Below are 57671 nucleotides of genomic sequence, written 5' to 3' on the forward strand. Positions count from 1 at the left end.
TGAGATCGAGCGCCGCCCGCGCGGCGCATCGCGAGCAACGCTCGCTCCTACGTTTGTTTCGGGCCAATTATTCCTGGGGCAAACGCGCGCGACCGCCTTGGCGCATGACGCGATATCGCGTCGAACAAACAAGGAGGTCGCGCGCGCCTGTCACAGGCGTTATTGGCCAAAAACAAACGTAGGAGCGAGCGTTGCTCGCGATGCGCCGCGCGGGCGGCGCTCGATCTCACAGGCGACAACGCTCTGGTGGCGTACACACTACACACTACACCCCCCTCCCCAATCACGCACCATTAGGATGCTGGCTCTTTGCCGCCCACTAAGTCATCATCCGACCCGCCCGTCATAAATTAGCAATAATGCCGCTATCTTCATCGAAATCAGCCGCTCCCTAGCTCAAATCAGAAGATGGCTCATTGCCACAAATCAAGCACATTAAATATCCATTCAATAAAACCAGTGGCTTGCCGATACCTCACCAAAGCCTTGCGGATTCTTGCGGATTACCGACCCATGCGTAACAACCAGCCGATTACCCAGAGAGAACGGACTTTCCCTGCCCAGCAGCGGTTGATCTCCACCACCAACGCCAAGGGCGTGATCAGCTACTGCAATGACGCGTTTATCGACATCAGTGGGTTCACGCGCGAGGAGCTGACCGGCGCGCCGCACAACCTGGTGCGTCACCCTGACGTGCCGGCCGCGGTGTTTGCCCACATGTGGCAGACCCTCAAGCAAGGCCAGCCGTGGATGGGCATCGTCAAGAACCGCTGCAAGAACGGTGACCACTACTGGGTCAACGCTTATGTCACGCCGGTTTTCGACAACAACCAGGTGGTCGGTTTCGAGTCGGTGCGGGTCAAGCCCACCGCCGAACAAATCCGCCGTGCCGAAGCGCTCTACCAGCGCCTCAACCAGGGCAAGTCGGCGGTGCCACGTCGCGATCAGTGGCTGCCGATTCTGCAAGACTGGCTGCCGTTCATCCTGGTCAGCCAGGTGGGCTTCCTGATCGGCAACTGGCTGGGCCACTCCTGGGGCTTCGGCCTGGCCGCCGCCCTGTCGGTACCACTCGGCCTGCTCGGGCTGACCTGGCAACAGCGTGGCCTCAAGCGCCTGCTACGGCTGGCCGAGCAAACCACCTCCGACCCGCTGATCGCGCAGATGTACACCGACAGCCGTGGGGTTCAGGCCCGCCTGGAAATGGCCATGCTCAGCCAGGATGCACGCATGAAAACCTGCCTGACGCGGCTGCAGGACAGTGCCGAACACCTCAGCGAACAGGCACGGCAATCCGACGCCCTGGCCCACCAGAGCTCATCCGGGCTGGAGCGCCAGCGCGTGGAAACCGAACAAGTGGCAGCCGCCGTCAACCAAATGGCCGCCACCACCCAGGAAGTGGCCAACCACGTACAACGCACCGCCGACGCCACCCAGGAAGCCAATCGCCTGACCAGCCAGGGCCGGCAGATTGCCGGTGAGACGCGCGAGGCCATCGAGCGTTTGTCGGCAGCCGTGGGTGAAACTGGCCAGACGGTGACGCAATTGGCCAAGGACAGTGACGAAATCGGCGGTGTGGTCGATGTGATCAAAGGCATCGCCGACCAAACCAACCTGTTGGCGCTGAACGCTGCCATCGAAGCGGCCCGCGCCGGTGAGATGGGCCGTGGCTTTGCCGTCGTGGCCGATGAAGTACGCCAGCTGGCCCAGCGCACTGCCGAGTCCACCGGGCAGATCCACAACCTGATCGCCAAGCTGCAGCAGACCGCCAGTAACGCGGTGCTGACCATGGAAACCGGCCATCGCCAGGCGCAGGAAGGGGTCGACCGGGTGATGCAGGCCGATGAGGCTTTGGTCGGAATCAGCGAAGCGGTGGCCAACATCACCGACATGGCGACCCAGATCGCGGCCGCTACCGAAGAGCAGACCGCTGTGGCCGACGAGATCAGCCGCAACATCAGCACCATCGCCACACTGGCCGACCAGACCGCCGAACAGGCCCAGCATTCGGCACAGCTCAGCGAAGAGCTGACCAGCACGGCGGGGAGCCAGTACTCGCTGGTGGAGCGCTTCAACCGCTGAAACGCTGCGCTTTTGTAGGAGCAGCCTTGTGCTGCGAAGAGGCCGGGGTGGGCTGCAGATATCTGCTTTGCCTGCACCGGCCTCTTCGCAGCGCAAGGCTGCTCCTACAGAGACCGCGAATGGCAGACGGGTGCGCTACCCGTCTGTACGCTTCAACCCTGAGACGCTGCGCTTTTGTAGGAGCAGCCTTGTGCTGCGAAGAGGCCGGGGTGGGCTGCAGATATCTGCTTTGCTTGCACCGGCCCTTTCGCAGCGCAAGGCTGCTCCTACAGAGACCGCGAATGGCAGACGGGTGCGCTACCCGTCTGTACGCTTCAACCCTGAGACGCGGGGCTTTTGTAGGAGCAGCCTTGTGCTGCGAAGAGGCCGGTGTGGGCTGGGGCGTTACCAGTCCAGGTGCAGCCGGCTCTCGAAGTAGCGCTCTTCCCCCGTCAACGGGTCATCAAAACGCAAGCTCTGCGCCAACAACTTCAACGGCTTTTGGTAATCGTCTTCGACCTGGAGCAGATCGGGGTAGAACGGGTCGTTGCAGATCGCCGCTCCCAACGCCGCCATGTGCACACGCAACTGATGGGTCTTGCCGGTCACAGGCGACAAACCGTAACGCCACAAATTGCCCTGCGTTTCCAGCACCTGGGCAAAGGTTTCGCTGTTGTCCGCGCCCTCGACCTCATGCATGCGAAAAAACGGCTCGCCATGCACCAGACGGCTTTTATGCACCAGCGGGAACTCATGCTGCGGCATGGCAGCGGCGATGGCCTGGTAGCGCTTGTCGATTCGTCGCTCGGGGAACAAGCGCTGATACGCACTGCGGGTCTGCGGGTTGGCCGAGAACAGGACCAGCCCTGCGGTATGCCGGTCGATACGGTGCAATGGCACCAGGTGCGGATTGTCCAGGCGCCGGATCAGCCGGCGCAACAGGGTCTGCTCGACATATTCACCGGTGGGTGTAACCGGCAGAAAATGCGGTTTATCGGCGACCACCAAGTGCTCATCCACGTGCAGCACGGCTTCCTGCACAGGGATAGGCCGCTCGTTCGGCACCTCGCGAAAATAATGCAAGCGCATGCCACGTCGGTAAGCCAGTTCGGCAGGGATGGCCTGCCCCTGGGCATCCAGCACCCGGCCACGGGCAAAGCGGTCAAGCCACTGCGCACGATCAATGGCCTTGAAATGGTCACACAGGCAATCGAGCACCGTCGCCCAGTTGCCGGGTGGCAGGCACACCGTGCTGGCTTGCTGGCGGGCGGGGTCGAAAGGCGGGTTCATGGCAGTGCTCGAAAGGTACAAGGCCGCGCATTATCCCCCAAGCCCGCCACCTCAACCAGCCTGATCCCGCGCCTCGCTGCGCTCCTTCAACCAACGCAGTACCTGCACCGCCTCCCAGCGGCCGGGGTCATACAAGGCATACAACAACCCCTGATAACCCACCACATCCAGCCCACGGTGGTAGCCGGCACGCTGGAACAAGGCCTCGATTTCGGCAAAACAGGTGTTGAAGTGGACCTTGCCGAACGGTGTGCGGTCATCGGTCACCAGGCCCTCGAGGCGCAGTTCCAGAACGGCGTCGCACACCCGCTCTACAGGCATGCGGTTGACGCTGTACTTGAGTTGCTCGACGTTGAGCATGGCTTTACCTCGTATACTGTATTTATATACAGCATACGGACTTGCCCTCGCCGTCGTCAATTCTCCCTCGGCTCATTGCAGCCCCGGCAGGTACCCCGTGACCACCGGTGCGCCGAACAGCGCGCGTATTCTTTCAAGTGCGCCACACAGCACCTGCAAATTGCCAGAGCCTCGGGCTCACGGCGCGAGAAACGTCACCACTTGTTCGGCATCGAACGGCCAGTGCAGCTCAGCGCCGGTGTCACACCGCCGCAGCACGGGAATGATCAGGCCGTAGCGCTCGAACATGGCCTCGTTATCGGCAATGTCGACCAGTTCCACCAACAGGCCATGATCGACGAAAGGCATCAGCACGGCCTCGGCCACTTCGCACAGGTGGCAGCCGAGGGTACCGAACAGTTGGCATTCAGGCAGCATGGGGCGGGTCTCGGTTTGGCTTTGGAAAAGCCTATTCTAGGTCCGTACCGCCCTGCGCGCACCTGACCTCGCTCAATCCTGACTGGTTGCACCGATGCGGTGCAGCGACAGGTCCGCGCCCTGGAACTCCTGCTCGTGGCTCAAGCGCAAGCCGTGCACTGCGCGGATTGCACCGTAGATGGTAAAGCCCCCCAGCAATGCCACCAGTACCCCCATCAAGCTGCCCAGCAATTGGCTGACCAGGCTGACGCCACCCATGCCGCCCAGCGCCGCCTGGCCGAACACGCCGCAGGCAATGCCACCCCACACGCCACACAGGCCGTGCAGCGGCCACACGCCCAGCACGTCGTCGATTTTCCAGCGGTTCTGCGCCGCGGTAAAACTCCAGACGAACAGCACCCCGGCCACCAGGCCGGTGGCCAGCGCGCCAATCGGGTGCATCAGGTCGGAGCCAGCACAAATCGCCACCAGCCCGGCCAGCGGCCCGTTATGCAAGAACCCTGGGTCGTTACGCCCGGCCAGCAGCGCCGCCAAGGTGCCCCCGACCATGGCCAGTAACGAGTTGATCGCCACCAGGCCGCTGACCCCCTGTAAGGTCTGGGCGCTCATGACATTGAAGCCGAACCAGCCAATGATCAGGATCCACGACCCCAGCGCCAGGAACGGAATGCTCGACGGTGCGAAGGCCACCAGGCGCCCATCGCGGTACCGCCCGCGCCGGGCGCCCAGTAGCACGACAGCGGCCAGTGCCAGCCAGCCGCCCATGGCATGCACCACGACGGAGCCGGCAAAGTCATGGAACGGCGCGCCAAAGCGTGCCTGCAGCCAAGCCTGCACACCCAGGTTGCCGTTCCACACCACGCCTTCGAAGAACGGGTAGACAAACGCCACGATCAACGCCGTGGCACACAGCTGCGGGACAAAACGCGCCCGCTCGGCAATCCCTCCAGAGATGATCGCCGGGATGGCCGCCGCGAACGTCAACAGAAAGAAGCATTTGACCAGCGCATAGCCATGGTCGGCTGCCAGTGCCGTCGCCGGCTGGAAGAAGTTCACGCCATAGGCGATCCAGTAGCCGATGAAGAAGTACACCAACGCCGAGATGGCAAAGTCGCTGAGAATCTTCGACAAAGCATTGACCTGGTTCTTGTGCCGCACGGTGCCCACTTCGAGAAAAGCGAAGCCAGCATGCATGGCCAGCACCAGAATGGCGCCCATGAGGATGAACAGGGTATTCGAACCGTGGACCAGAGAGTCCATCGCGCTGTGCATGTGTTCCATGAAATAGGCAGACCTGCTGAAAAAGCACCAGGACAGTTCAAGAACCTGCATCCCTGCACCGAATCGGTGCCAGCCCCCTGCCCTATCGGATGACATGGGCGAGGCCTGCGTGGTTTTTTCTTGGGTTTGTCGTGGATTGGGTTAAGGTTTAACGGTACACGTCACGCACGGCGCCCTGAATCGGCGCAATTCCCGCCGGTGGCGCCCCGCAACGTGGCAAACACTTAGCAAAGCCCATACCAGCACAGGCACTTGAACCTTCCGCGCGTGCTATCACTCGAACTACCATCACACATCGACAGGGAGAGACCCCATGGCCAGCAAATCGGCAAAGACTGCGCAAGAGATATTGATGGCTGACTTCCAGGCCCTGGTCCGCGATACCGAGAAGCTGCTTGCCGACACGGCGAACCTCGCCGGCGACCAAGCGGATGAATTGCGCGAGCAGATCCACGACCGCCTGACCCAGGCCCGCGAAACCCTGCAGCTGACCCAGGAATCGGTGCGCGACCGTGGCCAGGCGGCCCTCGGCAGCGCCGAGCAGTACGTACAGGAGAACCCCTGGCAGGCCATCGGTATTGCCGCAGGCGTCGGTCTGTTGATCGGCCTGCTGGCCAGGCGCTGAGAGGTCACCCATGGAGAATGACACCATCGGCACCAGCGCTTCCGGCAAGCGCCTGGGCGCGGCCATGCTCGGGCTGCTGCACAGCCACATCGAACTGTTCGGGATCGAGCTGCAGGAACAAAAAGGCCGCACCTTGAGCTTGTTGCTGTTCGCAGGCTTGGCACTGGTGTTCGCCCTGCTCTTGCTGACAGCGCTGTCAGGGTTGCTGTTGGTGCTGCTGTGGGACAGTTATCGCCTGGCGGGCATCATCGGCCTGTGCGTGTTCTATGGATTAGCCGCGCTGTACTGCGGGTTGCGTTTGAAAGCGGCAGTGTTCGACGAGTCATCGCCTTTCGGCGCAACCCTCGAAGAACTCGCCAAGGACCGGGAGCGCCTGTTGCCATGAGCCTGCCTGAACTCCCCAACACGCGTAACCCACGCGAGCTGCGCAAAGCGCTGCTGCGCCTGCGCATGGAGATGCACCGCCAGGAAATCCGCCACGAGTCGGGGCAACTGCTCGAACCCCTGCAGCGCATACGCGGCATGGGCAGTTCGCTGCACGGGGGGCTTGGCATCAAGCACGCCCCGCTGTGGGGCATTGGCGCCGTGGTCGCCTTGGGCTTTTTGACCGGCAAGGGCGTGCGCAGCGGCAACCTTACCCGGCTGGTGCGCCTAAGCAGCAGCTTGCTGCCGCTGATCCGCCTGTACCTGCAAAATGGCCGGCGACCCTGACATTTAGCCCCCAACACGCCCCTTGTAGGAGCAGCCTTGTGCTGCGAAGAGGCCGGTGCAGGCAAAGCAGATACCTGCAGCCCACACCGGCCTCTTCGCAGCACAAGGCTGCCCCTACAAAAAACCGCGTCAACCTTCAGCTTGCATGGTGCCTCTCGACACAGGAAGCTATGCCCATCGACCGACAGGAGATCGAGCCTTGGACTGGCATACCCTGCTGACCCGCGAACGCCTGGGCAAAGCCCTGTACAGCCCCGAAGAACTCGGGCGCAGCCCCTTCCACAAGGACCACGACCGGATCATCTTCTCCGGTGCCTTCCGCCGTCTTGGGCGCAAGACCCAGGTACACCCCGTCTCCAGCAACGACCATATCCACACGCGCCTGACTCATTCACTGGAAGTCAGCTGCGTCGGCCGCTCGCTCGGCATGCGGGTGGGCGAAACCTTGCGTGACAGCCTGCCGGACTGGTGCGAGCCCAGTGACCTGGGGATGATCGTGCAATCGGCCTGCCTGGCCCACGACATTGGCAACCCACCGTTCGGCCATTCCGGCGAAGACGCCATCCGCCACTGGTTCCAGCAGGCAGCAGGGCGTGGCTGGCTGGACGACATGAGCGACGACGAGCGTGCCGATTTCCTCAACTTCGAAGGCAACGCCCAAGGCTTTCGCGTCCTCACCCAACTGGAGTATCACCAGTTCGACGGCGGCACCCGGCTGACCTACGCCACCCTCGGTACTTACTTGAAGTACCCCTGGAGCGCCCGTCATGCCGATGCCCTGGGCTACAAGAAACACAAGTTCGGCAGCTACCAGAGCGAACTGCCACTGCTCGAACAGATCGCCCGCAAACTGGGCCTGCCACAATTGGAGGACCAGCGCTGGGCACGCCACCCTCTGGTCTACCTGATGGAGGCCGCAGATGACATCTGCTACGCGCTGATCGACCTGGAAGACGGCGTGGAAATGGAATTGCTGCAGTATGCGGAAGTCGAGGCGCTGCTGCTCGACCTGGTGGGTGACGACCTGCCGGAGACCTATCGCCAACTCGGCCCCCGCGACTCGCGCCGGCGCAAGCTGGCGATCTTGCGCGGCAAGGCCATCGAACACCTGACCAACGCCGCCGCCCGCGCCTTCGTCGAGCAGCAAACGGCGCTGCTTGGCGGGCACCTGAGCGGCGACCTGGTCGAGCACATGCACGGCCCGGCCAAGCACTGCGTACTGCAAGCCAAAGACATGGCGCGCAACAAGATCTTCCAGGATAAACGCAAGACCCTGCACGAGATCGGCGCCTACACCACGCTCGAGATCCTCCTCAACACCTTCTGCGGCGCGGCCCTCGAACAGCACGGCGGCCGCACACCGTCGTTCAAGAGCCGCCGTGTACTCGACCTGATTGGCAACAATGCACCGGACCCGCACGCCTCACTGCACAGCGCGTTCCTGCGCATGATCGACTTCATCGCCGGGATGACCGACAGCTATGCCAGCGAAATGGCCCGCGAAATGACCGGGCGCTCCAGCCCGACCTGAGCCAGACAGGTGCAGCCTGTGCTCAGGCGCTCGCTGCACCTGTCTACCTAGGAAACTTCCTACCTATGCCCGTCACTGATAAACAACACGACTAACAATCAATGAAAAGTTACCAAACAAGGTTTGACATCGAGTTCCATACGCTCATTGCGTAGCCCGATTTGTTTTATCCTGTAAGCCATTTCCCATATAGGGCTAATAGCCCTTCCTCGCATGCCCGATGACTTCCAACTGGGATAAGGTGCCAGCCGTCACCCTCACTCGCCCGCAGGGAAGTTGAACATGCATTCCGTATTTATAGTCGACGACCACCCCGTTATCCGTCTGGCCGTCCGTATGTTGCTGGAGAATCAGAACTACAAGATCGTCGGCGAATCGGACAATGGCGTAGATGCCATGCAGATGATTCGAGAGACCACGCCCGACCTGGTCATCCTCGACATCAGCATCCCCAAGCTAGACGGGCTGGAGGTACTTTCCCGGTTCCAGGCCATGTCCCTGCCACTGAAGGTGCTGGTATTGACCGCCCAGTCCCCGGCGTTGTTCGCCGTGCGCTGCATGCACTCGGGCGCTGCAGGCTATGTGTGCAAACAAGAAGACCTGAGCGAACTGCTCAGTGCAATCAAAGCCGTGCTGGCCGGGTATAACTATTTCCCCAGCCAGGCCATCAAACACAATCAGACGGTCAATGCAGACCTGCAACTTTTCCGACAGGTCAATGACCGCGAATTGATGGTGTTGCAACTTTTCGCTCAAGGCCGAAGCAACAAGGAAATCGCCAAGGGCATGTTCCTTAGCAACAAGACGGTCAGCACCTACAAGAAGCGCCTGATGCACAAACTCCAGGTCGACACCTTGGTGGACCTGATCGAAATGGCCAAACGCAACGCGCTGGTCTGAGGGTTTCATGGCGCGCCTTCTCGCCCGGCTGTTACTCGCCCTGGCGCTGTTCAGCGCTGGGGCCCAGGCCCACCAACACAGCGCTTCTGCCTACGCACTGCTGGCACGTTCACCGGCAAAGCCAGCTCCGCTTTCGCTCACGCCCCAACAACACCAATGGCTCGAAAGCCGTCACGAGCTGGTGCTGGGCACTTCAGCACCCGACTACCCGCCTTTCGACATCACCAGTGGCGGGCGTGACTATCAAGGCCTCACCGCCGAATATGCCAACCTGATCGGCCTCGCCTTGCAGCTGCCGGTACGGGTGCTGCGCTTTTCAAACCGGCAGGCTGCCGTCGATGCACTGAAACGCGGCGACATCGACCTGCTCGGCAGCGCCAATGGCTATGAGGCAACCACGGACGGCCTGGCACTTTCGCACCCTTACGCGGTTGACCAACCGGTGCTGGTCACCCGTGAAAACGAAGGCCGCGCACTGGACATGGGCCTGGAAGACATGCGCCTGGGCATGCTCTACCACTACCTGCCAAGGCAGGAGGTTGGCAGCGCCTACCCGAAAGCCCATCTGCTGGCGTTCGGCTCGTCTTCCCAAGCCTTGAATGCCGTGGCATTCGGCCAGGCCGACGTGTTCATCGGCGACACCATCTCCACCCACTATCAACTCAACCGCGGCCACCTGCCTGGCCTGCGCATTGCCAATTTCAGCAAGCACGAAGCCATCGGCTTCAGTTTTGCCGTGCGTCAGCAGGACACGCTGCTGATGGAGCTGGTGAACGCCACGCTCGACAGCCAGTCCGCCACCTTGCGCACCAGCATCTTCAAGCGCTGGAGTGCAGGCAGCGACCTGCTGTTGACCGACCGCAAGCTGCAACTGACGAAGACTGAGGAATTCTGGCTGCAACGCCACCCCGTCATGCGCGTGGCGATCGACGACACGGCAGCCCCGGTGTCCTTCTTCGACAGTTCGGGCTATTTCAGGGGCATCACTGCCGACCTGCTGGAGCTCATCCGCCTACGCACCGGCCTGCGCTTCGAGGTGCAGCGTGCCAGCGGTATCGCCGACATGATCGCCCGGCTCAAGGACGGCCGGGCGGATGTAATTGCGGCGCTCACCACCGATGGCGTGGCCAAGCAGACCCTGCAAATCAGCCGACCCTATCTGGACAGCGTCTATGTGCTGGTCAGCCTCGCTGACAAGGGGCAATTCGCCTCCCTGGAACAGCTGAAGGACCGACGGGTCGCGATTACCCGATACAGCGCGATGGACGTCATGCTCTCCAAGCGCTATCCGCGCATTGGCCGGATCGAAACCGAGAGCACCTTCTATTCCATGGCCTTGCTCAAAAGCGGCGCTGTCGATGCCGTGATCACCACCTTGATCGATGCCAACCATGCTGTGGCCGCCAACCCTGACCTGGTCATACGCACCACGGTCGGCAGCGAGCCTGCCAGCTACGCCATGGCAGCCAGCGACCAGTCGCCGACACTCGTTTCGATTCTGGACAAAGCACTGTTGAGCATTTCGCCGGAAGAACTGGGGGTGATCAATAACCGCTGGCGTGGCTACAGCCTGCATGACGACAGCACCTGGCAGAAATTTCGCCGGCTTGCCTGGCAAGTGCTGCTGGGCACCGCGCTTCTGTTGCTGCTGGCACTGATCTGGAATGCCCGCCTGCGCCTGCAGATCAGGCAGCGGCAAAGCGCCGAGCGGGCATTGAACGACCAACTGGCGTTCATGCGTGCGCTGCTCAACGGCACCCCCCACCCCATGTATGTGCGTGACCGTGAGGGCTGCCTGCAAAGCTGCAACGACAGCTACCTGGAGGCTGTACAGGCCTGTAACGAGGAAGTCATGGGCAAGCACCTGGAAGAAAGCCTGTTCGCTGACCGCGAGCAGACCCGCCAGATCCACGCTGACTACCTGAAGGTCATGGCGGCAGGCGCTCCGCTGATCATCGATCGCCCCTTGCGGGTCAAAGGCCGGGAAATGACCATCTACCACTGGATACTGCCGTACCGTGACTCGCTGGGCGAGGTACAAGGCATCATCGGCGGCTGGATCGATATCAGTGACCGCCGCCAGCTGGTGCTGGAGCTGCGCCAGGCCAAACAGCAAGCCGAGGATGCCAACCGTGCCAAGAGCACGTTCCTGGCCACCATCAGCCATGAAATTCGCACCCCGATGAACGCGGTCATCGGCATGCTGGAGCTGGCCGTCAAACGCGCCGACCAAGGGCGGGTGGACCGCTCCGCGCTGGAGCTGGCCTATCACTCGGCCAAGGACCTGCTGGGGCTGATTGGCGACATCCTCGACATCGTGCGCATCGAATCCGGGCACCTGTCACTCGCGCCAGAACCGGTCGACCTGGCGGCGCTGGTCGAGTCGGTGGGGCGCATCTTCGATGGCCAGGCACGGCAGAAAGGCCTGGCGCTGGAAGTGATCATCGAGCCATCGGCCCGCTGCCATGCATTGCTCGACCCGCTGCGCTTCAAGCAGGTGTTGTCCAACCTGGTCAACAACGCCATCAAGTTTACCGAACATGGCCAGGTGCGCATCTGCGTCTGTTTGCAGGACGAAGGCACGCCCTCCTCCCCGATGCTCGAACTGGAGGTGCGTGACAGCGGCATCGGCATTCACGCCGATGACCTGCAGCGCCTGTTCAACCCGTTCATTCAGGCCAACCCGCACAGCCCAGGCGCCCGTGCGGGGACCGGGCTTGGGCTGGCCATCTGCCGAACCCTCTGCGACATGATGGGCGGCACCTTGACGATCAAAAGCCTGGAGGATGTTGGCACCCAGGTTCGCCTTAAGATGCCTTTGCAAACCGTCAGCGCCGTGTCGGTCGGGCTGCCGGTTATCGAGAACCTCGACGTGCCCGATCCACGCTTGAATGTGCTGGTGATCGACGACCACCCCGCCAACCTGCAGTTGATGGCCCAGCAGCTGGGCTACCTGGGCCTTGGCCATACGTGCGCCAGGGATGGCCGCGAAGGCCTGAGCAGCTGGCGTGCCGGCACCTTCGATGTGCTGGTGCTCGACTGCAACATGCCGCACATGAACGGCTATCAGCTGGCCAGTGCGATACGTGCTGAAGAACGGCAACGCGGGCGACCGCGCTGCACCATCCTCGGCTATACCGCCAACGCGCAACCCGAGGTCATGCGCAAGTGCCTGGATGCCGGCATGGATGACTGCCTGCTCAAACCCATCAGCCTGAGCACCCTCAGCCAGCGCCTGGCCGGCCTCAAGCCGCAGAGCCGGCAGCCGTGGCGACGCAAACCCTTTGACTTGAATGGCCTGGGCGCGATCGTCGGGCCGGACCCAAAGGACCGCGAGCGTTTTCTCACGGCGCTGCACCAGAGCCTGCGCACCGACCTGATGATCTTGATGGACCTGCCCCCCGACGACGCCGCCGCCGTTGCCGACCAGGCGCACAAGATTCTCAGTGCCGCACGCCTGCTGGAAGCCACGCAGCTGATGGCGGCGTGCGAAGCGCTGGAAAACATAGGTTTAACAACCCCGCAACGTCTGCTAAGGCGTCAGGCGCTGGCACGGCACATGCGCCGCGTGGAAATGGCCCTGGCTGGAGAGCTTGCAGGTACCGACGAACGTCAATCAGGAAGGCAGCCAAACGCCGAAGCTGGTAGACTGCGCGGCGATATTACCTAAGAGGATTGTTTCATGGCCACTAACCGCTCCCGTCGCCTGCGCAAAAAGCTGTGTGTCGACGAGTTTCAGGAATTGGGCTTCGAGCTGAACCTGGACTTCAAGGAAGATCTGGATGACCAGGCAATCGATGCATTCCTCGATGCCTTCCTGGAAGAAGCCATGGACGCCAATGGCCTCGACTACGTAGGCGGTGACGATTTCGGCCTGGTGTGCTCGGCCAAACGCGGTTCGGTCAGCGAAGAACAACGCGCTGCCGTCGAAGCCTGGCTCAAAGGCCGTGGCGAACTGACCAAGATCGAAGTCAGCCCACTGCTCGACGCCTGGTATCCGGACAAGCCGATCAACGCGGCTGAGTGATACCTGCGCGGTACCCAGCGGCTTGAACGCTGAAAAGGCCACCCTTTGCGGTGGCCTTTTTTGTGGGTGGCGTTTTCCGTCGAACGTGGCCCATCGTGGCTACGCTTGGGGCATAATGCGCGTTCTATTACGTTCTGGGGCCATCATCTCTTACAGCCCCAATGTCCTTTTCCCTCGCCGCAGGGTATTTACTGAATATGATCAAAACGCTCCGTCCCCTCGTTCTCGCCGGCCTGCTGCTGCCCTTCGCCTTGCCCAGCCAGGCCGCCGCCGTCAATACCAGCCTGCCGCCCAAGGTGCAGCAGGCGCTGAAAGCCAACAAACTGCAGGACACCGCGCTGTCGCTGGTGATGCTGCCGCTGGATGGGCCTGGCGCGGCGACGGTGTTCAATGCCGATGTGTCGGTAAACCCGGCCTCGACCATGAAACTGGTCACCACCTACGCGGCCCTGGAACTGCTCGGCCCGACCTTCCAGTGGAAAACCGAGTTCTACACCGACGGCACCCTGAGCAACGGTGTGCTCAACGGCAACCTCTACCTCAAAGGTGGCGGCGACCCCAAACTGAACATGGAAAAACTGTGGCTGCTGATGCGTGACCTGCGCGCCAACGGCGTGCGCACCATCACCGGTGACCTGGTGCTGGACCGTAGCCACTTCGTACAGCCTAACCTGCCGCAGTTCAACGATGACGGCGGTGACGTCAACAAGCCCTTCCTGGTTAAACCCGACTCGCTGCTGGTCAACCTCAAGGCGCTGCGCTTCGTTGCCCGCAACGATGGCGGCAAGGTGACGATCGCGGTCGAACCGCCGATTGCCAACATCCGCATCGACAACCAGGTCAAAGCCGTGGCGTCCAAGCAGTGCACCGGTGACGTGCGCTACAACCCTGTGCAACAGGCCGATGGTGTCAGCGTGGTGGTCAGCGGCCAGCTGGGTGATGGCTGCAACTCGCAGACCTACCTGTCGCTGCTCGATCACCCGGCCTATGCCGCCGGTGCCGTGCGGGCGATCTGGAACGAGCTGGGTGGCAGCATTCAGGGCAGCGATCGCGTCGAGAACGTCCCGAAGAGCGCACGCCTGCTGGCACGGGCCTTCTCGCCTGACCTGGTGGAAGTGATCCGCGACATCAACAAATACAGCAACAACACCATGGCCCAGCAGCTGTTCCTTAGCCTGGGCGCGCAGTTCCGTACCGATGCCGATGGCGATGACGCCCGCGCGGCGCAACGTGTGGTGCGCCAGTGGTTGGCGAAAAAGGGCATCACTGCGCCACACCTGGTGATGGAAAACGGCTCCGGCCTGTCGCGCGCCGAGCGCGTCAGCACCCGCGAGATGGCGGCGCTGCTCCAGGCCGCCTGGAAGAGCCCCTACTCCGCCGAGTTCATCAGTTCCATGCCGCTGGTGGGCATGGACGGCACCATGCGCAAGCGCCTTAAACGCACGGCAATGACCGGTGAAGGCCATATCAAGACCGGCACGTTGAACACCGTGCGCGCCATCGCGGGCTTCAGCCGTGATAGCAATGGGCATACCTGGGCAGTGGCGGCGATTTTGAACGACCCGAAACCGTGGGGGGCATCGCAGGTGCTGGACCAGGTGCTGCTGGACCTGTATCGCCAGCCGAAGCTGGGTGCGAGCGCTGCGGCAGCCGCACAGTGATTGCTGTGTAGGCGAAAAGGTCAGCACGCTTCCTGTGGGGCCAACTATGTGGCCCAGCTTCTAAAAGCTGACGCAATTACTGTGGGAGCGGGCTTGCCCGCGAACACGGGCGAAGCCCGTGCCATCCACTGCGGCGCCTGCTTCGCGGGCAAGCCCGCTCCCACAGGGTCCCTGCTGAGTTGGCGCTCAGGTCAACTCCGCTTCGACCCGGTCCCGTCCTGCCTGCTTGGCCGCATACACCCCGGCATCCGCCCGCAACAACAACGCGTCAGCCCCCTCTCCTGGCCGCCAGCCCGCCACACCAAAGCTCGCCGTCACCTCGCCCACGCCCTCGATCGGGACGTTGCGCACGCTTTGCCACAGCTCAAGCGCCAGCAACCGCGCCTGCTCGGCATCGCTGCCTGGGCACAGCACCATGAACTCTTCCCCACCCAACCGGCAGAACACGTCGGTTCGCCGCAGGCGATGGCCGATGCGCTGGCACAAGCTGCGCAGCACCAGGTCGCCCACCGCATGGCCGAACTGGTCGTTGATGCGCTTGAAGTGATCGATATCGAGCATGATCACCGCCAGCGCCAGGCCATCGCGCTGGGCGCGGTCCAGCTCGGCCTTGAGCCGCTCCTGGAAATAGCGCCGGTTATGGATACCGGTCAGTGAATCGGTCACCGACAGGGCACGCAACTCCTCCTCCACCCCCTTGAGGTCGGAGATGTCGGTCAAGTAGCCATGCCACAAGGTACATCCCGCCTCACCCACCTCCGGGGTCGCCTCGCCACGCACCCAGCGCAAGCCCGCCCGCGGCAGGCACACCCGGTATTCTTCGCGCCACGGCGTAAGGTGGTCGGCGGAATAGCCCACCGAACGGCGCACGCGCTCCAGGTCATCGGGATGAATGCGCTCGAACACCACCGTGGCATCCTCACGCAACTGCTGCAGGTCGACCTCATAAATGTCGTAAAGGCCTTTGCTGGCATACGGGAAACAGGAATGGCCATTGGCATCCAAGCGGTACTGGTAGATGCCGCCCGGCACTTCGGCACTGAGTTTTTCCAGCAACCGGTCACGCGCGGCCAGCGCCTCATGCACCCGGCGCCGCTCGGTGACGTCGATGCAGATGGCCAGGTAGCCAACCCACAGCCCTTGTTCATCGAGCATGGCGGTAACCAGCATGTTGGCGACAAGGTGACTGCCATCGGTGCGTACCAAGGTCCACTCGCCAGGCTCTTCACCCCTTTCCTGCACCGTTTCGGCAAACATGGCCTGGCCGCCGGCGATGTGGCGCCCGTAGCGCAGGCTCAAGGCGTGGGCGCGCTGGCTGAGCTCGTCGGGCAACACCAGGTCCTCGAGGCGCAAATGGCCGATCGCCTCGTTGGCCGAATAGCCGAGCATGCGCTCGGCACCGGCATTGAAGGTGCTGACCACCCCCTTGAGGTTGGTGGCAATGATCGCCACCTGGGTCGCTGCATCCAGCACGCTGCGCAGCTGGTTATGGGTGCCGCGCAAGGACTGCTCGCTGACCCGCAGCTCGGCCGTGCGCTGCTCGACCAGGGTCAAGGCGCGCTGGCGCTGGCTGAACAGGTTGTAGAGCAAGGCACTGAGCAGCACGCTCAACAGCCCACCCAACAGGCCGACGGTCAGTGCAGCCGAAGAGTGATTGGCCTTCAGAAAAGCCTGGCTCGGCCGAATGAGCAACTGGAAAGGGTGATCAGCCAAGTACAACAACTGGCTGCTGGCCAGGGCCAGGGGCGCGGCCTCATTCCGTGAGTCGAACACCACTTCAGGTCCTTTCAGCCCGGAAGGGTCTTCGATACGCACGACCAGGTTGTCATCGGCCGCCGCCGGCAGGCCATCGCTGATGAGATCGCGCAGGTTGAGCAACGCCATCACATAGCCCACCGCCGCGCCTTGGGGGGCGGCGTCGGAGAACACCGGTGCCACCATCAACAGGCCGCGTGCATCCGCTGCCGGCCGAACAGCGCCAGTCTCCAATATGGCCAGAGGTTCCGACACCGCCATGCTGCCAGGTTCCAACGCACGCGCCAGGGTGGCTTGCCGCGCACCTTTGCCAGCCAGGTCAAGCCCGTAAGGAAGCGCAGGCGCGTCTGTCGACTGGGTGAAGCGCACAGGAAAGTAGTGATCACGCAGGGGCGCCGGTTGCCAAGCGCCCTGCGCATCCTGATCGCGGATCACATAGTCCTGGCCCAACCAGGTAGCGGTGCTGTGCTCGAATGCGGCGCGCTGCGCGGCCTCGACCCGCGGCGCCCAAGCGTAAGCCAGGGTGCGGCGCAACAAAGGCCGTGCATAGCCCTCGAATTCGCGAGGGGTAACCTCGTTGGAGAAACTGAAGAACCGCCGCAGCCCGTCCAGGCGCTGCTGCTGATCGTCAAAGCGCTCAGCGATGCGGCTGAAGCGCTCGCTGGCCAGCAGCTCGAAGCGCTGGCGCAACTGCTGCTTGTAGAACGCCTGCGCGGCAAGGGCCAGGACGGCCGACAACAGGCAGCCGGCCACCAATGCCACCAGCGCCACCGCCCACGCGGACACGCCTTCCGTGCACAGGCCAAGTAACCTCGCACGCACGCCAAACTTGGACATACACCCATCTCGTCACGTCAGCGTCCTGCGGATTATCTTGCCCTGGCATCAGTTATAGCTATTGGCCACTAGCTGCGCAATGTACCTCGTCGCCTCAACGCAATTGCAGGCGCCACGCCCGGTGGATGCGGTTGTTGCGGGCGAAGTCCGGGTCCAGGGTCTGGGCGCTGATTTCCTCCACCGCGTAGCGCGCCATCAGGTGCTCATCGAGCTGGAACTTGCGGAAGTTGTTGGAGAAATACAACACGCCACCCGGCGCCAGACGCGCCATCGCCAGGTCGAGCAGTTGCACATGGTCACGCTGAACGTCGAACACCCCTTCCATACGCTTGGAGTTGGAGAAGGTCGGCGGGTCGATGAAGATCAAGTCATAGCTGTCACGGTTGGCTTCCAGCCAGGCCATCACATCGCCCTGCTCCAGGCGGTTACGCTCGGAGAAGCCATTGAGCGCAAGGTTGCGCCGCGCCCAGTCCAGGTAGGTTTTCGACAGGTCGACGCTGGTGGTGCTGCGAGCACCGCCCTTGGCCGCATGCACGGTGGCCGTGGCGGTGTAGCAGAACAGGTTGAGGAAGTGCTTGCCGGCGGCCTCGCGCTGGATGCGCATGCGCATCGGGCGATGGTCGAGGAACAAGCCGGTGTCGAGGTAGTCAGTGAGGTTGACCAGCAGCTTGACGCCGCCTTCGTTGACTTCCTGGAAGCGCCCCTCAGTGGCTTGGCGCTCGTACTGGCGGGTGCCGCTCTGCCGCTCACGGCGTTTGAGCACCACGCGCTGAGGGGAAATACCCAACGCCTGCGGGATCGCCGCCAGTGCATCAAGCAGGCGCGCCTGGGCCTTTTCCGGGTCGATCGAACGGGGCGCAGCGTACTCCTGCACGTGCACCCAGTCGTGGTAAAGGTCGACTGCCAGGGCGTACTCGGGCATGTCGGCATCGTACAGGCGGTAGCAGTCGACCTGCTCGCGACGGGCCCACTTGCCCAGTTGCTTGAGGTTCTTCTGCAGGCGGTTGGCGAACATCTGCGCGCCTTCCGACAAACGCGCCGGTTCGCTGGCCTGCGGCTCCTGACGACGGGCATCGGTGGGTTCAGCCTGGGCGTCACGGCGCTCGCCAGTCACGAACTGGTCAGGCTGCACCTTGAACAGCAGCAGCTTGCACGGCAATGCACCGTTCCAGAAGGCGTATTGCTTGTGGCTGCGAATGCCCATGCGCTTGCCCAACTCCGGTGCCCCGGTGAACACCGCGGCTTCCCAGCCCATGCACGCCTGGCGCAGACGCTCGCCAAGGTTCTGGTAGAGGTACAACAGGCTGGCTTCGTCACCCAGACGCTCGCCGTACGGCGGGTTGCTGATCACCAGGCCTTTCTGGTTCTGGTCAGGCCGCGGCTCGAAGGTGCTGACCTCGCCCTGGTAGATCTTGACCCAGTCGCTCAGGCCCGCGCGCTCGACGTTGTTGCGCCCCGGCTGGATCAGCCGCGGGTCGGCCTCGTAGCCACGGATCCACAGCGGTGGCTTGGCCAAACCGGCCTGCGCACGCGCTTGCCCCTCGTCGTGAACCTTGCGCCACAGGGCCGGCACATGGCCAAGCCAGGCGCTGAAGCCCCAGCGTTCGCGCTTGAGGTTAGGGGCGATGTCGGCGGCGATCATGGCGGCTTCGACCAGGAAGGTACCCACACCGCACATCGGGTCGGCCAGAGCGCCGCCTTCGGCAGCGATGCGTGGCCAGCCGGCGCGGATCAGCACGGCTGCCGCGAGGTTTTCCTTGAGCGGCGCGGCGCCTTGCTGCAGGCGATAGCCGCGCTGGTGCAGGCTGTGGCCGGACAGATCGAGCGAGAGAATCGCCTCGCCACGGTCCAGACGCAGGTGCACGCGCACATCGGGGTCGATCTTTTCCACCGACGGGCGCAGGCCTTCGCGGTTGCGCAGCTTGTCGACGATGGCGTCCTTGACCTTGAGCGCACCGAAGTGGGTGTTGTCGATGCCCGAGCCATGGCCACTGAATTCCACCGCAAGGGTGCCGTCGGCCGCCAGGTGGTCTGCCCAGTCAACCGCGTTGACGCCGTCGTAGAGGTCGTCGGCGTTCTTCATGTTGAAGCGCTTGAGAACCAGCAACACCCGGTTCGCCAGGCGCGACCACAGGCACAGGCGGTAGGCGGTTTCCATGTCGGCGGCGCCGCGAATGGCCGAGGTGTGCTCACGCACTTCATCGAGGCCGAGGCCCTTTGCCTCTTCAGCGAGCAGGCCTTCCAGGCCTTTGGGGCAGGTGAGGTAAATTTCGAAACGGTCCGACATGAGTATTCCAGAGCCTTGGGCTATTTGACTGACGAGGCGACGCATCGCCCCGCGATGTTTGCCCGAACACCCTTCCAGCAGGCATCCGAGTGGCCATTGCCTGCGCGCAATTGTGCAGCGCAACAACCGGGCCGCCTGACCGACCAGCACTTCACCAGGGGCAAAGACAGCTTAGATCATCAGGCAGTATTAAAAATTCGAGCGATGCAGGGGCCGATGTGACCCTTCGTCGCATTTCAAAATAATTCTGTCATGGCGCAGCGACGCTGGCGAAATGACGTCAATGATTGGCAAACCCCAATCATTGCGGGCTCAGCGACAAATAAGGTTGAGTCGCATTTATTTACTTATCCCTTCACCCTTAGAAACGTTACGTCCTTATGACAAATTGATCATTCACACTGTGACGCGCATTCGTTAGAAATGGTCTCAGGCCGCTTCGCAACGAGGCGGCACCTTCAGCTCGCCACGCCGGCAGCGAGCGCAAACCGGCAGAAAGACTCTGCCCGGCCTCGGAGAGGCCGACGGGACATTACAGTCAACAAGTGAGGGCAACACCCTATGAGAAGACTTAAGCGTGATCCGTTGGAAAGAGCATATTCACGTGGCTACCAATACGGGGTCACCGGCAAATCCCGCGAACTTTGCCCTTTCAATCTTCCTTCTGTTCGCCAAGCCTGGATCAACGGCTGGCGCGAAGGTCGCGGTGATAACTGGGACGGCATGACTGGCACCGCTGGCATCCATAGACTCAACGAAAATCACGCCGTTGGCTGATCGAGGACACTGAATTCGATTTACCAAGCACGCCCCATCCGGGCGGCGGGCGAAGGCCCAGGGGCCCCTTGATGGGGCCCTTTTTATGCCCGCGATTTATGCGCGTGGCAGAGCGGCAATCGCATCGACCGATTCGCGAATCAGCGCCGGCCCCTTATAAATGAAGCCCGAGTAAATCTGTACCAGGCTGGCACCCGCAGCGATTTTCTCGGCGGCGTGGCGCCCCTCGGTAATGCCACCCGCCGCAATGATCGGCAGCTTGCCGCCCAGCTCACCGGCCAACACCTTCACCGTGTGGGTGCTCTTCTCAAGCACCGGCGCCCCCGACAGACCACCGGCTTCGCCGCCATAAGGCAAGTGCTCGACGCCTTCGCGGCTCAGGGTGGTGTTGGTAGCGATCACCGCATCCATGCCCGATTCCATCAGCGCAGCAGCCACCAGTGCGGTTTCTTCGTCGCTCATGTCAGGGGCAATCTTGATCGCCAAAGGCACGCGCTTGCCGTGCGTGACTGCCAACTGCTCACGGCGCTCGGCCAAGGCATCGAGCAACTGCTTCAGCGAGTCACCAAACTGCAGGCTGCGCAGGCCCGGTGTGTTCGGCGAGCTGACATTGACGGTGATGTAGGTGGCTTCGGTGTAGACCTTGTCCAGGCAGATCAAGTAATCATCGACCGCCCGCTCGACCGGGGTGTCGAAGTTCTTGCCGATGTTGATGCCCAGTACGCCGTTGTAGCGCGATGCCCGCACGCGCTCGAGCAGGTGATCGACGCCCAGGTTGTTGAAGCCCATGCGGTTGATGATCGCCGTTGCCTCTGGCAGACGGAAGATCCGCGGCTTCGGGTTGCCGGGTTGCGGGCGCGGCGTGACGGTACCGATCTCGACGAAGCCGAAGCCCAGTTGGGCGAAGCCGTCGATTGCCGCGCCGTTCTTGTCCAGGCCAGCGGCGAGGCCCACCGGGTTGGCAAAGTTCAAGCCCATGACCGACACCGGCAACGCCGCCGGCTGTTTGCACAGCATGCCGTTGAGGCCGAGACGGCCACCGGCACCGATCAGGTCCAGGGACAGGTCGTGGGAGGTTTCCGGGGAAAGCTTGAACAGCAGCTGGCGGGCCAGGGTATACATGGGCGGGCAAGGCTCGGGGTGAATGAAGGGGCGATTATAGCCAGCGCACGGCTGGCATGACAGTAAATCCTCGGGCCGCTTGGCACATGCGTTGCTTCGCTTAACACACACTGCCTTTTCAGTACGGGCGAGGATCCTTGTGAACACAGCACCCCGAGCAACGCCCCTGGCCTGGGTCAACGGCAGCGACGCACCGGAAAAAACCAGCCTGAACATTGGCTTCATGGCCCTGACCGACTGCGCCTCGGTGGTGGTCGCCGCCACCCAGGGCTTTGCCCAGCAACACGGCCTGACCCTCAACCTCAAGCGCCAGGGCTCTTGGGCGGGGCTGCGCGACAAACTGGTCAGCGGCGAACTGGATGCCGCGCACTGCCTGTATGGCCTGGCCTATGCCGTGCACCTGGGCATTGGCGGTGTGCCTGCCAGCGACATGGCTGTACTCATGGGGCTGAACCAGAATGCCCAGGCCATCAACCTGTCCCCGGCTTTGCAACGCAAAGGCGTGACCAGCCCTGAGGCATTGGCGCGCCTGGTGCACCAGCAGGGTGCACGCCTGACCTTTGCCCAGACCTTCCCCACCGGCACCCACGCCATGTGGTTGTACTACTGGCTGGCGAGCCAGGGCATCCACCCGCTGCGCGATGTCGACAGCGTGGTGGTGCCGCCCGCGCAGATGGCCGCGCATATCCAGGCTGGCCGCATCGACGGGTTTTGTGCAGGCGAACCTTGGGCGGCGGATGCCGTCGCCAAGGGCCAGGGCTTTACCCTGGCAACCAGCCAGTCGATCTGGCCAGACCACCCGGAAAAGGTGCTCGCTTGCGCCCGCGCCTTCGCCGAGCAGTACCCCAACAGCGCCCGCGCCCTGATCAAGGCGATCCTCGCAGCCAGCCGCTTCATCGAGCAAAGCCCCGAGAACCGCCGCAGCACCGCGCAGTTGCTCAGCGGCAGTGCTTACCTGGACACGCCGACGAGCACTATCGAGCCCCGCCTGCTGGGTGACTACCAAGACGGGCTGGGCAACCAGTGGCAAGACCCCCACGCTTTGCGCCTGTTCGACCAGGGCCGGGCCAACCTGCCGTATTTGTCCGACGGCATGTGGTTCATGACCCAGTTCCGCCGCTGGGGACTATTGCGAGACGACCCCGACTACCTCGTCGTGGCCAGCCAGGTCCAGCAACTGGCGCTTTACCACGAAGCGGCAGACGCCCTAGGCATAGCGTGCCTTGAGCAACCGATGCGAAGCAGCCTGCTGATCGACGGCACCCGTTGGGACGGCAGTGACCCCTACGGCTATGCCCGCAGCTTCAGCCTGCACGCCTTGGGCGACACACCCGAAGCCCGCGTTGGCCTGTGAGGGGGATGAACATGCTGCGTATCCTGCTGATCGACGACACTCAAAACAAACTGGGCCGGCTCAAGGCCGCCTTGAGCGAGGCCGGTTTCGACGTGATCGAAGCCCCTGGTCTGACCATCGATTTGCCCGCCTGCGTCGAAACGGTGCATCCGGACGTCGTGTTGATCGATACCGACTCACCGGACCGCGACGTGATGGAACACGTGGTACTGGTCAGCCGCGACCGACCGCGGCCTATCGTACTGTTTACCGACGAGCATGACCCCGGCGTGATGCGCCAGGCGATCCAGGCGGGGGTCAGCGCCTATATCGTCGAGGGCATTCATGCTGCGCGCTTGCAGCCGATTCTGGATGTGGCCATGGCCCGCTTCGAGAGCGACCAGGCCCTTAGGGCGCAGTTGCTGGCGCGTGACCAGCAACTGGCCGAACGCAAGCGGATCGAACAGGCCAAGGGCCTGCTGATGAAGATGAAAGACTGCAACGAAGAGCAGGCCTACACCCTGATGCGCCGCCAGGCCATGAGCCGCCAGCAGAAGCTGATTCAGGTGGCCGAGCAGATCATCGCCATGCACGAGATGCTGGGTTGATGTGCTCGCCATGAGATTTTTGGCGCCTGTCAGATCGAGCGCCGCCCGCGCGGCGCATCGCGAGCTTTGCTCGCTCCTACGTTTGTTTCGGGCCAATTATTCCTGCGCCATTTGCGCGCGAACGCCTTGGCGCATTACGCGATATCGCGTCGTAAAAACGAGGGGTCGCGTGCGTCCATAACAGGTGTTACTGGCCAAAAACAAACGTAGGAGCGAGCAAAGCTCGCGATGCGCCGCGCGGGCGGCGCTCGATCTGACAGGCGCCAAAAATCTAAAGACAGTCCCAGCCAATTCTTGGCCCATCTCTTGCTGAACAAACATCACCGGTAGCCAACGGCGGTTGCCCCACTTAAATCCCGACAAAGACGTCGCTCACCCTTCCACAACCGTGGACCGGGTAGCGGCGTCTTTTTCGTTCCGTTGCGTTGCCAAGTGAGGTGTTCAATGAGTACCAGCTTCTGGAAATCCGGGCATGTGCCCACGCTGTTCGCCGCGTTCCTGTATTTCGACCTGAGCTTCATGGTCTGGTACCTGCTCGGCCCGCTGGCGGTGCAAATCGCTGCCGACCTGCAGTTGAGTGCACAGCAACGGGGCCTGATGGTGGCGACGCCGATCCTGGCCGGCGCAATACTGCGCTTTGCCATGGGGCTGCTGGTTGACCGCCTTTCGCCCAAGACCGCCGGCCTGATCGGCCAGGTGATCGTCATCGTCGCCCTGGCTGGCGCTTGGTACCTGGGCGTGCACAGTTATGAGCAGGCCTTGCTGCTAGGGGTGTTCCTGGGCTTTGCCGGCGCCTCGTTCGCGGTTTCGCTGCCGCTGGCCTCGCAGTGGTACCCGCCGCAGCACCAAGGCAAGGCCATGGGCATCGCCGGGGCCGGCAACTCCGGCACGGTGTTCGCCGCTTTGTTGGCACCCGCCTTGGCTGCAGGCTTTGGCTGGAACAACGTGTTCGGCTTCGCCCTGATCCCGCTGTCGCTGACCCTGGTGGTGTTCGCGCTGCTGGCACGCAACGCGCCCGAGCGGCCCAAGCGCAAAGCCATGGCCGACTACCTCAAGGCCCTCGGTGACCGCGACAGCTGGTGGTTCATGTTCTTCTACAGCGTTACCTTCGGCGGCTTTATCGGCCTGGCCAGTGCCCTGCCCGGCTACTTCAGCGACCAGTATGGCCTAAGCCCGGTTACCGCCGGCTACTACACAGCCGCCTGCGTGTTTGCCGGTAGCCTGATGCGCCCGCTCGGCGGCGCTCTGGCCGATCGCTTTGGCGGCATTCGCACCCTGTTGGGCATGTACAGCGTGGCCGCCATCTGCATCGCGGCCGTAGGCTTCAACTTGCCCAGCGCGGCGGCGGCGCTGGCGCTGTTCGTCAGCGCCATGCTCGGCCTGGGCGCTGGCAATGGCGCCGTGTTCCAGTTGGTGCCACAACGTTTCCGCCAGGAAATCGGGGTAATGACCGGGCTGATCGGCATGGCCGGTGGCATCGGCGGCTTCCTGCTGGCCGCGGGCCTTGGCACCATCAAGCAACACACCGGCGACTATCAATTGGGGCTGTGGCTGTTCGCCAGCCTGGGCTTGCTGGCCTGGTTCGGCCTGCATGGCGTCAAACAGCGCTGGCGCACCACCTGGGGCTCGGCTGCCGTGACCGCGGCGCGGGTCTGAGGCGCCCCCATGAGCCTGCAACTGAGCTTTGCCCACGCCAGCGCCACCGGCCCCCGCGCGGAAAACCAGGATGCCCTGCGCCTGGTCACCCCGGCGCCAGAGCTGGCCGCCAGCAAGGGCTACCTGTTCGCCCTCGCCGACGGTGTCAGCCAATGCGCCGATGGCGGCCTGGCCGCTCGGGCCAGCCTGCAGGCGCTGGCACTGGACTACTACGCCACCCCCGCCACCTGGAGCGTGGCACAGGCGCTGGACCGCCTGCTGCTGGCGCAGAACCGCTGGCTGCGCGCCCAGGGCAGCGGCCAGCCGCTGTTGACCACCCTCAGCGCACTGGTGCTGCGCGGTCGGCGCTTTACCCTGGCGCATGTCGGCGACTGCCGCGTCTACCGCTGGCACCACGGCCGCCTGCAGTGCCTGAGCGAAGACCACGTGTGGGATCAACCGGGCATGCAGCATGTGCTCAAACGCGCACTAGGGCTGGACCAGCACCTGTTGGTCGATTACCTGGAAGGCGAACTGCAGGCAGGCGAGTGCTTCGTGCTCTTGAGCGATGGGGTCTGGGCCAGCCTGGGTGACCAGCACATCCAGTCGGTCTTGCGCGAGCAGCCCGACCTGCAACAGGCGGCCGACACTCTGGTTGCCAGCGCCCACCTCAATGGCAGCCAGGACAACGCCAGCGCCTTGTTGGTGCAGGTTGAACAACTGGGGCCGACCAACCTGGGCGATACCTTGGCACAGCTGCAGCAGTGGCCTGTGCCCGGCCCCCTTCGCGAAGGCCAGGTGATCGATGGCTGGCAGATCGAGACGCTGCTCTCGCACAGCCGCCAATCCCTGCTGTACCGGGCACGTGACGGCCACGGCCACGCATGGCTGCTCAAGACCCTGCCCGCTGCCCGCGAACAGGAGCCTGGGGCAGCGCAAGGGCTGCTGATGGAAGAGTGGTTCCTGCGCCGGGTGGCCGGGCGGCACTTCCCAGAACTGCACGTCGCCAGCCAGCGCCAGCACCTGTACTACGTGATGCGCGAATACCCCGGCCAAAGCCTTTCGGCGCTGCTCAACCAGCACGGGCCGCTGCCGCTGGCGCAGTGGCTGGAAATGGCCCGTCAACTGCTGCAAGCCGTCGGCGTGCTGCATCGGCGCAACTTGCTGCACCGCGACATCAAACCAGAAAACCTGCACCTGGGCGCCGATGGCCAACTGCGCCTGCTGGACTTCGGTTTGGCCTACTGCCCTGGCCTGTCCGAAGACCCGCAGCACGAGCTGCCCGGCACGCCCTCCTTCATCGCCCCGGAAGCCTTCGAAGGCCAGCCCCCCGGCCCGCGGCAAGACCTCTATGCCGCCGGCGTGACGCTCTACCACCTGCTGACCGGGCACTACCCCTATGGCGAAGTGGAGCCGTTCCAGCGGCCCCGCTTCGGCCAGCCGGTCAATGCCTCGCGCTATCGCCCTGACCTGCCGGAATGGTTGCAGCACAACCTGCTGCAAGCGGTGGCGGCCGACCCGACGCACCGCTTTGAAACCGCTGAACACTGGTTGCTGCTGCTCGAACGCGGCGACCGCCAGGATGCCCCCAATCGCGCCCGGCCGTTGCTGGAGCGCGAACCGCTGAAAGTCTGGCGCACCCTGGCCCTGCTGTCCCTGCTGTGTAACCTGATACTGCTGCTCACCCTGCTCAAGGGCTGAGCCGCCTTGCCGATGAGGAAACGTTGATGAATGCAAAAGTCTGGCTGGTCGGTGCTGGCCCTGGTGACCCCGAACTGCTGACCCTCAAGGCCGTGCGTGCACTGCAGCACGCCCAGGTGGTGATGATCGACGACCTGGTGAACCCCGCCGTGCTGGAGCATTGCCCACAGGCACGGGTGATTGCCGTGGGCAAGCGCGGTGGCTGCCGCTCCACGCCGCAGGCCTTTATCCAGCGCCTGATGTTGCGCCATGCGCGCCAGGGGCGCTGTGTGGTACGGCTCAAAGGCGGCGACCCGTGCATCTTCGGCCGGGGTGGCGAAGAAGCCGCCTGGTTGCAAGGCCATGGCATCGAGGTCGAGCTGGTCAACGGCATCACGGCAGGCTTGGCGGGGGCGACGCAATGCGGCATATCACTGACCTCACGCGGGGTGAGCCGCGGTGTGACGCTGGTAACCGCACATACCCAGGATGACAGCGACCTGAACTGGGCGGCGCTGGCGCAGGGTGGCACGACGCTGGTGGTGTACATGGGTGTAGCGCGGCTGGAGCAGATTCGCCAAGGGCTGCTGCACGGTGGCATGGCGCCCCATATGCCGGTGGCGATGATCGAGAATGCGTCATTGCCGCAGCAGCGTGAGTGCCGCAGTGATGTGCAGGGGATGGTTGACGATGCGCGGGCGTTCGGGCTCTGCAGCCCGGCGATACTGGTGATTGGCGAGGTGGTTGGGGTTGCTCAGGGACAGCTGATGGAATGGTCAGCCGCTGGCTAGCGGCGTGTTGCTTGTGCTGGCCTCTTCGCTGGCAAGCCAGCACCCATGAAATCGCAGGCAAAGAAAAACCCGGCCGAGGCCGGGTTTTTCATGAAGCATCGAACCAATTACTTGGCTTGGGCTTCTACTTGCGCTTCAACGCGACGGTTAACAGCGCGACCTTCTTCGGTGGCGTTGTCAGCAACCGGACGGGTCTCACCGTAGCCAACCGAGTCAACACGGCTCGATTCTACGCCGTACTGCTGGGTCAGGACTTGCTTGACAGCGTTGGCACGACGCTCGGACAGCTTCTGGTTGTAAGCGTCTGGACCTACGGAGTCAGTGTGACCTTCAACCACGGTGGTGGTTTGTGGGTACTGCTTCATGAAGTCAGCCAGGTTCTTGATGTCGCCGTAGCTGTTTGGCTTGACGACCGACTTGTCGAAGTCGAACTTGACGTCCAGCTCAACACGAACGACTTCGGCAACAGCCGGGCAGCCGTCGGCGTCAACGGTAACGTTGGCCGGGGTGTCTGGGCACTTGTCGACGTTGTCGCACACGCCGTCGTTGTCGCTGTCGGAGCAGACTTCAGCTACTGGAGCCGGAGCTGGAGCAACTTTGCCACCGCTGCCACCGAAGTTCAGACCAACACCAACGGATGGGCCCCACTCGGTGTTGCCGTTGTCGATGTTGTACATGGCTTCAACGCCAGCACGGGCGAAGAACATGTCGGTGATGTACCACTTGGCGCCAGCGCCAACGTTGGCGAAGGTGGAGTGGTCGCGGCCGCTACGGGTAGCTTGGCCCAGGCTCTCGTGAGCGAAACCAGCGGAAACGTACGGACGCAGAGCATCGCCTACGGTACCGAAGTGGTAGGTAGCGTCGAGCTTGGCTTTCGAACCTTTGATGTCTTTGTTGAAGACTTCACCACGAGCGTTGTGAGTCTCGTTGTAGCCCAGGTCCAGGGAGACGTCGTCGGTCAGGAAGTAACCGAGGCGAACACCAGGATTGGTGCCGTCATTCTTGAAGTTACGCTCGCTGTCGTAGTACTGCTTGGTAACGTTACCTTCGATTTCGACTGCGCCTTGGCCTTGAGCCAGAACGCCGAACGAAGTAGCGGCTACGAGCGAGCCAATGGCCAAGCCCAAGGTGTTTTTCAATTTCATCCGTTAAATCCCCATCTGGTGATAGTTAAGCAGTCCCACCAACAACAAGGGGGACAACTCGACGGCTAGTCTAGCAGAACTCGCCGATTCGTTAGAGATTATTGCACGCGCTTAAGTTTCATCCAGCCCGTGAAATTTCTCTCGAAGCTTGTCTAGCGCGCGCTTGTAACGCATTTTCGTCGCGCTCAGGCCCATGTGCATGATATCCGCGATTTCCTGAAATTCCAGCTCTGCGACAAATCGCAGCACCAGGATTTCCCGATCGATCGGGTTCACATGCACGAGCCATTTGTCCAGCCCGCCTTTTTCTTCGGGTTTGGGTGCCTTGTCTTCGGACGCCTCTTCAATAGGGTCCAGACTCAAGGCATCCATCAACCGACGTTTGCGTCGCTCCTTGCGGTACTGGGTAATGCACTCGTTGTAGGTGATGCTATAGAGCCAGGTTTTGAACTTCGATTTACCTTCGAAGTTCTTCAGCCCGTACAGCACTTTCAGCATCACTTCCTGACAGACATCGTCGGCATCCCGGTCGTTCCCCAAATAACGTGCACAGACGTTGAACAGGGTCCGCTGGTAGCGCCGCATGAGCTCCTCATAGGCGCGGGTAACGTGGTACAGCTCCTCATGCGAACGCGCCACCAACTCTTCGTCGGTGAGCTCGCGGGGGTCATAACGCATGGGCGGCGAATGAACTTTATTCAAAACGGATCTGGCCGACAGTCAGGTCAATGTCGCCGCTCGACCCCGTGGGGTCGATTTCGCGGCGGCATACATTAACAGCTTTTGTGCGGTTAGCGGCTATTGACACGCTGCTCAAGCAACACGCGGTTAGACAGCGACACCAGTTCGCCATCATCGGTCAACAGCGTCGTCTTCACCGTGCCGATTTCCTCGATATGCCCTTCGACCTCTCCAATCCGCACCTGCTGGCCGACTTGGTACAGCTCGCGCACGTAGATGCCGGCCAGAATTTGCCCAGCGATTTCGCGGCTGCCGAGGCCCATGGCCAAGGCAACGGCCAGACCAACGGTAATCAGCCCGATGACGATCACGTGGTTCAGAAGGTCGGTCTTGACCTCGAGCTGGCTGATGGCCACCGAGATGCTGATGATGATCACCAGGCCTTGGGTGATACGCCCAATACCGGCGGAATACTCAAGGCCAATGCCTTCGGCTGCACCGCGCACCAGGCCATTAGCCACCTGCGCCAGCAGCACGCCGGCCAGCAGCACCAGCGCCGCGCCGAACACTTTAGGCAGGTACAGGGCGAGCATGTCGAGGGTCGCCGACACCCGCTCAAGGCCCAGCGATTCAGCGGCCGAAACGAGGAAGATCAGCAACACGAACCAGTAGACGATCTTGCCGATCAGGGTCGATATCGGCACCTGGATGCCACCCCGGCTCAACATCTTGGTCAGCCCGGTACCGGCCATCAGGCGGTCCAAGCCAAGCTTGGCGAGCAATTTGGAGAGCAGCGCATCGAGCAGCTTGGCCACCACGAAACCGAGCAGCACCACCACCAGCGCGCCGAACAGGTTAGGGATGAAGTTCGCCACCTTGGTCCAAAGGGCCGTCATGGCAGTGACCAGGCTTTGGGTCCAGAGATCCAGTTCCATATTCAATCGGCCTTATCTGCTTTGCTGCCGCTGGCAGCGTTGCGGGTAGAGTTTCTACGCACGGGCGCAACATGCGCCGAGCCATTGTTGACGGCAATCAGCAGCGCCTGGCTCCAACGGCCAAGCAGGCTGAACAGATCACCCGCACCGACCTGGCGGTTGGCGGTTTTCAGCACACGACCCAAGCAGGCGGCGTCATCTCGGTCCTGGCCGGACGGTGACGCCTTGAGCAGGTCGCGCAGGGATTCTTCAAACGGATCGTGCATGGGCACCTCGCGCAGTATCAGCAAGAGACGAGATGGCACAGCGATGGGTCACACATCGCCTTGGGACGAATGTTTCAAAATGAACACGCGTTGGATTCTTCGCGGGCAAGCCCGCTCCCACAGGGATCGCGCTGCAAGATAAATCAGTGCAATGCCCGCGAAGAGGCCAGTACAGGTCAATAGCCATTCACACCCACCGCAACCGCCGGAACAGCCACCACTGCCCCACCGCCAAGCCCAGCACCAGCAGGCTGGCGAACAGGAAGCCATACGGGCTGTTCGACCCCGGAATACCGCCGACGTTGATGCCGAGCAGCCCGGTGACGAAGCTCATGGGCAGGAAAATACAGGTGATGATGCCGAAGCGGTACATGGTCCGGTTCATCCGCTCGCTGCGGCGCCGGTCCTCGCTCTCAAGCACCAGCGCGGCCCGCTCGCGGGTCAGCTCGAGCTCTTCGAGGTAGCGGATCAGGCTGTTGTTCAACTCGTTCCAGTAGTCGGCATCGGCATCGGCGAACCAGCTCCACTTGCTGCGTGACAGCTGGGCGTAGATTTCACGCTGCGGCGCCAGAAAACGCCGCAGGCCAGCGGCCCGACGGCGGATCTGCTGCAGGCTGCCCTGCTCTGGAGTGTACCGTTCGTCGGATTCGACCTTTTCTTCTTCGAGATCAACCAATTCGGACAGGTCGCTGACCAGGCCCTGGACCTTTTCGGTCAGCAGTTCTCCCATCAACAGCAACAACTCGGAAGCCGACTTCGGCCCCCTGCCCTCGCTGAGCAACTGCAGAATCTCATCGCTGGCCCGCAGCGGCCGCAGGCGTAGCGAGATGACCCGCTGCGCCTCGGCGAAAATGCGTACCGAAACCATGTCTTCAGGCTCGGCGCCCGGGTTAAGGTTGACCCCGCGCAAAAACAGCAACAACTGTTCATCCACCAGCGGCAGCAAGCGCGGCCGGGTGTTTTCTTCCAGCAGCAAATCGCAGGCAAACTCGCTCAGGCCGCTGTCGCGCAGCAGCCAGGTACGGGTTTGCGGGTGGCTGCGGTCCCAGTGCAGCCAGAGGCTTTCCTGGGGGTGCAGTTGCAGGTCGTCCAGTTCGGTACGGGCAATCGAGCGCGCGCCGCCTTTGCCATCGAGCACCAGGGCATGCACCAGCCCCCACTGCGCGTTGTCTTCCTCGAACATCAAAGCTCCATCAGCGCGTGCGGCGCATCACTCCGGCATTTTCAGCGGGCTTGGCGAGACCAGCACGCCATTGTTGTCGGCATATACGTATTCACCCGAGCGGAAGGTCACGCCGGCGAAGGTCACTGGCACGTCGAGCTCGCCGATGCCGCGCTTGTTGCTCTTCTTCGGGTGGCTGGCCAGGGCCTGCACGCCGACGTCGGTCTGGATCAGGATGTCCACGTCGCGTACGCAGCCGTAGATCACCAAGCCTTCCCAGCCATTTTTGGCAGCCTTCTCGGCCAGCATGTCGCCCAGCAGCGCACAGCGCAGCGAACCGCCGCCGTCGACCACCAGCACCTTGCCCTTGCCGTCGAGATCGACCTGCTCCTTGACCAGCGAGTTGTCTTCGAAGCATTTGAGGGTGACGATTTGGCCGCCGAACGAATCGCGGCCGCCGAAGTTGCTGAACATGGGTTCGAGCACCTGGACCAGGTCAGGGTAGGCGTCGCAGAGGTCGGGCGTTACGTAATGCTGCATGGGAAGCTCCTGTCAGTCACAACGAAAGCGGGTGTGGGCCAAGGCTACACCGGAGAGGCTGTCGCAGTCATCCAGGACTGAGTGGTCAGCTTGTGCCTGTACCGGCCCTTTCGCGGGCAAGCCCGCTCCCACAGGTACCTCACTGCTCTCAAGGGCAGTGTGGCACCTGTGGGAGTCATCCAGGACTGAGTGGTCAGCTTTTGCCTGTACTGGCCCTTTCGCGGGCAAGCCCGCGCTACAGGAATACCACTGGCCTAGGAGCTGCGGTGATCCTGTGGGAGCGGGCTTGCCCGCGAAAGGGCCAGTAAAGGCTGCACAGAATCAGCTGGCCAACACAGGCTCCGCCATCACAATCGAAGCATGCACGGGCACCAAGGGGTCCCTCAACCAGCGCTCCACCAACGGCCAGACCTGAGCCTGGGCCGCCTTGCTGACCAGCATGTCGACATGCCCGAACGCCTCGAAGCCTTCCTCGCGCCCCAGCCTCAGAAACTGTTTACGCGCCCCGCCCAACTGCTCGAACAGCTTGCGGCAAGCCCATACAGGGTCCTGGAAGTCGCCCGCGCCGGCCACGGCCAGCACCGGCACATCGACCCGTGCAAGCCCGGCCCACCAGTCATTGTCCTTGTCGCCAAAGCGCCCGAACAGGCCATGCCAGCGCATGCTTTCGAGGGCCAGGCCGATCGGCTCGTCCTCCGGGCCACGCTTTAAGCGCTGCCCCGGAATCTGCCGCCAGCGCTTGAGCAAAAACTTCGCCCCCCATACTACCGGCGGCACTTTCAAGGGCCAGTACACGCGGCTGACCTGGGTGCCGAAGAACGCCGCGCTGGCAACTTGCTCAGGTGGCAAATACCCGCCACCCAGTGCGGCGGCCAGGGTGGTACCGCCCAGGGAATGGCCAACCCAGTGCGGCGCCTGGCCGGCCTGCTCCTGAACGAATGCAGCAATCAAGGGCAAGTCATCGCGGGCATAGTCGGCGACACGGTTGTGCTGCCACTGGCGATTGCGCGGCGACAGGCCATGGCCACGCATTTCTGGGATCCACACATCAAAACCTGCGCGGGCGAGAAACGCGCCCAGGCCGATGCCTTTGGGCGAATACCAGTAACGGCGGTTGGAGAAACTGCCGTGCAAGAGAATGACCGGTACGCCCTGGGCGCCTGGCTGGTCGGCCAACCCAAGGCGGGTCACGGCCAGCTCGACGCTCGGGTCGGGGCTGTTGCCAGCCTTGATCCGGTACACGTCCTCGCTCAAGTCGCCTCGGCGCTCTGCGCTGAGCAAGGCCACGGGAAATAAAGTGCTGCTGCTATGCATAAGGTTGCTTGGTGCACAAAAAAGGGCGGGAACCATTACTGGAACTCGCCCTGGATAAAACCAGGCGGGAGCGCGCCAGACGCGCCCCCGCAATTCACTGCATCAGGCTGCGCCCTGGCCCTCGGCCAGGAAGAACCAGGTCTCGAGCACCGAGTCCGGGTTCAGCGACACGCTTTCGATGCCCTGCTCCATCAGCCATTTGGCCAGGTCTGGGTGGTCCGATGGGCCCTGGCCGCAGATGCCGATGTACTTGCCGGCCTTGTTGCACGCCTGGATGGCGTTGGCCAGCAGCTTCTTGACGGCAGGGTTACGCTCATCGAACAGGTGCGCAATGATACCCGAGTCACGGTCCAGGCCCAGGGTCAGCTGGGTCAGGTCGTTGGAGCCGATCGAGAAGCCGTCGAAGTATTCCAGGAACTCTTCGGCCAGAATCGCGTTGGACGGCAGCTCGCACATCATGATCACGCGCAGGCCATTGTCGCCACGGGCCAGGCCGTTTTCGGCCAACAGGTCGATGACCTGGCTGGCTTCGCCCAAGGTGCGCACGAACGGCACCATGATTTCAACGTTGGTAAGGCCCATTTCGTTGCGCACGCGCTTAAGCGCACGGCATTCGAGCTCGAAGCAGTCACGGAACGATTCGCTGATGTAACGCGAAGCGCCACGGAAGCCCAGCATCGGGTTTTCTTCTTCCGGCTCGTACAGCTTGCCGCCGATCAGGTTGGCGTATTCGTTGGACTTGAAGTCCGACAGGCGCACGATGACCTTTTTCGGGTAGAAGGCTGCCGCCAGGGTGCTGATGCCTTCGACCAGCTTCTCGACATAGAAGCCGACCGGGTCGTCGTAACCGGCGATGCGCTTGTCGACGCTGTCCTTGAGCTCTGCCGGCAGGCCGGCATAGTTCAGCAGCGCCTTGGGGTGCACGCCGATCATGCGGTTGATGATGAACTCCAGGCGCGCCAGGCCGACACCGGCGTTGGGCAGCTGGGCGAAGTCGAAGGCACGGTCCGGGTTGCCGACGTTCATCATGATCTTGAACGGCAGGTCCGGCATGGCGTCGACCGAGTTCTGCTTGATGTCAAAGCCCAGTTCGCCTTCGAAGATGAAGCCAGTATCGCCTTCGGCGCAGGAGACCGTCACGCCCTGGCCGTCCTTGAGCAGTTGGGTGGCGTTGCCGCAACCGACAACGGCCGGAATACCCAGCTCACGGGCAATGATCGCCGCGTGGCAGGTACGCCCGCCACGGTTGGTGACGATGGCGCTGGCGCGCTTCATGACCGGTTCCCAGTCCGGGTCGGTCATGTCGGAGACCAGCACGTCGCCCGGCTGGACCTTGTCCATTTCCGACACGTCGTTGATCACGCGGACCTTGCCGGCGCCGATGCGCTGGCCGATGGCGCGGCCTTCGACCAGTACGGTGCCTTTCTCTTTGAGCAGGTAGCGTTCCATGACATTGGCGCTGGAACGGCTTTTTACGGTTTCAGGGCGGGCCTGAACGATGTACAGCTTGCCGTCGTCACCGTCTTTGGCCCACTCGATGTCCATCGGGCGCTGATAGTGCTGCTCGATGATCATGGCCTGCTTGGCCAGTTCGTTGACTTCGGCGTCGCTCAGGCAGAAGCGGGCGCGTTCGGCGCGGTCGACTTCGACGGTCTTGACCGAACGACCGGCCTTGGCCTCGTCGCCGTAGATCATCTTGATCGCCTTGCTGCCCAAGTTGCGGCGCAGAATGGCCGGGCGGCCGGCCTGCAAGGTTTGCTTGTGTACGTAGAACTCGTCAGGGTTGACCGCACCCTGCACGACGGTTTCACCCAGGCCATAGGCGCCGGTGATGAACACCACGTCGCGGAAGCCCGACTCGGTGTCGAGGGTGAACATCACACCGGCGGTGCCGGTCTCGGAGCGGACCATGCGCTGCACGCCGGCCGACAGGGCCACCAGCTTGTGGTCGAAGCCCTGGTGCACGCGGTAGGCAATGGCGCGGTCATTGAACAGCGAGGCGAACACTTCCTTGGCCGCGCGGATCACGTTGTCGACGCCGCGGATGTTGAGGAAGGTTTCTTGCTGACCGGCAAACGAGGCGTCCGGCAGGTCTTCGGCGGTGGCCGAAGAGCGCACGGCAACGGCCATGTTGTCGTTGCCAGCGGCCATTTCGGCGAAGGCCGTACGGATTTCCGCATCCAGACGCGCCGGGAATTCAGCTTCCATGACCCACTGGCGAATCTGTGCGCCGGTTTTGGTCAGGGCGTTGATGTCATCCACGTCCAGCGCATCGAGTGCGGCATGGATCCGGTCGTTGAGACCACTCTGTTCGAGAAAATCGCGGTACGCCTGCGCCGTAGTGGCAAAGCCGCCCGGCACCGATACACCAGCACCCGCAAGGTTGCTGATCATCTCGCCCAGGGATGCGTTCTTGCCCCCCACATGCTCCACATCATGGACGCCGAGCTTATCGAGGGAAACTACGTACTCTACCAAGGTGATCTCTCCACTAACTGTGTTGGAAAAGCTCAAAGGCGCCCGCCTGTCTGCTTTGACTTGGCCGGGCGTTTGTGGCCTGTACCTGGAAAATAAGTGAGAATGCCGACAGCCGCATTCGGCAAACCGAACTTATCATATCCAAGAAACGTCATCAGCTTAAGGCCCAGGGTGCAAATGAAAAGAACCGCGTTCTTCATCTCCGACGGCACCGGCATCACCGCCGAGACCCTGGGGCAAAGCTTGCTCGCTCAATTCGAAAGCATTCCGTTCAACAAATTCACCCGTCCCTACATCGATACGCCAGACAAAGCGCGCACCATGGTGCAGCAAATCAACGCTGCCGCCGAGCGCGATGGTGTGCGCCCGATCATCTTCGACACCATCGTCAATCAGGACATCCGCGAGATCCTGGCGACCTCGAATGGCTTCATGATCGACATCTTTTCGTCGTTTTTATCCCCGCTCGAGCAAGAATTGACCGCCCATTCGTCGTATTCCGTGGGCAAATCCCACTCGATTGGGGGCAACTCCAACTACATGGAGCGTATCGAGGCGGTCAACTTCGCCCTGGACAACGATGATGGCGCGCGCACGCACTACTACGACAAGGCCGACCTGATTCTGGTCGGCGTCTCACGCTGCGGCAAGACGCCAACCTGCCTGTACATGGCCATGCAATTCGGTATTCGTGCGGCCAACTACCCGCTGACCGAAGATGACATGGAGCGCCTGCAACTGCCGGCGGTGCTGAAAAAGCACCACAGCAAGCTGTTTGGCCTGACCATCGACCCGGACCGCCTGACGGCCATCCGCCACGAGCGCAAGCCCAACAGCCGCTATTCCAGCTTTGCCCAGTGCGAGTTCGAGGTGCGCGAGGTAGAGAGCCTGTTCCGGCGGGAGAACATTCCCAATATCAATTCCACGCATTTTTCGGTGGAAGAGATTTCGGCAAAGATTCTGGTGGAGAAAGGCGTGGAGCGGCGGTTCAAGTAAGCCTGCAGCGGCCTCTTCGCGGGGCAAGCCCGCTCCCACAGGTTGCCCACTGAAGCTGAGGGCAGTCCAGGTTGCCCACTAAACCTGAGGGCAGTGGGCAACCTGTGGGAGCGGGCTTGCCCCGCGAAGAGGCCGGGACAGCCCCCTAAAAAAAGCCCCGGCATCGCTGCCGGGGCTTTTTCATTTCAGACCACCGATCAGGACGGCACCACCACCGCCTGCCCGCTCATGGCCAGGTCGACCAGCTCGCGGTTGGCCACCGCGTACATCGCATAGTCAGTCCCGGTGGCATTGCGCAGGTCATCCAGCATCGCGCGCCAGCGCTCGACCATCACCCGGTGCTGCTCGGCCCACAGCGCCACACGGGCATCCATGTCCTGCGGTGCATCGACCATTTGCAGCACAGAAATGGTGATCGCCCGCTGCTGCAGGTCGATATCGTCGCGGAACGCCTCGCGGGCCAGGGCCTGCCAGTTGTTTTCCACCGGCAGGTTGCTGATCTCCTGCAGGTACCAGGTCAGGTCCAGCGAGCTGCCCACGGCGAAGAACGCCTTGGCCACCTGCGCCGGGTCATGGCCGGTCACATCCGCCGCCTCGATGATCGGCAACAAGGTGTACAGGTGGCTGGTACCGGCCACCATGCGCGCCAGCAGCTCTGGCACACCGGCGTCGACGAAGCCCTGGTAGCGCACCATCCAGCGCTCGCGGGTCGGGCCTTCCAGCAGTTCGTCGAGCTTGAGCCCCAGTTGCGCGATCTTCGGCCCGAAATGCGCGGTATCACGCCCGGCATCCTGCTCGTTGCGGCGGCTGCGCAGGAACCAGCGCGTGGCACGGCGGCCCAGGCGCATCAACTCGTCCATCAGGGTCAGTTGGATTTCGGCCGACACCTGATAGTCCAGCGCTTCGATCTGACGGAACCAGTGCGGCAGGTGGAAGATGTCGCGCACGATTACGTAGGCGCCCGCCACGTTGGCCGGGCTCATGCCGGTCGATTCCTTCAGGCGCTGGACGAAGGTGATGCCCATGTTGTTGACCAGGTCGTTGGCGATCTGGGTGCTGACGATCTCGCGTTTCAGGCGATGACGGCGCATGGACTCGGCAAACTTGCTGACCAGTGACGGCGGGAACGCGGTCTCCATGTCGCGGGTCAGGTAATCGTCGTCCGGCACCAGCGACTTCAGCAGTTGCTCCTTGAGGTCGATCTTGCTGTACGAGATCAACACCGACAGCTCGGCACGGGTCAGGCCCTGGCCAGCCGCCAGGCGCTCGGCCAGTTGCTCTTCGGACGGCAGGAACTCGATGGCACGGTCGAGCTTGCCACGCCCTTCCAGGTCCGCCATCAGGCGCTTGTATTCGGCAATCCGCTCGCGGGCGCGTCGGGCCGCCAGGGACAACGCCTGGGTCTGCTTGTAGTTGTTGCCTAGCACCAGCGCGCCGACTTCTTCGGTCATGCTGCCGAGCAGCTGGTTGCGCTGCTTCTCGGTCATGTCGCCACCCTGCACCACTTCATTGAGCAGGATCTTGATATTGACCTCGTGGTCCGAGCAGTCCACGCCGCCGGCGTTGTCGATGAAGTCGGTGTTGGTCGCGCCGCCATTGAGGCCGAACTCGACCCGGCCAAGCTGGGTCATGCCCAAGTTGCCGCCCTCGCCCACCACCTTGCAGCGCAGCTCGTTGCCGTTGACGCGCAGGGCGTCGTTTGCCTTGTCGCCGACATCGGCGTGGCTCTCGCTGCTGGCCTTGACATAAGTGCCGATGCCGCCGTTCCACAGCAGGTCGACTGGCGCCTTGAGCAGTGCATTGAGCAGCTCGGTCGGGGTCAGGCGGTCGGCTTCGATGGCAAAGCGTTCTTTCATCTGCGGGCTGATGGCAATGCTCTTGGCACTGCGCGGGAAGATCCCGCCGCCTTCGGACATGATGCTGGTGTCGTAGTCGCTCCAGGCCGAACGCGGCAGGTCGAACAGGCGCTTGCGCTCGGCGAAGCTGTTGGCCGGCTCCGGGTTCGGGTCGATGAAGATGTGCAGGTGGTTGAACGCCGCCACCAGCTTGAGTTTGTCTGACATCAGCAAGCCATTGCCGAACACGTCGCCGGCCATGTCGCCGACCCCGATCACGGTAATCGGGTCTTCCTGCACGTTGATGCCGCGCTCGCGGAAGTGGCGCTGTACACCCACCCAGGCGCCACGGGCGGTGATGCCCATCTTCTTGTGGTCATAACCGGCCGAGCCGCCCGAGGCAAAGGCGTCGCCCAGCCAGAAGCCGTAATCGATGGCGATGCCGTTGGCGATGTCCGAGAACGTCGCGGTGCCTTTGTCGGCGGCCACTACCAGGTACGGATCGTCTTCATCGTGCCGCACCACGTTGGCCGGCGGCACCACGCCCCCGTCCTTGAGGTTGTCGGTGATGTCGAGCAGGCCAGAAATGAAGATGCGGTAGCAGGCAATGCCTTCGGCAGCGATCTCGTCACGGCTGCCACCCAGGGGCAGGCGGCGCGGCAGGAAGCCGCCTTTGGCGCCGACTGGCACGATGACCGAGTTCTTCACCTGCTGGGCCTTGACCAGGCCGAGCACCTCGGTGCGGAAGTCTTCCTCGCGGTCCGACCAGCGCAGGCCGCCACGGGCGACGTTGCCAAAGCGCAGGTGCACGCCTTCGACCCGTGGCGAATAAACGAAGATCTCGAACTTGGGTACCGGCTTTGGCAGCTCGGGGATCAGCTTGGGGTTGAACTTGAAGCTGAAGTACGACTTGTTCTGGCCGTTGGCATCGGGCTGGTAGAAGTTGGTGCGCAGGGTGGCCTTGATCAGGTCCAGGTAGCGACGCAGGATGCGGTCTTCGTTGAGCACCTGAACATCGTCCAGCGCCGTCAAGATCGCCTGCTCCAGACGCTGCTGCTTGTCGTCCAGGTCGTCTTGAGTCAGTTTGCGCGCCAGGTAGAAGCGGGTCTTGAACAACCGGGTCAGTTCGCGAGCGATACCGGTGTGGTTGTTCAAGGTGCTGGCGATGTAGCCCAGGTCGAAGCCCAGGCGGATCTGCTTGAGGTAACGGGCATACGCACGCAGCAGCGCCACATCGCGCCACGGCAGGCCGGCGGTCAGCACCAGGCGGTTGAAGGCGTCGTTCTCGGCATCGCCGCGGACGATGTGGATGAAGGCGTCCTGCAGGGTGTCGTTGAGCTGCTGGATATCCAGGCTCAGGCCTTCGCTGTAGGTGAAGGCGAAGTCATGGATCCAGTACTCACGGCCATTGGCGTGGCGCAGGCGATACGGGAACTCGCCAAGCACGCGCAAACCGAGGTTTTCCAGAATCGGCAAGACATCGGACAGCGCCAGCGGGGTGTCGGCGTGGTACAGCTTGCAATGCAGGGTACGCTCGCCGACCTGGGTCAGCGGCTGGTAGAAGCTCATGGCCAGCGGCTTGCTTTCAGACAGCCCCAGCACATGCTGCAGGTCGACCACGGCCGAGTGCGCCGCAAAGCGCTCGCGGTAGCCCGCCGGGAAGCCTTTGGGGAAGTCGGCCAGGATGTTAGTGCCTTGGGCTTCGCCGAAGTTCTCTACCACCAGGGTCGAGTAATCGTCCTGCCACGAGCGGCAAGCCTGGATCACTTCGTTTTCCAGCTGCTGCGGGTCGATGTCGATGCGGTTCTTCGGGTCGACCCGCAAAATCAGCTGCACGCGCGCCAGCACCGATTCGGAGAAGAAGGTCCAGAACTCGCAGTCGCTGGCTTTGAGGCGCTCCATCAGCACCTGCTGGATCTTCTGCCGCACTTCGGTGGAGTAGACCTCGCGCGGCACGTAGGCCAAGCAGTAGCAGAAGCGGCCGTAAGGGTCTTTGCGCAGGAACACGCGAATCTTGTTGCGCTCCTGGATCTGCACGATGGCCATGACCGTGCTGAACAGCTCGTCGATCGGGGTCTGGAACAGGTCGTCGCGCGGCAGCACTTCGAGCACCTGGGCCAGTTCCTTGCCCAAGTGGGCCTTGGGGTCGAAGCCCGAACGGCGCTCGACTTCGGCCACCTTGACCCGAATGTACGGGATGGCATGCACGCTCTCGCCATACACCGAGGAGGTGTACAAGCCCATGAAGCGGTGTTCCTTGACCACCTTGCCATCCGCGTCCAGCTGGCGGATCGACACGTAATCCGGGTAGGCCGGGCGGTGCACGCGGCTGGGCAGCGCGGCCTTGGCGAAGGACAGCAGCAGCGGCTCGTTGAGGTAGGCCACGGCGTAGTCTTCGATACGCAGCTCTTCAGGCGTCAGCCCCACGCGCAGGCGCCGTGGCAGGCCGAGGAACGACTGTTCGTCGTAGACCATCTGGCCGCCATCGCTGCCGCCCTGGACGGTGAATTCTTCGTAGCCGAGGAAGGTGAAATGGTTGTCCAGCAGCCACTCGAGAAACGCCTTCACCTCGCCTTTGTCATGCTGCGCCGGGCCGAACGCGGTCTGTTCCACCAGCGCCACGACTTCGCGCAGCTTGGCCTTCATCGGTTCGAAATCGGCGACCGCCACCCGCACTTCGGCCAGCACTTGTTCGATTTCACGGGCCAGCACCGTCAGTTCGGCGGCGTTGGCGCAGCGGTCGATCTCCAGGTACATCAGCGACTCATGGCGCACGCCTTCGCCGTGGGTACCCTTGGGCAGCAGCTCCAGCAGCTCACCTTTGGCACTGCGGCGTACGCTCAGTACCGTGGTTTGCAGGGTGTGGATGCTGTAGCCCCGGCGGTTGAGCTCGGTGCGCACCGAGTCGACCAGGAAGGGCAGGTCGTGGTGCAGCACCTCGACCACGGTGTGGGTCGACTGCCAGCCGTTGCGTTCGTAATCAGGGTTGTACACCCGCACTTGAGGTTGTTCGGCGTCGAAGCGCTCGATGATGCGCCAGGCAGAAAGGGTACAGCCAGCCAGGTCGGAAAGCCTGCGCTGGGTGAGTTCGTCCATAGAGATGATGCCGAAGAACTGTTCGGCGAACAGCGCCACTTGTGGCAGTGCCTGTTCGCTGATGTGCTGCGCCAGAGCCGCTTGCAGTTGATGCTGGAAGTCGGCCTTGCTGGCTGCGGTGAAAAACGCCATCTGTGGTACTCCGCTTGGGCTTTGTAATAATTGAAGCGTCGCTCGCGTGCGCCGTGTACGGATCAACGATAGCCAACCCGTGGCATGGCGGACGGTTATAACCAGGCGTTGGACGTGCACAGCACGCCCAGGGCTCGCCGAAGCTTAACGACTGAGTAGTCACCAACGCTTGCAGCGCTGCGACAATTTCGGTCAAGGGGGGGTAACTTTACGTTTATGGATACGTGCAAGACTGTCAGAATTCCCTTCCGTTTCCTTTGACCCGAGCCTGTCCATGCAAATCAACACCGCCCTGCTCTTCGCCACCCCTTGCGATGACGAGGAAGACAACATGGCGACCCTCTGCTGCCACAGCGACAAGGGTCAGATGTTCCTGCTTACCCGCTATCCGGATGAAGACACGGTCGACCTGACCCTGGATGACGAGCCGTCGACGCTGGACGGGCTGAAAGTGACCCTGAGCGCCCAGCGCCTGCTGATCGAAGTGGCGGCCGGGGACCGCGATGCGCTGAGGGGGGATGAAGTGCTGGAGATCATCCTGACCAGCGAACTGAGCGACATGGACGAGGTGAAGGAGACGCTGCAGAACATTCTTGAGGGGACGGGGACGTTTGTCTGCGAGGTTTGAGGGCTGTCATTTCCCAAGCAGGAAACCCTAAACCCCGCCGAAGCGGGACTTAGGGTTTACACACGTTTGTAGGCAGCTTCGTACACTTCATCGTCGCGCCTGGCACCTATGCAGAGAACCAAAACGATCTCGGTGCCGTTAATTCGATAGACAATGCGCACATCGCCTGTGCGAATTCTGCGGCAACCCGCCAGCACGCCCCTAAGGGGCTTGCCTAGCTTGTCAGGCTCGCCTCCTGCGATACGCTCACGCACCACTCTGAGGACTCTTTGTGCCTCCGCGCGCCCAAGCTGCAGAAGGTCATTTTCTACTTCAGGGTGAAACCTGACAGTCCAGATCATCGCGTTCCTACCTGAAGCGAGCCTCCATGTCTTCAAGGCTCACGCTATTTTCCTCTTTCAGGCTGAGTAGGCGCTCGGCAGCCAGCCGTTCGGCGCGTAGATCTTCGAGCTCGTCCTGCATGGCTTGGTAGGCCTCAACACCTATCAGCACAGCAGCCGGCTCATTGTCCTTGAAAATAACGAGGTGGGTTGCATCCCCGCTCGTCACTTCCTTTAAACGCGCTCCAAACGTTCTAGCCATTGCCGTAGCAGACACCGCCTGCTCAGCTCTGGTCATTAGTCCAGCCATCGCATGCTTGCTCCCATCGGTTTGCTGCATTGCCTCCAGAGAGTAAGGGAGACGGGAGGAGATGCAGCGGCTCCCCCGAATCGACAACACACAATATTGCGTAAAATCATACGCAAATCAACACACACAATCGCCATCCTGATGCGTGGTATGTGCTGTGCGACACGACGCGGAAAGCGCGAGACTAAATTCCCAACGTGCAGCGTGCAACGGGATAAAGGGAATCGGAGTATGTTTCGGAAATGACCTACATAGCCTGACTATGGGTGCATGCAGAGCCATAAAGCTTTCACCCCTGACGATCCTGCAATCCGTAATTAGCTCGTCGTGTACGCTCCAACTGCGCCTCAAACCACTGCAACACCGCCGTGCAAGCCGGGTGCGCCGCCCCGCTATCGCGCAACCACAGTGCATACACGCCGCCAGTCTTCAGCGGCTCGCCAAACGGCACGATCAAATCCCCCCGGGCCAGTGCGTCGTGCGCCAGCACCTGGTCCGTCATGGCCACGCCCAAGCCGCGGGCAGCGGCATCCAACGCCAGGTCGTCAAGGTTGAACATCAGGTGTTTGTAACTGCGCTCGGGGCGATCCTGATGCGCTTGCAACCACAGGTTCCACTCGTGGCGCGCGGTCGAGCCATGGATCAAGGCATGATCACCCAGCGTTTCCAGCGAGCGTGGCGGTAACTGTCCGTCGCTCAGGCGCGGCGCGCAGACCGGGACCAGGTACTCATCGAACAACACCGTCAGCGGCCGATCATCAAGGCCATCGCGCAAATACAGTACATAGGCATCGCAATCGCCGCTGGTTTCCACCACCTCCCCGCTAACCGTTTCGATGGACAGGCACAACGCCGGGTTCAGCGCATAAAAGCTGCTCAACCTCGGCAGCAACCAGCGCACCGCCAGTGACACGAAGATGCGAATGCGAAACGGCCGGTCCACGGGCGCTGGCGAAAGCCGCTGCGCCAGGGCGCGCAGATCGTTCAGCGTTTCGCACGCCACCGCATAGACATCACGGCCGTGCTCCGTCAGCGCCACCTTGCGGCTGGTGCGGTCGAACAGCGCCACCCCGTAATGCTCCTCCAACTGCTGAACCTGGCGGCTGATCGCGCTCTGGGTCAGGTGCAACTGCCGGGCAGCCTCGGTAAAGCTGCTGCTGTCCGCCACGTGAATGAGCGCCTGAAGGGCATGAAGCGAGGGCACACGAAAGATTTTATCCATGCGTTTCAAGAATAGCTGAATGAAATATTAGCGTTAGAAACACGGCCACAGCCCTCGTAAATTAAGCCTTGAACGCGCACTGACAACGAAAATCGATAACCCGTGCGCATTGATTGTGGAGAAGCTGATGGCAATCGACAACCGCTGTGGATGGATCGCGCTGGCGGGCGAGTCTGCCCCGCACCCGCGCCTCGAAGGCCAGCACACCTGCGACTGGCTGATCATCGGCGGTGGCATCACCGGCCTCTCGGCTGCTCACACACTGGCGGCACGCTTCCCAGGGCAGCGTATCGTCCTGCTTGACCGGCAGCGGGTAGCCCAGGGGGCTTCGGCACGCAACTCGGGCTTTACCGTCAGCCATGAACTGCCCTCACCCAACGAACTGCTCGGCAACCCTGGGTTTGCAGGTTTTGAAGTGGCGTCGCGCATTGGCGTGGCCGCTGCTCGGGAAGTGCGCCAGCGCATTGGCGAGCTGGGCATCGCCTGCGAGTACGACGACGGTGGCTATCACTTCGCCGTGCATCAGCCCGCGCACCTGCAGCAGGCCGAGGCCGTGATGCACACACTCGAGGCCGTAGGCGCCCATGCACGCTACCTGGAAGGCCAAGCGCTGCAGCAGCGCCTTGGCAGCGGCTTCTATACCCGCGCCATCCATTGCGCTGGGGGCAACGCCTTGCTGCAACCGGCGAAGTATGTACGGGGCCTTGCAGACAGCCTGCCCAGGGCGGTGGAGGTGTACGAGCACAGTGCGGTACTGAGCCTGCGCCGTGCCGGGCGTGGCTGGCAAGCCAAAACCGAAACCGGCGTGATCAATGCGCCTCAGGTGCTGGCCTGCGTCGGCGCATTCTTGCCCAGAGTAGGCGTGCACCACAGCGGCACCTTCCCGCTGGAACTGAGCGCCAGCATCACCCGCCCACTGACCGAGGCGCGTTGGCAAAGCCAGTTCGGCGACCACACCTGGGGCGTGCTGTCGACCTTGCCGGGCGGCGCTACCCTGCGCCTGCTGCCAGGCCGACGGCTGCTGATTCGCAACACGGTGGAATACCGCCAGCGCGACCTCAATGGCGCGCAGTTGCAGGCCCGCCGACAGCAGCATCTGCAAGGCCTGGAAAAGCGCTTCCCCGGGCTGTCCGCCAAGGACCTCGAATTCACCTGGACCGGCCACCTGAGCGGCACCCGTTCTGGCGAGCCGTGCTTCGCGCGGATCGACGAAGGGCTGCATGCCGTGGCCGGCTGCAACGGCTCGGGGGTCGCCCGCGGCACCTTGTGGGGCAGGCTGCTGGTCGACATGGCCAGCGCATCGTCGTCAACGCTGCTCAGCGACGTGCTGGGCCAGGCCCAACCCGGTTACCTGCCGCCACGCCCGTTCTTCGATATCGGCGCGTCCCTGCGCATGGCCTGGGAAGTACGCCGCGCGCGGCTAGAACGTTGACCGCCATGAGCACTTGCGCACACTTACAACAACAGAGGGCAAGATGATGAAACGTACCTGCATGGCCGTGCTGTCCGCGGCGCTGTTCAGCCTGACGGCACAGGCCGCCGAATCGGTGAACATCGCCAACTGGAGCGGCTACATTGCCGATGACACCTTGGCAGAGTTCGCCCGCCGCACAGGCATCCAGCCCACCTACGACCTTATCGACAGCAACGAGACGACCGAGGCCAAGCTGATGACCGGCGGCAGCGGCTATGACCTGGTCAGCCCGTCCAACCATTTTCTGCCCAGGCTGATCAAGGCCGGTGCCATCCAGGAACTCGATCGCAGCAAGCTGCCCAACTGGCACAACCTTGACCCCAAGCTGATGCAGTTGCTGGAAACCAGCGACCCCGGCAACCGCCATGCCATCCCCTACATGTGGGTGACCACGGGTATCGGCTACAACGTCGACAAGATCAAGGCCATCTTCGGCACTGCCGATGTCACTCAGTCCTGGCAGATGCTGTTCAACCCGGACAACATCCGTAAGCTGAGCGCCTGTGGCGTGGCGTTCCTCGACAACCCGACGCAGGTGTTGCCGATCACCCTCAAGGTGCTGGGGCTCGACCCCCACAGCCAGCGCCCTGAAGACCTGAAAAAAGCCGAGGCGGCGCTGATGGCGATCCGCCCTTCCATCAGCTACTTCCACCAATCCAAGTACGTCAGCGACCTGGCCAACGGCAACATCTGCGTTGCGATCGGTTTCAGCGGCGATGTGCTGCAAGCGATGAACAGCGCGCAACAGGCGAACAACGGCGTGCACCTGGGCTACAGCATTCCCCGTGAAGGCTCGACGGTGGCGGTGGACATGGTGGTGATTCCCAAAGCTGCGCCACACTTGGACGCGGCCTATGCCTACCTGAACTACCTGCTCGACCCCCAGGTCATGGCGCATATCAGCAACGCGGTGAAGTACCCGAATGGCAATGCGGCGTCATTACCCTATGTAGACGCGGCGCTGCGTGACAACCCGGCGGTGTACCCACCCCAGGCCGTGCTGGATACGCTGTTCCCAATCCAGACCCTGTCACCGGCAGGCATGCGCTTGAGCACCCGGCTGTGGACCCGGGTGATCAGCGGCAAGTGAGTGCTGCGGGGGGGCTGCTGCTACTCGACGAGCTCGACGTAACGGGATTCGCCACCCCCCGTCGCCCCCGACAACCAGCCCCAAACGAAGTGCAGCGTGGTGCGACCGGCTTGATCGAGCCCCACCGTACCGCGCGACCAGCCGGCCAGCATTTCACCTTCGGTGGTCAAACACTGAAAAAGAAGCTCAATCGTGTCGGGGCCGGTAACACGGCCTACCTGATTGCCAATCCGGATCCTGCCGCCCTGATAGTGGCTGGTTATGGCGCTTCCATCGACAACGTAATGAAAGACCGTGCCAGCACCGGAGAGCCCTTGTGCATTGTTCGCTACCGCGAATCGGCGATTGTGCAGGCGCTCGGCGACGGGTGAAAAAGCAGTGTCCATCAGTGTCGTGTCCTTCCAGTGAGAGTCCATTTTGGCCTACGCGCACCTTAAACCAGAACGCGCCTTAGCGGGCATCTGCGCGACTGTTCCTCTGGGCTGGGCTGTCACGCAGAGAACAAACATCGCAAGCGAGCCCACAATCCTGTGGGAGCCGGCTTGCCGGCGATGCAGGCGCCGCGGTGTAGGGCACCGGCTTTGCCGGTGATCGCCGGCAAGCCAGCTCCCACAGGTCTCTACTAAATCAATTAGTTATGTGTTGGATGAGAGCGGGATTGCCCCGCAAGCACCGGCGAAGCCGGTGCCATGCAATGCGGCGCCGGATGATCACTCAAGGCACACTCACCCCAACGCTCCGCTCGGCGTCTGCCAGTTGCTGTTTACGCAGGGTGGTCAGCCGGTGATCACGCGCCAGCCAGGTGTAGATCGCCGGCAGCACGAACAAGGTGAACAGCGTGCCGATCAACATGCCGCAGACGATCACCACACCCAACCCAAAGCGGCTGTTGGCCCCTGCGCCACTGGCAAATAACAGCGGTATCACACCGAAGGTCATCGCCGCCGTGGTCATCAACACCGGGCGCAGGCGAATTTGCGCGGCGCGCATAATGGCCGCCGCACGGTCAAGGTTGTCGCGCACCTGAATCTCGTTGGCGAACTCCACCATCAGGATGCCGTGCTTGCTGATCAGCCCGATCAGCGTGACCAAGCCAATCTGCGTGTAGATGTTCAACGTAGCCCAGCCCAGCGCCAGCGGCAGCAACGCGCCGCAGATCGACAACGGTACGGTCACCAAGATGATCAGCGGGTCCACCAGGCTTTCATACTGCGCGGCCAGCACCAGGTAGATCACCACCAAGGCAGCAAGAAAGGCCCACATCAGGGCAAAGCCTTCCTGCACATACTGGCGAGACTCCGATTGCCAATCATGGCTGAAACCGGGCGGCAGCTCGGCGGCAAGCTGCTGCAGAAATGCCACTGCCTTGCCCATCGAGACACCGGGCGCGGGGATGGCCTGCAGGGTGCTTGCGTTCTGCTGGTCGAATTGCAAAAGGCGGTTAGGCGCGACCTGCAGGTCCAGGCGCACCACCGTGGACAACGGCACCAAGCTGCCATCTTCGGCCCGCACGTACTGGCGGTTCAGGGCCGACGGGGTCAGGCGCTGGTCCTGGATGCTTTGCGGGATCACGTCATAGGCGCGGCCGAACAGGGCAAAGCGGTTCAGGTACTGCTCGCCCACCAGCACGCCCAGCGACTCGCCGATGTCCTGCATGCTGATCCCCAGGCTGGCGGCCTTGGCGCGGTCGATGCTGACCTTGACCACCGGGTTGTTGTAGTCCAGGTCGCTGTCCACCACGCTGAACAAACCGCTCTCGCGGGCGCGCTGCTTGAGCACTTCCATGGTCTGGTACAGCACCGGGTAATCCTGGGCACTGCGCAGCACCATCTGTACCGGCAAGCCACCACTGGAACCTGGCAACGACGCCACCTGGAAGGCGAAAATGCTGCTGCCCTCGATGTCCGCGACCGCCTGTTGCAGCTGCGCTTGGACCTGCGCGGCAGAGCGCTCGCGCTGCTGCCATGCACTGAGGTTGATGCCAGCGAAGCTGGCCGCGGTCCCGTCGGTGCCGTTGATGATCCAGGTGTCGGTGGTTTCGGGAATCGATTTCATCACCTGGTCGAGTTTGCTGGCAAAGCGCTCGACGTAGTCCAGGCTCGCCTGTTGCGGCGACTTGATTGCCGTCAGCACGGCCGCCTGATCCTCCGGCGGTGCGAGCTCGCGCTGCGGCAACAGGTACAGCCAAGGCAGGCTCAGGCAAACCAGCAGGGCCACACCAGCACTGAGCCAGCGCCGCGCCAAGGTAAACGCCAAGGCCTGGGCATAGGCCGCTGTGAGCGCAGCGAACACCCTTTCGGCGAAATGGGCCATGGCCCCATCCTGCTGGCCGGGTTTGAGCAGCAACGAACTCATCACCGGCGACAAGGTCAGTGCAACGACACCCGAAACGATCACCGCCCCCGCCAAGGTCAAGGCAAATTCACGGAACAACGTGCCGGTCAGCCCACCCATCAAGCCGATGGGCGCGTACACGGCGGCCAGGGTCAGGGTCATGGCGATCACCGGCCCGGCGATTTCGCGTGCGCCGGCCAACGCCGCCGCCACCGGTGTTTGCCCTTCTTCGATGTGACGGTGCACGTTCTCCACCACCACGATGGCATCGTCCACCACCAGGCCGATGGCCAGCACCATCGCCAGCAAGGTCAACAGGTTGAGGCTGAAGCCGAACGCCAGCATCAACCCCGCTGCACCCAGCATCGATAACGGAATGGCCACCACCGCGATCGTCACGCTGCGCAGTGACCCCAGGCACAGCCAGATCACCAGCACGACGATCAGCATCGCTTCCACCAGCGTGCGCAACACTTCTTCGATCGAAGCCTCGATGAAACGCGCAGTCTCATAGGCCAGCGCCACCTTCACGCCGGGCGGGAGCGTTTGCTGGATCTGCGGCAACAATTCGCGAATGCCGTCGACGATGACCAGTGGGTTACCCGATGGCGTGGGGAACAACCCCAAGTGCACAGCGGGTTTGCCATCCAGGGTGGCACTGGTGCGGGTGGCCGCCGCGCTCAGTTCGACAGTGCCCACATCACGCAGGCGCACAAGGTCGGTGCCGTCGTTGCGGATGATCAGGTCACGGAAGTCCTCGACGCGGGTCAGGTCGGTGTCGACCTGGATATCGGCCAGCACGAACTGCCCGCGCACCTGCCCTGGGGTGGCCTGGTAATTATTGGCCCGCACCGCTTGTGCGACGTCGGCAGCCGTCACCCCGCGCCCGGCCATCTGCTCGCTGTCGAGCCACAGGCGCATGGCCAGGCTCTGCCCGCCGAACGTCTGCACCTTGGCCACGCCGTCGATCCCCGAAAGCAGCGGCTCAACCACCCGCGACAGGTAGTCACTAAGTTCTGGGATGGACAGGGTCTGGCTGGAGAAGCCGACATACGCCACCGCCGTGGAGTCACCTGCAGACAGCTCCACCACCGGGTCGTAGGCTTTCTCGGGCAAGCGGTAGCGCACCTGGTTGACCTTGGCCATGGTCTCGGCCAGCGCCTGGGTCGAGTCTCGGTTGAGCAGCATGCGCAGGGTAATCAGGCTGCGCCCCTGCAACGATGATGACGACATGAAGTCAACGCCCTCAACCGAAGAAACCGCCTGGCTGATCGGCTGGGTCACAAAGCCTTGCATGAGTTCGGCGGAGGCGCCGGGGTAGTCGGTACTGATGGTGATCGTCGCGCTCTCCAGCAAGGGGTACTGGCGCACCGGCAACTTGCCCAGGGCGAACAGCCCCATCAGCACGATCAGGCTGCTGACCACCAGCGCCAGCACGGGGCGACGCACGAAGGTATCGGTGAATTTCACGGTTGCTGCCCCCCGGCCACGTCCAGCAGGCTGTCTTCTGCGACCTGCTCGACCTGCATGCCATCACTCAATTTCAGCTGGCCGGAAACCACCACCCTGTCGCCCGGCGCGAGGCCCGAGGTGACTTCCACACGCCCCTGCCAGCGCTCACCGGTCGTTACCGGTACCCGGTTGACGCTGATGACGCCCTGCTGATCCTGCCTGGCAATGAACACCGTCTGCCCGTAGGCGGTGTAGGTGATCGCCGTTTCCGGCACGGCCAGCACCCTCGACGGCTGCGCGGCAGGCAGACGGACCCCGGCATACATGCCCGGCTGCAGCTGCCCATCCAGGTTCGGCAGGGCAGCCTGCACCTGGACCAGGCGTGACTTGCTGACCAGCGGGTCGACCGCCACTACCCGTGCCTGAAACGCCCGCCCGCGCACAGCATCGACGGTCAGTTCCAGTAGCTGCCCGACAGTCACATCGGGGGCCGCCTGTTCGCTGAGGGAAAAATTGACGTGCAACTGGCGTGTATCCGTCAGGCTGGCAATCGCCTCGCCAGCGCCCAGGTACTGGCCCTGGTGAACACGGCGGATACCCACATTGCCTGCAAACGGCGCGCGTATGGCTTTTTGCGCGATCAGCGCTTCGACATGCTGCAGCTCACCCGCGGCCACATCCACCGCTGTGCTCGCGTTATCCAGCAGCTCTTGCGAAACGGCATTCAGCGCGCGCAACTTACTGGCCCGCTGCGCCGCAACCTGGGCATTGCGCAGCTTCGCCCGCAGTTGCACGCGCTGGGCCTGTTCGGGCGCATCGTTGAGCTGTACCAGCAACTGCCCGGCACGCACGGCCTGCCCCGACGCGAAGGCGATGTGGGTGATGCGCCCTGCCACCTCGGCCGCGACCTGCACCTGATTGACCGCCTCCAGCTCCCCCGATGCAAAACGTTGCCGCGCCAGGTCGACCGGCTCGGCAGTGGCCAGCGCAACTTTGGTGACCGGCCACGCCGCGGCCTGTTGGGCCGCTACCCTACTGCCCGTCAATGCGTAGGCGCCGACCAAGGCACCGACAGCGGCGACAGTCATGGCCAGTAACATCCTTTTGTTCATGCCTTGCTCCGATCAGCGGGGTGGTTGCAGGAAAGATCGGGCAGGACTATAAGAGCTCAACTTAACTTGAGGTCAACAGGTGTGACAGCCAAATCATCCACCCACAGCACGCGGCTGCTGACTGTCGGCGAAGTCGCCAAGCGCAGTGGCGTTGCGGTATCCGCCCTGCACTTCTACGAATCCAAGGGGCTGATCGCCGGCACGCGCACCGCCGGCAACCAGCGGCGTTACCCCGCGCTGGTGTTGCGCACCATTGCCATCATCAAGGTGGCCCAGCGCACGGGTATCCCCCTCGAGGTCATCAAGCGTGCCCTTGGCCGCTACCCGCCGAACAGCAAACTCACGGCAGCGCAGTGGGGTGAGATGTCATCGGCCTGGCGAGAAGACCTGAACGCACGCATCCGCACCTTGGAAGCGTTGCGCGACAGCCTGGACAACTGCATTGGCTGCGGCTGCCTGTCGCTGGAAGACTGCCCGCTGCGCAACCCCGAGGATGTGCTGGGCAAGGACGGTGCAGGGGCGAGGATTCTGGAAAAAGAGGCCACCGCCAAGCACGTTTAAGTGATACCTGCGCAGGTCGTCATGGGGTGAGCCATGGCGCGATGACACTTCGCTTGCATATGACACAAAGTGTCATTAAGATCGACGTGTGTCCTCAAGCCAGCCACGGCAACCAGGACGTCATCGCCCTTATCCCGTGCAGGTACCCACTGTGACCACGACCATGCAGACCCCCAAGGACCAGCTCGTCAAACGTGCCCAGCAGCAAATGCTGACTGCGCTGGCCGACAACACCTACACCCCGCGCCAGAAGCTCGCACTGACCTGCCGGATTCTGTTCGACGGCGGCCACGATTCGGGCCTGGCCGGGCAGATCACCGCACGCGCTGCAGAACCTGGCACCTATTACACGCAACAGCTTGGCCTGGGCTTCGACGAGATCTCGGCTTCCAACCTGCTGGTCGTGGACGAAGACCTGACGGTGCTGCAAGGCCAGGGCATGGCCAACCCCGCCAACCGCTTCCACAGCTGGCTGTACCGCGCACGCCCTGACGTCAACTGCATCATCCATACCCACCCGCTGCACAGCGCAGCCTTGTCGATGCTCGAAGTGCCGCTGGCCATCTCGCACATGGACCTCTGCCCGCTGTTCGACGATTGCGCCTTCCTCAAGGAATGGCCAGGCGTGCCGGTGGGCAACGAAGAAGGCGAGATCATCGCCAGTGCCATCGGCGACAAGCGGGCGATTCTGCTTTCCCACCATGGCCTGCTGATCGCCGGTCGCTCGATCGAAGAAGCCTGCGTGCTCGCCCTGCTGTTCGAACGTGCGGCGAGGATGCAGTTGCTGGCCATGGGCGCCGGTGAAATCCGCCCCATCCCCGAAGCACTTGGCAAAGAAGCCCATGACTGGATTTCCACGCCAAAACGCCATGGCGCCGCGTTCAGCTATTACGCGCGCCGGGCCTTGCGTGCCCATGGCGAATGCCTGGGCTGATTGCAGCTGTCCCCCTTCCTGAACAACGGCAAAGGTGCCTGGTCATGTCTACATCTGTAATTCGCGGCGTCATCGGCTACACCATCACTCCCTTCGCGGCAGACGGCTCGGTCGATCTAGCCGCCCTGGGCACATCCATCGACAGCCTGATCCAGGCCGGCGTGCACGCCATCGCCCCGCTGGGCAGCACGGGCGAAGGTGCCTACCTGTCCGAGGCCGAGTGGGAAGCGGTGGTGCGCTACAGCCTCGAAAAAATCGCTGGCCGCGTGCCCAGCGTGGTCAGCGTCTCTGACCTGACTACCGCACGTACCGTGCAGCGCGCCCGCCTGGCCCAGGCGTGCGGGGCCACGGCGGTGATGGTGTTGCCCATCTCCTACTGGAAGCTGACCGAGGCTGAGGTGGTCGACCACTACAAGGCGGTCGGCGCGGCAATCGACATCCCGATCATGCTGTACAACAACCCGGGCACCAGCGGCACCGACCTGTCGGTGGAGCTGATCCTGCGCATCCTCGGCGAGGTGGCCAATGTGACCATGGTCAAGGAAAGCACCGGCGACATTCAGCGCATGCACCGCCTGTACACCGCGACCGATGGCAAGGTGGCGTTCTACAACGGCTGCAACCCGCTCACCCTGGAAGCCCTGGTTGCCGGCGCCGCCGGCTGGTGCACCGCAGCGCCGAACCTGATCCCCGCACTGAACCTGGCTTTGTGGGACGCCGTGCAGAAGGGCGAGCTGGCTGAAGCACGGGCACTGTTCTACCAACAGTACGCGTTGCTGGCGTACATCACCCAGCGCGGCCTGCCCACCACCATCAAGGCCGGGCTGAAAATGCTTGGCCTGGACGTGGGGGCGCCGCGCCTGCCGCTGCAACCCCTGGACGCTGAAGGCAGTGCCTACCTGAAAGGCTTGCTGGACGCTTCAGCTGCCCGCACCTAGCAGCACCGTGTAGGAGCAGCCTTGCGCTGCGAAGAGGGCCGTAATAGCTGCGACTATTCACGGTGTTGTCACCGGCCTCTTCGCAGCACAAGGCTGCTCCTACACGGCGTGCGCCACGCTGGCGATCATCGTTCTGCGCGAACACGCGCAGAGGGACCCCTCAATCACATAAGCACGGAGGCCACTTGTGACAACGCCTGCTCAACACCCATCGGCATCGCTTGGGCTGACCGACATCCTGCACCCCGCCATCGCCGGGTTGGTTTCGGTCATCGTCAACTACGGCGGCACGTTCATCCTGGTGTTCCAGGCAGCCAAGGTCGCCGGGCTAAGCCCGGAGCTGACCTCTTCATGGGTCTGGGCGGTGTCGATCGGGGTAGGTATCACCGGGCTTGTCTTGTCCTGGTACAGCCGTGAACCCTTGATAACGGCCTGGTCCACCCCGGCTGCCGCGTTTCTGGTCACGGCACTGGCCAGCGTGCCCTATGCCGAGGCCATTGGCGCGTACCTGCTGTCCGCTGCCGGCTTCGTAGTGCTGGGCCTGACCGGGTACTTCGAAAGGCTGGTCCGGATCATCCCTGGCGGGGTCGCGGCAGGGCTGCTGGCCGGCATTCTTTTACAGTTCGGCATCGGCGCGTTTGCCGGCCTGTCGGTCGACCCGGTGCTGGCCGGGTTGCTCATCGTGGCGTACGCGGTGTTCAAACGCTTTACTGCCCGTTACGCAGTCGTAGGCATCCTCGTCCTTGGCCTTGCTTACCTGCTGATCCAGGGGCAGGCCGGCCTTTCGCAACTGACGCTGGAAATCGCGACACCGGTGTTCACTGCCCCGGCCTTTACCCTCAATGCGGCCCTCAGCGTCGCGCTGCCGTTGTTCCTGATCACCCTGACCGGGCAATACATGCCCGGCATGCTGGTGCTGCGCAACGACGGCTTCAAGACCAGCGCCAACCCGATTGTCGCAGTCACCGGCCTGGGCTCCTTGCTCATGGCGCCGTTCGGCTCGCACGCGTTCAACCTCGCGGCCATCACCGCCGCCATCTGCACCGGCAAGGAAGCCCATGAAGACCCGGCCAAACGCTGGATCGCGGGGATCGCCGCAGGGGTCTGCTACATCCTTGTGGGGGTATTCGGCGTCACGCTTGCCAGCGTGTTCATGGCACTCCCTGCCACCTTCATCACCACCCTCGCCGGCCTTGCGCTGCTGGGTACCATTGGCACCAGCCTGGCCAGTGCAATGGCCGACGCGAAGTCACGCGAAGCCGCGCTGATCACCTTTCTTGCAGCCGCTGCCAACATCACCCTGTTGGGTATCGGCGGGGCCTTCTGGGGCTTGATCATCGGCCTGCTGGCCTACGCGGTACTGAACGGGCGCGCCCCTGGGTTCAAACGTACTCAGCCGTAATCACACCATCGGGTCTGCATGCTCCACCCGCCCCGCTTCGCCAGGTCGATTGACGAACAGCACGTCCAGCGTGCTGTTGCGCAGGCCCTTCACGGGGTTCCAGTGCGCCGAGGTGTGGATGTACTTGTCGCGCAGCAGGCGCTGCTCGTCCTCGGTCAGGCCGGCGTCGGGGCGGGTACCCAAGGCAAAGCCATGCAGCTTGCGGCTGATGTCCAGCAAGTCATCGGGCAGCCGATGGGCTTCATCGCCGCCCAACTCGGCAAACGGCACCCCACCACGCACTGCCAACTCACGCATGATGCTCAGGTACACCCGGGAAAGATGGCCGGCCACGCCCCTCTCCCGATAAACCGCCGCATACACCTGCTTTTGCGCCTCGTCCGGCTTGCCGCCGGCAATCGGCCGCTCCCAGGTCAGCACCCGCGGCCGTGGTTCGCCCAACTCAGCAAACGCCGACGTCAGCAAGGCGCTGGCCGCCGAGTAGGCACGGGTGCATTCGGCTTTTGTGCGCACAGGCACCCGCTGCGACTGCGGTTTGCACAGCAGCACCTGCTCCTGCATGCACGGCAGGTAGCCCCCGCCAATGTTCGAGTGCACGCCCGGCACGACAATGTCACCCTCGCTGCGCACCAGCGGGAAGTTATGCCGGCGCTCGTCACCGGCCACCAATTGCACCACGTGCCGCGCAATGCCCTTGCCCAGGCCCAGGCGCAAGCCGCCGTGGCGAGCGTCAGCGGGGTCGAAGTCCCCCTGCAACGGCGCGACGATGGCCGCCACGGTGTCGAACAGGCCAATGAAGTTGATGCACACAGCACACGAGGTGCCCAACAGGTTGCTCGCATCATCACACAGCACATTGGCCAGGTGCCTGGCGGCAGCGGCGCCACGGCTGAACCCGAACAGGTCGAGCTCGACCCGCGCAAGCCGCGACTGCGGATACGCCGAGCACCAGCCCCGCAACTGGTCGGCAATCATTGTCACGGCCTCGGCGACGCGCGCCTCGACGCCGGTACGCCCACGCCCGGTGGCCGAGGCAAAACTGGAGTCCGCCGCCCCCGCAGTGGTGCCGATGCCCTCGACATACAGCTTGAGAAAGGCCATCGCTCCCGGCGCAGGGCTGCCGGGGGCTGGGTACAGCGCATGCAGCAAGGCCACATTGCTCCAGGCATTGCCATAGCTGGTACCTGCCAGCGGCCCAGCAGCCTGGCCCGCCGCCGTGGCATTGCCCAGGTTGTTGCCGGTGCCATCAAAGAACACGCCAACGCGCAAAGTCGTTGGCGCAGGGGTATCGAAGGTACTGCGGTGGGTTTGCATCATCCTGCGTCCTGCTTGCTCAAAGAGCATCAGCAAGCGCCAGGGCACAGCGGCCGACTATCAGCCGACGCCGAAGATTGCGCAGGACTTGTCGACAAGCCCACGCCCGACGGCCTGGATAAATTTGCCAGCCGCCATTGGTCGCCACCCCCCCGGATAGATTAAAGTATCACCCCTTGCCGAGGCAGCTGTTCCCAGCGCGCCTGCGGCCCAATACCAGGAACCGTCGCCGATGGAACACCGTGAAGCGCTGATCGCGCTGCGCACCTTTCTTTCCACCCAGATCCTAGGCCAGGAAAAGCTGGTCGAGCGGC

General features: G+C 62.8%; 47 protein-coding genes (1 of these 47 running past the window's edge). 24 read left to right on the forward strand and 23 right to left on the reverse strand.

Features of this window, described 5'->3' with window-relative positions; all coding sequences use genetic code 11:
• Nucleotides 1-513 precede the first annotated feature (513 nt).
• A complete protein-coding gene (locus AC5PZ0_RS13910) occupies nt 514-2079 on the forward strand; it encodes a methyl-accepting chemotaxis protein (protein WP_027596650.1) in 1566 nt (521 codons plus the stop codon).
• Between the two features lie 384 nt (nt 2080-2463).
• Here the strand turns inward: AC5PZ0_RS13910 and AC5PZ0_RS13915 are convergent, their stop codons facing one another.
• The 4 genes from AC5PZ0_RS13915 to AC5PZ0_RS13930 form a co-directional block, all read right to left on the reverse strand.
• On the reverse strand, nt 2464-3348 hold the full coding sequence (locus AC5PZ0_RS13915) for a pseudouridine synthase (protein ID WP_493855208.1): 885 nt from the start codon (nt 3346-3348) through the stop codon (nt 2464-2466).
• A 51-nt stretch (nt 3349-3399) separates the two neighbouring features.
• The gene (locus tag AC5PZ0_RS13920) at nt 3400-3708 is read right to left on the reverse strand and encodes a hypothetical protein (RefSeq protein WP_027596652.1); all 309 of its coding nucleotides are present in this window, start codon (nt 3706-3708) and stop codon (nt 3400-3402) included.
• A 177-nt stretch (nt 3709-3885) separates the two neighbouring features.
• On the reverse strand, nt 3886-4125 hold the full coding sequence (locus tag AC5PZ0_RS13925; RefSeq protein WP_099430055.1) for a glutaredoxin family protein: 240 nt from the start codon (nt 4123-4125) through the stop codon (nt 3886-3888).
• A gap of 72 nt (nt 4126-4197) precedes the next feature.
• Nucleotides 4198-5406 carry an ammonium transporter gene (locus AC5PZ0_RS13930; RefSeq protein WP_027596654.1) on the reverse strand — a complete coding sequence of 403 codons (1209 nt, stop codon included), beginning with the start codon at nt 5404-5406 and terminating at the stop codon, nt 4198-4200.
• A 313-nt stretch (nt 5407-5719) separates the two neighbouring features.
• Here AC5PZ0_RS13930 and AC5PZ0_RS13935 point away from each other — a divergent pair, with 313 nt between their 5' ends.
• From AC5PZ0_RS13935 to dacB, 8 genes are all read left to right on the forward strand, one after another.
• A complete protein-coding gene (locus AC5PZ0_RS13935; protein ID WP_027596655.1) occupies nt 5720-6031 on the forward strand; it encodes an ElaB/YgaM/YqjD family protein in 312 nt (103 codons plus the stop codon).
• A gap of 10 nt (nt 6032-6041) precedes the next feature.
• A complete protein-coding gene (locus AC5PZ0_RS13940) occupies nt 6042-6416 on the forward strand; it encodes a phage holin family protein (RefSeq protein WP_274887450.1) in 375 nt (124 codons plus the stop codon).
• Complete coding sequence (locus tag AC5PZ0_RS13945; protein WP_085274197.1) at nt 6413-6742, forward strand: hypothetical protein; 330 nt, start codon at nt 6413-6415, stop codon at nt 6740-6742. The genes AC5PZ0_RS13940 and AC5PZ0_RS13945 overlap by 4 nt, the downstream gene beginning before the upstream one ends.
• Before the next feature lie 199 nt (nt 6743-6941).
• Nucleotides 6942-8273 (forward strand): deoxyguanosinetriphosphate triphosphohydrolase, encoded by a 1332-nt coding sequence (locus AC5PZ0_RS13950; RefSeq protein WP_027596658.1) that lies wholly within the window; start codon nt 6942-6944, stop codon nt 8271-8273.
• Nucleotides 8274-8555: 282 nt separating this feature from the next.
• The gene (locus AC5PZ0_RS13955; RefSeq protein WP_027596659.1) at nt 8556-9173 is read left to right on the forward strand and encodes a response regulator transcription factor; all 618 of its coding nucleotides are present in this window, start codon (nt 8556-8558) and stop codon (nt 9171-9173) included.
• A 7-nt stretch (nt 9174-9180) separates the two neighbouring features.
• Nucleotides 9181-12843, forward strand: a complete 3663-nt coding sequence (locus AC5PZ0_RS13960) for an ATP-binding protein (protein ID WP_493855209.1) — start codon at nt 9181-9183, stop codon at nt 12841-12843.
• A 12-nt stretch (nt 12844-12855) separates the two neighbouring features.
• Complete coding sequence (locus AC5PZ0_RS13965) at nt 12856-13200, forward strand: YggL family protein (RefSeq protein ID WP_027596660.1); 345 nt, start codon at nt 12856-12858, stop codon at nt 13198-13200.
• 197 nt (nt 13201-13397) lie between these two features.
• Nucleotides 13398-14861, forward strand: a complete 1464-nt coding sequence (dacB, locus tag AC5PZ0_RS13970) for a D-alanyl-D-alanine carboxypeptidase/D-alanyl-D-alanine endopeptidase (protein WP_238214640.1) — start codon at nt 13398-13400, stop codon at nt 14859-14861.
• Between the two features lie 186 nt (nt 14862-15047).
• Here the strand turns inward: dacB and AC5PZ0_RS13975 are convergent, their stop codons facing one another.
• Both AC5PZ0_RS13975 and rlmKL read right to left on the reverse strand, forming a co-directional pair.
• Nucleotides 15048-17453: a sensor domain-containing diguanylate cyclase gene (locus AC5PZ0_RS13975; RefSeq protein ID WP_454242277.1), complete on the reverse strand. Its 2406-nt coding sequence runs from the start codon at nt 17451-17453 to the stop codon at nt 15048-15050.
• A gap of 94 nt (nt 17454-17547) precedes the next feature.
• A complete protein-coding gene (gene rlmKL / locus AC5PZ0_RS13980; RefSeq protein ID WP_099430058.1) occupies nt 17548-19740 on the reverse strand; it encodes a bifunctional 23S rRNA (guanine(2069)-N(7))-methyltransferase RlmK/23S rRNA (guanine(2445)-N(2))-methyltransferase RlmL in 2193 nt (730 codons plus the stop codon).
• 561 nt (nt 19741-20301) lie between these two features.
• Here rlmKL and rmf point away from each other — a divergent pair.
• The gene (rmf, locus tag AC5PZ0_RS13985; protein ID WP_003248687.1) at nt 20302-20517 is read left to right on the forward strand and encodes a ribosome modulation factor; all 216 of its coding nucleotides are present in this window, start codon (nt 20302-20304) and stop codon (nt 20515-20517) included.
• Between the two features lie 96 nt (nt 20518-20613).
• Here rmf and AC5PZ0_RS13990 read toward each other — a convergent pair whose 3' ends face one another.
• A complete protein-coding gene (locus AC5PZ0_RS13990) occupies nt 20614-21639 on the reverse strand; it encodes a quinone-dependent dihydroorotate dehydrogenase (protein ID WP_027596664.1) in 1026 nt (341 codons plus the stop codon).
• Nucleotides 21640-21778: 139 nt separating this feature from the next.
• On the opposite strand from AC5PZ0_RS13990, the gene AC5PZ0_RS13995 reads away from it, so the two are divergent.
• The 5 genes from AC5PZ0_RS13995 to cobA all read left to right on the forward strand — a co-directional run bounded on the left by AC5PZ0_RS13995 (nt 21779) and on the right by cobA (nt 27686).
• Nucleotides 21779-22993 (forward strand): CmpA/NrtA family ABC transporter substrate-binding protein, encoded by a 1215-nt coding sequence (locus AC5PZ0_RS13995; RefSeq protein WP_493855210.1) that lies wholly within the window; start codon nt 21779-21781, stop codon nt 22991-22993.
• A gap of 11 nt (nt 22994-23004) precedes the next feature.
• Nucleotides 23005-23580 carry an ANTAR domain-containing response regulator gene (locus AC5PZ0_RS14000; protein ID WP_027596666.1) on the forward strand — a complete coding sequence of 192 codons (576 nt, stop codon included), beginning with the start codon at nt 23005-23007 and terminating at the stop codon, nt 23578-23580.
• A 444-nt stretch (nt 23581-24024) separates the two neighbouring features.
• Nucleotides 24025-25236 (forward strand): nitrate/nitrite transporter, encoded by a 1212-nt coding sequence (locus AC5PZ0_RS14005; RefSeq protein ID WP_027596667.1) that lies wholly within the window; start codon nt 24025-24027, stop codon nt 25234-25236.
• Nucleotides 25237-25245: 9 nt separating this feature from the next.
• A complete protein-coding gene (locus AC5PZ0_RS14010) occupies nt 25246-26916 on the forward strand; it encodes a bifunctional protein-serine/threonine kinase/phosphatase (protein WP_493855211.1) in 1671 nt (556 codons plus the stop codon).
• A 26-nt stretch (nt 26917-26942) separates the two neighbouring features.
• Nucleotides 26943-27686 carry a uroporphyrinogen-III C-methyltransferase gene (gene cobA / locus AC5PZ0_RS14015; protein ID WP_493855212.1) on the forward strand — a complete coding sequence of 248 codons (744 nt, stop codon included), beginning with the start codon at nt 26943-26945 and terminating at the stop codon, nt 27684-27686.
• 107 nt (nt 27687-27793) lie between these two features.
• On the opposite strand, the gene AC5PZ0_RS14020 is transcribed toward cobA, so the two are convergent.
• The 8 genes from AC5PZ0_RS14020 to ppsA all read right to left on the reverse strand — a co-directional run bounded on the left by AC5PZ0_RS14020 (nt 27794) and on the right by ppsA (nt 36207).
• A complete protein-coding gene (locus AC5PZ0_RS14020) occupies nt 27794-28831 on the reverse strand; it encodes an OmpA family protein (RefSeq protein ID WP_027596670.1) in 1038 nt (345 codons plus the stop codon).
• 111 nt (nt 28832-28942) lie between these two features.
• The gene (sigX, locus tag AC5PZ0_RS14025) at nt 28943-29509 is read right to left on the reverse strand and encodes an RNA polymerase sigma factor SigX (protein WP_033694384.1); all 567 of its coding nucleotides are present in this window, start codon (nt 29507-29509) and stop codon (nt 28943-28945) included.
• Between the two features lie 113 nt (nt 29510-29622).
• Nucleotides 29623-30447 (reverse strand): mechanosensitive ion channel family protein, encoded by an 825-nt coding sequence (locus AC5PZ0_RS14030; protein WP_027596672.1) that lies wholly within the window; start codon nt 30445-30447, stop codon nt 29623-29625.
• Nucleotides 30448-30449: 2 nt separating this feature from the next.
• Entirely contained in the window at nt 30450-30713 is a 264-nt protein-coding gene (locus AC5PZ0_RS14035; protein WP_027596673.1) for a hypothetical protein, read from the reverse strand.
• 187 nt (nt 30714-30900) lie between these two features.
• Nucleotides 30901-31896 carry a zinc transporter ZntB gene (locus tag AC5PZ0_RS14040; protein ID WP_027596674.1) on the reverse strand — a complete coding sequence of 332 codons (996 nt, stop codon included), beginning with the start codon at nt 31894-31896 and terminating at the stop codon, nt 30901-30903.
• A 27-nt stretch (nt 31897-31923) separates the two neighbouring features.
• Complete coding sequence (gene rraA, locus AC5PZ0_RS14045; RefSeq protein ID WP_493855213.1) at nt 31924-32415, reverse strand: ribonuclease E activity regulator RraA; 492 nt, start codon at nt 32413-32415, stop codon at nt 31924-31926.
• Between the two features lie 321 nt (nt 32416-32736).
• Complete coding sequence (locus AC5PZ0_RS14050) at nt 32737-33729, reverse strand: alpha/beta fold hydrolase (protein ID WP_493855214.1); 993 nt, start codon at nt 33727-33729, stop codon at nt 32737-32739.
• 102 nt (nt 33730-33831) lie between these two features.
• Nucleotides 33832-36207 carry a phosphoenolpyruvate synthase gene (gene ppsA, locus AC5PZ0_RS14055; protein ID WP_265969985.1) on the reverse strand — a complete coding sequence of 792 codons (2376 nt, stop codon included), beginning with the start codon at nt 36205-36207 and terminating at the stop codon, nt 33832-33834.
• A 177-nt stretch (nt 36208-36384) separates the two neighbouring features.
• Here ppsA and ppsR point away from each other — a divergent pair, with 177 nt between their 5' ends.
• Complete coding sequence (gene ppsR, locus AC5PZ0_RS14060; protein WP_027596678.1) at nt 36385-37203, forward strand: posphoenolpyruvate synthetase regulatory kinase/phosphorylase PpsR; 819 nt, start codon at nt 36385-36387, stop codon at nt 37201-37203.
• Between the two features lie 197 nt (nt 37204-37400).
• On the opposite strand, the gene AC5PZ0_RS14065 is transcribed toward ppsR, so the two are convergent.
• Nucleotides 37401-42266, reverse strand: coding sequence for an NAD-glutamate dehydrogenase (locus AC5PZ0_RS14065; RefSeq protein ID WP_493855215.1), 4866 nt, complete (start codon nt 42264-42266; stop codon nt 37401-37403).
• 274 nt (nt 42267-42540) lie between these two features.
• Here AC5PZ0_RS14065 and AC5PZ0_RS14070 point away from each other — a divergent pair, with 274 nt between their 5' ends.
• On the forward strand, nt 42541-42894 hold the full coding sequence (locus tag AC5PZ0_RS14070; protein WP_493855216.1) for a hypothetical protein: 354 nt from the start codon (nt 42541-42543) through the stop codon (nt 42892-42894).
• Between the two features lie 56 nt (nt 42895-42950).
• Here the strand turns inward: AC5PZ0_RS14070 and AC5PZ0_RS14075 are convergent, their stop codons facing one another.
• The 3 genes from AC5PZ0_RS14075 to AC5PZ0_RS14085 all read right to left on the reverse strand — a co-directional run bounded on the left by AC5PZ0_RS14075 (nt 42951) and on the right by AC5PZ0_RS14085 (nt 44746).
• Nucleotides 42951-43235 carry a type II toxin-antitoxin system RelE family toxin gene (locus AC5PZ0_RS14075; protein WP_265969988.1) on the reverse strand — a complete coding sequence of 95 codons (285 nt, stop codon included), beginning with the start codon at nt 43233-43235 and terminating at the stop codon, nt 42951-42953.
• A 7-nt stretch (nt 43236-43242) separates the two neighbouring features.
• Complete coding sequence (locus AC5PZ0_RS14080) at nt 43243-43476, reverse strand: type II toxin-antitoxin system Phd/YefM family antitoxin (protein ID WP_027596682.1); 234 nt, start codon at nt 43474-43476, stop codon at nt 43243-43245.
• Nucleotides 43477-43813: 337 nt separating this feature from the next.
• A complete protein-coding gene (locus AC5PZ0_RS14085; RefSeq protein WP_274887414.1) occupies nt 43814-44746 on the reverse strand; it encodes a LysR substrate-binding domain-containing protein in 933 nt (310 codons plus the stop codon).
• Nucleotides 44747-44879: 133 nt separating this feature from the next.
• Between AC5PZ0_RS14085 and AC5PZ0_RS14090 the strand changes: the two genes are divergently transcribed.
• Nucleotides 44880-46178, forward strand: a complete 1299-nt coding sequence (locus AC5PZ0_RS14090; protein ID WP_493855272.1) for an NAD(P)/FAD-dependent oxidoreductase — start codon at nt 44880-44882, stop codon at nt 46176-46178.
• A gap of 43 nt (nt 46179-46221) precedes the next feature.
• Nucleotides 46222-47310 carry a polyamine ABC transporter substrate-binding protein gene (locus AC5PZ0_RS14095; protein WP_099430069.1) on the forward strand — a complete coding sequence of 363 codons (1089 nt, stop codon included), beginning with the start codon at nt 46222-46224 and terminating at the stop codon, nt 47308-47310.
• A gap of 20 nt (nt 47311-47330) precedes the next feature.
• Here the strand turns inward: AC5PZ0_RS14095 and AC5PZ0_RS14100 are convergent, their stop codons facing one another.
• The 3 genes from AC5PZ0_RS14100 to AC5PZ0_RS14110 form a co-directional block, all read right to left on the reverse strand.
• Nucleotides 47331-47696: an avidin-fold protein gene (locus AC5PZ0_RS14100; RefSeq protein ID WP_027596684.1), complete on the reverse strand. Its 366-nt coding sequence runs from the start codon at nt 47694-47696 to the stop codon at nt 47331-47333.
• A gap of 328 nt (nt 47697-48024) precedes the next feature.
• Entirely contained in the window at nt 48025-51114 is a 3090-nt protein-coding gene (locus AC5PZ0_RS14105; RefSeq protein ID WP_493855217.1) for a MexW/MexI family multidrug efflux RND transporter permease subunit, read from the reverse strand.
• Entirely contained in the window at nt 51111-52208 is a 1098-nt protein-coding gene (locus AC5PZ0_RS14110; protein ID WP_493855218.1) for an efflux RND transporter periplasmic adaptor subunit, read from the reverse strand. Before AC5PZ0_RS14110 ends, AC5PZ0_RS14105 begins: the two co-directional genes overlap by 4 nt.
• 114 nt (nt 52209-52322) lie before the next feature.
• Between AC5PZ0_RS14110 and soxR the strand changes: the two genes are divergently transcribed.
• From soxR to AC5PZ0_RS14130, 4 genes are all read left to right on the forward strand, one after another.
• Nucleotides 52323-52769 (forward strand): redox-sensitive transcriptional activator SoxR, encoded by a 447-nt coding sequence (soxR, locus tag AC5PZ0_RS14115; protein ID WP_099430951.1) that lies wholly within the window; start codon nt 52323-52325, stop codon nt 52767-52769.
• Between the two features lie 163 nt (nt 52770-52932).
• Nucleotides 52933-53703: an aldolase gene (locus AC5PZ0_RS14120; RefSeq protein ID WP_189662755.1), complete on the forward strand. Its 771-nt coding sequence runs from the start codon at nt 52933-52935 to the stop codon at nt 53701-53703.
• Between the two features lie 44 nt (nt 53704-53747).
• Nucleotides 53748-54641 carry a dihydrodipicolinate synthase family protein gene (locus tag AC5PZ0_RS14125; protein WP_493855219.1) on the forward strand — a complete coding sequence of 298 codons (894 nt, stop codon included), beginning with the start codon at nt 53748-53750 and terminating at the stop codon, nt 54639-54641.
• A 187-nt stretch (nt 54642-54828) separates the two neighbouring features.
• On the forward strand, nt 54829-56043 hold the full coding sequence (locus AC5PZ0_RS14130) for a benzoate/H(+) symporter BenE family transporter (protein WP_493855220.1): 1215 nt from the start codon (nt 54829-54831) through the stop codon (nt 56041-56043).
• On the opposite strand, the gene AC5PZ0_RS14135 is transcribed toward AC5PZ0_RS14130, so the two are convergent.
• A complete protein-coding gene (locus tag AC5PZ0_RS14135) occupies nt 56044-57360 on the reverse strand; it encodes a T6SS phospholipase effector Tle1-like catalytic domain-containing protein (RefSeq protein ID WP_493855221.1) in 1317 nt (438 codons plus the stop codon).
• A 229-nt stretch (nt 57361-57589) separates the two neighbouring features.
• Here AC5PZ0_RS14135 and AC5PZ0_RS14140 point away from each other — a divergent pair, with 229 nt between their 5' ends.
• A protein-coding gene (locus AC5PZ0_RS14140) for an AAA family ATPase (protein ID WP_027596692.1) crosses the window boundary here: on the forward strand, nt 57590-57671 show its 5' end (the start). 878 nt of this gene lie beyond the right edge of the window; the window shows 82 of its 960 coding nt (coding positions 1-82); the start codon lies at nt 57590-57592; its stop codon lies off the right edge, out of view.

It is taken from the genome of Pseudomonas sp. 5.2, assembly GCF_059025405.1.

Excerpts from the sequence above, each read along its gene's own strand:
- AC5PZ0_RS13930 (WP_027596654.1), bottom strand. The coding sequence starts at position 5,406 with ATGGAACACATGCACAGCGCGATGGACTCTCTGGTCCACGGTTCGAAT.
- AC5PZ0_RS13920 (WP_027596652.1), bottom strand. The coding sequence starts at position 3,708 with ATGCTCAACGTCGAGCAACTCAAGTACAGCGTCAACCGCATGCCTGTA.
- sigX (WP_033694384.1), bottom strand. The coding sequence starts at position 29,509 with ATGCGTTATGACCCCCGCGAGCTCACCGACGAAGAGTTGGTGGCGCGT.
- AC5PZ0_RS13965 (WP_027596660.1), top strand. The coding sequence starts at position 12,856 with ATGGCCACTAACCGCTCCCGTCGCCTGCGCAAAAAGCTGTGTGTCGAC.
- AC5PZ0_RS14000 (WP_027596666.1), top strand. The coding sequence starts at position 23,005 with ATGCTGCGTATCCTGCTGATCGACGACACTCAAAACAAACTGGGCCGG.
- AC5PZ0_RS14035 (WP_027596673.1), bottom strand. The coding sequence starts at position 30,713 with ATGCACGATCCGTTTGAAGAATCCCTGCGCGACCTGCTCAAGGCGTCA.
- AC5PZ0_RS14040 (WP_027596674.1), bottom strand. The coding sequence starts at position 31,896 with ATGTTCGAGGAAGACAACGCGCAGTGGGGGCTGGTGCATGCCCTGGTG.
- AC5PZ0_RS13975 (WP_454242277.1), bottom strand. The coding sequence starts at position 17,453 with ATGTCCAAGTTTGGCGTGCGTGCGAGGTTACTTGGCCTGTGCACGGAA.
- AC5PZ0_RS13925 (WP_099430055.1), bottom strand. The coding sequence starts at position 4,125 with ATGCTGCCTGAATGCCAACTGTTCGGTACCCTCGGCTGCCACCTGTGC.
- AC5PZ0_RS13990 (WP_027596664.1), bottom strand. The coding sequence starts at position 21,639 with ATGTATACCCTGGCCCGCCAGCTGCTGTTCAAGCTTTCCCCGGAAACC.
- AC5PZ0_RS14110 (WP_493855218.1), bottom strand. The coding sequence starts at position 52,208 with ATGAACAAAAGGATGTTACTGGCCATGACTGTCGCCGCTGTCGGTGCC.
- cobA (WP_493855212.1), top strand. The coding sequence starts at position 26,943 with ATGAATGCAAAAGTCTGGCTGGTCGGTGCTGGCCCTGGTGACCCCGAA.
- AC5PZ0_RS14020 (WP_027596670.1), bottom strand. The coding sequence starts at position 28,831 with ATGAAATTGAAAAACACCTTGGGCTTGGCCATTGGCTCGCTCGTAGCC.
- AC5PZ0_RS14080 (WP_027596682.1), bottom strand. The coding sequence starts at position 43,476 with ATGGCTAGAACGTTTGGAGCGCGTTTAAAGGAAGTGACGAGCGGGGAT.
- AC5PZ0_RS13960 (WP_493855209.1), top strand. The coding sequence starts at position 9,181 with ATGGCGCGCCTTCTCGCCCGGCTGTTACTCGCCCTGGCGCTGTTCAGC.
- AC5PZ0_RS13955 (WP_027596659.1), top strand. The coding sequence starts at position 8,556 with ATGCATTCCGTATTTATAGTCGACGACCACCCCGTTATCCGTCTGGCC.
- AC5PZ0_RS14065 (WP_493855215.1), bottom strand. The coding sequence starts at position 42,266 with ATGGCGTTTTTCACCGCAGCCAGCAAGGCCGACTTCCAGCATCAACTG.
- AC5PZ0_RS14050 (WP_493855214.1), bottom strand. The coding sequence starts at position 33,729 with ATGCATAGCAGCAGCACTTTATTTCCCGTGGCCTTGCTCAGCGCAGAG.
- AC5PZ0_RS13935 (WP_027596655.1), top strand. The coding sequence starts at position 5,720 with ATGGCCAGCAAATCGGCAAAGACTGCGCAAGAGATATTGATGGCTGAC.
- rlmKL (WP_099430058.1), bottom strand. The coding sequence starts at position 19,740 with ATGTCGGACCGTTTCGAAATTTACCTCACCTGCCCCAAAGGCCTGGAA.
- AC5PZ0_RS14070 (WP_493855216.1), top strand. The coding sequence starts at position 42,541 with ATGCAAATCAACACCGCCCTGCTCTTCGCCACCCCTTGCGATGACGAG.
- ppsR (WP_027596678.1), top strand. The coding sequence starts at position 36,385 with ATGAAAAGAACCGCGTTCTTCATCTCCGACGGCACCGGCATCACCGCC.
- AC5PZ0_RS13940 (WP_274887450.1), top strand. The coding sequence starts at position 6,042 with ATGGAGAATGACACCATCGGCACCAGCGCTTCCGGCAAGCGCCTGGGC.
- rmf (WP_003248687.1), top strand. The coding sequence starts at position 20,302 with ATGAGAAGACTTAAGCGTGATCCGTTGGAAAGAGCATATTCACGTGGC.
- dacB (WP_238214640.1), top strand. The coding sequence starts at position 13,398 with ATGATCAAAACGCTCCGTCCCCTCGTTCTCGCCGGCCTGCTGCTGCCC.
- AC5PZ0_RS14125 (WP_493855219.1), top strand. The coding sequence starts at position 53,748 with ATGTCTACATCTGTAATTCGCGGCGTCATCGGCTACACCATCACTCCC.
- rraA (WP_493855213.1), bottom strand. The coding sequence starts at position 32,415 with ATGCAGCATTACGTAACGCCCGACCTCTGCGACGCCTACCCTGACCTG.
- AC5PZ0_RS14120 (WP_189662755.1), top strand. The coding sequence starts at position 52,933 with ATGCAGACCCCCAAGGACCAGCTCGTCAAACGTGCCCAGCAGCAAATG.
- AC5PZ0_RS14095 (WP_099430069.1), top strand. The coding sequence starts at position 46,222 with ATGATGAAACGTACCTGCATGGCCGTGCTGTCCGCGGCGCTGTTCAGC.
- AC5PZ0_RS13915 (WP_493855208.1), bottom strand. The coding sequence starts at position 3,348 with ATGAACCCGCCTTTCGACCCCGCCCGCCAGCAAGCCAGCACGGTGTGC.
- AC5PZ0_RS14100 (WP_027596684.1), bottom strand. The coding sequence starts at position 47,696 with ATGGACACTGCTTTTTCACCCGTCGCCGAGCGCCTGCACAATCGCCGA.
- AC5PZ0_RS14010 (WP_493855211.1), top strand. The coding sequence starts at position 25,246 with ATGAGCCTGCAACTGAGCTTTGCCCACGCCAGCGCCACCGGCCCCCGC.
- AC5PZ0_RS14075 (WP_265969988.1), bottom strand. The coding sequence starts at position 43,235 with ATGATCTGGACTGTCAGGTTTCACCCTGAAGTAGAAAATGACCTTCTG.
- AC5PZ0_RS13945 (WP_085274197.1), top strand. The coding sequence starts at position 6,413 with ATGAGCCTGCCTGAACTCCCCAACACGCGTAACCCACGCGAGCTGCGC.
- AC5PZ0_RS13910 (WP_027596650.1), top strand. The coding sequence starts at position 514 with ATGCGTAACAACCAGCCGATTACCCAGAGAGAACGGACTTTCCCTGCC.
- AC5PZ0_RS14030 (WP_027596672.1), bottom strand. The coding sequence starts at position 30,447 with ATGGAACTGGATCTCTGGACCCAAAGCCTGGTCACTGCCATGACGGCC.
- AC5PZ0_RS14005 (WP_027596667.1), top strand. The coding sequence starts at position 24,025 with ATGAGTACCAGCTTCTGGAAATCCGGGCATGTGCCCACGCTGTTCGCC.
- AC5PZ0_RS14135 (WP_493855221.1), bottom strand. The coding sequence starts at position 57,360 with ATGATGCAAACCCACCGCAGTACCTTCGATACCCCTGCGCCAACGACT.
- AC5PZ0_RS14085 (WP_274887414.1), bottom strand. The coding sequence starts at position 44,746 with ATGGATAAAATCTTTCGTGTGCCCTCGCTTCATGCCCTTCAGGCGCTC.